The organism is Paenibacillus thalictri, from assembly GCF_004307995.1.
In the GTDB taxonomy this organism is placed as follows: domain Bacteria; phylum Bacillota; class Bacilli; order Paenibacillales; family NBRC-103111; genus Paenibacillus_AF; species Paenibacillus_AF thalictri.
In genome coordinates this window covers 1-43,979 of the sequence record NZ_SIRE01000046.1, presented here as the reverse complement: position 1 = coordinate 43,979, position 43,979 = coordinate 1, and the positions used below count along the sequence as shown (strand labels likewise).

The 43,979-nt window shown below is 46.0% G+C and carries 30 protein-coding genes, 12 tRNA genes and 2 rRNA genes; 1 reads left to right on the top strand and 43 read right to left on the bottom strand.

All coding sequences use genetic code 11. The annotated features are described in order from the left end of the window. Positions 1-301: 301 nt before the first annotated feature. The 8 genes from EYB31_RS38395 to EYB31_RS38360 form a co-directional block, all read right to left on the bottom strand. Positions 302-1,419 (bottom strand): IS3 family transposase gene (locus EYB31_RS38395; protein WP_131018890.1). Its coding sequence is split into 2 segments (ribosomal slippage): positions 302-1,173 and positions 1,173-1,419, totalling 1,119 coding nucleotides; the frame shifts between segments, so codons are not numbered across the junction. A gap of 274 nt (positions 1,420-1,693) precedes the next feature. Next, entirely contained in the window at positions 1,694-3,646 is a 1,953-nt protein-coding gene (locus EYB31_RS38390) for a TnsD family Tn7-like transposition protein (RefSeq protein ID WP_131018889.1), read from the bottom strand. A 27-nt stretch (positions 3,647-3,673) separates the two neighbouring features. Further along, complete coding sequence (locus EYB31_RS38385) at positions 3,674-5,389, bottom strand: TnsD family Tn7-like transposition protein (RefSeq protein WP_131018888.1); 1,716 nt, start codon at positions 5,387-5,389, stop codon at positions 3,674-3,676. Positions 5,390-5,455: 66 nt separating this feature from the next. After that, on the bottom strand, positions 5,456-7,207 hold the full coding sequence (locus EYB31_RS38380) for an ATP-binding protein (RefSeq protein ID WP_131018887.1): 1,752 nt from the start codon (positions 7,205-7,207) through the stop codon (positions 5,456-5,458). Then, positions 7,200-9,365, bottom strand: a complete 2,166-nt coding sequence (locus tag EYB31_RS38375) for a Mu transposase C-terminal domain-containing protein (RefSeq protein ID WP_165452830.1) — start codon at positions 9,363-9,365, stop codon at positions 7,200-7,202. Before EYB31_RS38375 ends, EYB31_RS38380 begins: the two co-directional genes overlap by 8 nt. Positions 9,366-9,413: 48 nt before the next feature. Beyond that, complete coding sequence (locus tag EYB31_RS38370; protein WP_131018885.1) at positions 9,414-9,656, bottom strand: hypothetical protein; 243 nt, start codon at positions 9,654-9,656, stop codon at positions 9,414-9,416. After that, a complete protein-coding gene (locus EYB31_RS38365) occupies positions 9,640-10,482 on the bottom strand; it encodes a TnsA endonuclease C-terminal domain-containing protein (RefSeq protein ID WP_131018884.1) in 843 nt (280 codons plus the stop codon). Before EYB31_RS38365 ends, EYB31_RS38370 begins: the two co-directional genes overlap by 17 nt. Continuing rightward, positions 10,475-10,813: a Mu transposase C-terminal domain-containing protein gene (locus EYB31_RS38360; protein ID WP_131018883.1), complete on the bottom strand. Its 339-nt coding sequence runs from the start codon at positions 10,811-10,813 to the stop codon at positions 10,475-10,477. Before EYB31_RS38360 ends, EYB31_RS38365 begins: the two co-directional genes overlap by 8 nt. A 235-nt stretch (positions 10,814-11,048) precedes the next feature. Here EYB31_RS38360 and EYB31_RS38355 point away from each other — a divergent pair, with 235 nt between their 5' ends. Continuing rightward, positions 11,049-12,440: a hypothetical protein gene (locus EYB31_RS38355; RefSeq protein ID WP_131018882.1), complete on the top strand. Its 1,392-nt coding sequence runs from the start codon at positions 11,049-11,051 to the stop codon at positions 12,438-12,440. Between the two features lie 178 nt (positions 12,441-12,618). Here EYB31_RS38355 and EYB31_RS38350 read toward each other — a convergent pair whose 3' ends face one another. The 35 genes from EYB31_RS38350 to EYB31_RS38185 all read right to left on the bottom strand — a co-directional run. Beyond that, entirely contained in the window at positions 12,619-15,969 is a 3,351-nt protein-coding gene (locus tag EYB31_RS38350; RefSeq protein WP_131018881.1) for a DEAD/DEAH box helicase family protein, read from the bottom strand. A 36-nt stretch (positions 15,970-16,005) separates the two neighbouring features. Continuing rightward, positions 16,006-17,103, bottom strand: a complete 1,098-nt coding sequence (locus EYB31_RS38345; RefSeq protein WP_131018880.1) for a restriction endonuclease subunit S — start codon at positions 17,101-17,103, stop codon at positions 16,006-16,008. Continuing rightward, the gene (locus EYB31_RS38340; RefSeq protein WP_131018879.1) at positions 17,096-18,565 is read right to left on the bottom strand and encodes a type I restriction-modification system subunit M; all 1,470 of its coding nucleotides are present in this window, start codon (positions 18,563-18,565) and stop codon (positions 17,096-17,098) included. Before EYB31_RS38340 ends, EYB31_RS38345 begins: the two co-directional genes overlap by 8 nt. Positions 18,566-18,847: 282 nt before the next feature. Continuing rightward, entirely contained in the window at positions 18,848-19,159 is a 312-nt protein-coding gene (locus tag EYB31_RS38335; RefSeq protein WP_240763210.1) for a helix-turn-helix domain-containing protein, read from the bottom strand. Positions 19,160-19,359: 200 nt separating this feature from the next. After that, complete coding sequence (gene glmS, locus EYB31_RS38330) at positions 19,360-21,189, bottom strand: glutamine--fructose-6-phosphate transaminase (isomerizing) (RefSeq protein ID WP_131018878.1); 1,830 nt, start codon at positions 21,187-21,189, stop codon at positions 19,360-19,362. 561 nt (positions 21,190-21,750) lie between these two features. Next, the gene (glmM, locus tag EYB31_RS38325) at positions 21,751-23,091 is read right to left on the bottom strand and encodes a phosphoglucosamine mutase (RefSeq protein WP_131018877.1); all 1,341 of its coding nucleotides are present in this window, start codon (positions 23,089-23,091) and stop codon (positions 21,751-21,753) included. Positions 23,092-23,128: 37 nt separating this feature from the next. Beyond that, positions 23,129-24,376: a CdaR family protein gene (locus EYB31_RS38320; protein ID WP_131018876.1), complete on the bottom strand. Its 1,248-nt coding sequence runs from the start codon at positions 24,374-24,376 to the stop codon at positions 23,129-23,131. Then, a complete protein-coding gene (cdaA, locus tag EYB31_RS38315; RefSeq protein ID WP_131018875.1) occupies positions 24,369-25,187 on the bottom strand; it encodes a diadenylate cyclase CdaA in 819 nt (272 codons plus the stop codon). The genes EYB31_RS38320 and cdaA overlap by 8 nt, the downstream gene beginning before the upstream one ends. A 194-nt stretch (positions 25,188-25,381) precedes the next feature. Next, complete coding sequence (locus EYB31_RS38310) at positions 25,382-25,993, bottom strand: zf-HC2 domain-containing protein (protein ID WP_131018874.1); 612 nt, start codon at positions 25,991-25,993, stop codon at positions 25,382-25,384. Positions 25,994-26,072: 79 nt separating this feature from the next. Further along, positions 26,073-26,651, bottom strand: coding sequence for an RNA polymerase sigma factor SigW (sigW, locus tag EYB31_RS38305; protein ID WP_131018873.1), 579 nt, complete (start codon positions 26,649-26,651; stop codon positions 26,073-26,075). Next, positions 26,648-26,821: a hypothetical protein gene (locus EYB31_RS40540; protein WP_165452829.1), complete on the bottom strand. Its 174-nt coding sequence runs from the start codon at positions 26,819-26,821 to the stop codon at positions 26,648-26,650. Before EYB31_RS40540 ends, sigW begins: the two co-directional genes overlap by 4 nt. Before the next feature lie 245 nt (positions 26,822-27,066). After that, on the bottom strand, positions 27,067-29,856 hold the full coding sequence (gene ppc, locus EYB31_RS38300; protein ID WP_131018872.1) for a phosphoenolpyruvate carboxylase: 2,790 nt from the start codon (positions 29,854-29,856) through the stop codon (positions 27,067-27,069). A gap of 322 nt (positions 29,857-30,178) precedes the next feature. Then, positions 30,179-32,464, bottom strand: coding sequence for a 3-keto-alpha-glucoside-1,2-lyase-like domain-containing protein (locus EYB31_RS38295; RefSeq protein WP_131018871.1), 2,286 nt, complete (start codon positions 32,462-32,464; stop codon positions 30,179-30,181). Positions 32,465-32,635: 171 nt separating this feature from the next. Further along, positions 32,636-34,192 carry an extracellular solute-binding protein gene (locus EYB31_RS38290; RefSeq protein ID WP_240763209.1) on the bottom strand — a complete coding sequence of 519 codons (1,557 nt, stop codon included), beginning with the start codon at positions 34,190-34,192 and terminating at the stop codon, positions 32,636-32,638. A gap of 73 nt (positions 34,193-34,265) precedes the next feature. Further along, complete coding sequence (locus EYB31_RS38285; protein ID WP_131018870.1) at positions 34,266-35,126, bottom strand: carbohydrate ABC transporter permease; 861 nt, start codon at positions 35,124-35,126, stop codon at positions 34,266-34,268. Beyond that, on the bottom strand, positions 35,120-35,980 hold the full coding sequence (locus EYB31_RS38280) for an ABC transporter permease (protein ID WP_420819501.1): 861 nt from the start codon (positions 35,978-35,980) through the stop codon (positions 35,120-35,122). Before EYB31_RS38280 ends, EYB31_RS38285 begins: the two co-directional genes overlap by 7 nt. 177 nt (positions 35,981-36,157) lie before the next feature. Next, positions 36,158-37,249 (bottom strand): M14 family zinc carboxypeptidase, encoded by a 1,092-nt coding sequence (locus EYB31_RS38275; RefSeq protein WP_131018868.1) that lies wholly within the window; start codon positions 37,247-37,249, stop codon positions 36,158-36,160. A gap of 8 nt (positions 37,250-37,257) precedes the next feature. Continuing rightward, positions 37,258-37,401: an AraC family transcriptional regulator gene (locus EYB31_RS41650; protein WP_420819500.1), complete on the bottom strand. Its 144-nt coding sequence runs from the start codon at positions 37,399-37,401 to the stop codon at positions 37,258-37,260. Between the two features lie 12 nt (positions 37,402-37,413). Further along, positions 37,414-38,751 carry a response regulator gene (locus EYB31_RS38265; protein WP_165452828.1) on the bottom strand — a complete coding sequence of 446 codons (1,338 nt, stop codon included), beginning with the start codon at positions 38,749-38,751 and terminating at the stop codon, positions 37,414-37,416. Further along, complete coding sequence (locus tag EYB31_RS38260) at positions 38,729-40,525, bottom strand: sensor histidine kinase (protein ID WP_131018865.1); 1,797 nt, start codon at positions 40,523-40,525, stop codon at positions 38,729-38,731. The genes EYB31_RS38265 and EYB31_RS38260 overlap by 23 nt, the downstream gene beginning before the upstream one ends. A gap of 247 nt (positions 40,526-40,772) precedes the next feature. Further along, the gene (gene ltrA / locus EYB31_RS38255; protein ID WP_131018864.1) at positions 40,773-42,074 is read right to left on the bottom strand and encodes a group II intron reverse transcriptase/maturase; all 1,302 of its coding nucleotides are present in this window, start codon (positions 42,072-42,074) and stop codon (positions 40,773-40,775) included. 570 nt (positions 42,075-42,644) lie between these two features. Continuing rightward, positions 42,645-42,718, bottom strand: a tRNA-Gly gene (locus tag EYB31_RS38250). A 7-nt stretch (positions 42,719-42,725) separates the two neighbouring features. After that, a tRNA-Pro gene (locus EYB31_RS38245) sits at positions 42,726-42,802 on the bottom strand. Between the two features lie 7 nt (positions 42,803-42,809). After that, positions 42,810-42,886: transfer RNA gene (locus EYB31_RS38240), tRNA-Arg, on the bottom strand. A gap of 6 nt (positions 42,887-42,892) precedes the next feature. Beyond that, positions 42,893-42,967: transfer RNA gene (locus EYB31_RS38235), tRNA-Gly, on the bottom strand. Positions 42,968-42,975: 8 nt separating this feature from the next. Then, positions 42,976-43,055 (bottom strand) — tRNA-Leu (locus EYB31_RS38230). Between the two features lie 12 nt (positions 43,056-43,067). Then, a tRNA-Lys gene (locus tag EYB31_RS38225) sits at positions 43,068-43,140 on the bottom strand. A 5-nt stretch (positions 43,141-43,145) separates the two neighbouring features. Beyond that, positions 43,146-43,220: transfer RNA gene (locus tag EYB31_RS38220), tRNA-Gln, on the bottom strand. A 6-nt stretch (positions 43,221-43,226) separates the two neighbouring features. Continuing rightward, positions 43,227-43,302, bottom strand: a tRNA-Thr gene (locus EYB31_RS38215). Positions 43,303-43,308: 6 nt separating this feature from the next. Further along, positions 43,309-43,384, bottom strand: a tRNA-Val gene (locus EYB31_RS38210). A gap of 12 nt (positions 43,385-43,396) precedes the next feature. Then, positions 43,397-43,468: transfer RNA gene (locus EYB31_RS38205), tRNA-Glu, on the bottom strand. 6 nt (positions 43,469-43,474) lie between these two features. Further along, positions 43,475-43,550, bottom strand: a tRNA-Thr gene (locus EYB31_RS38200). A gap of 1 nt (position 43,551) precedes the next feature. Further along, a tRNA-Asn gene (locus EYB31_RS38195) sits at positions 43,552-43,627 on the bottom strand. Between the two features lie 45 nt (positions 43,628-43,672). Next, positions 43,673-43,789: ribosomal RNA gene (gene rrf, locus EYB31_RS38190) — 5S ribosomal RNA — on the bottom strand. 75 nt (positions 43,790-43,864) lie between these two features. Then, positions 43,865-43,979: ribosomal RNA gene (locus EYB31_RS38185) — 23S ribosomal RNA — on the bottom strand; the annotation flags it as partial.

Sequence of the window (43,979 nt, the reverse complement as noted above, 5' to 3'; positions counted from 1 at the left end):
GGCGAGAGCTTCCGACTCAAACAAGCGATGGAACGAATTCCGCAATAACTCATGTTAACTGGCAAGTGACCTCGGCATTTTTCGCAGCAAAACTCAGCATTTTTCATTTGCAAAAAACAGCCTGCTGGGGATTGATATGAGTGTGGGGTGGATGGACGCATGTCAAGGCTAAAGTGAACGCTTCGCGGCCTTGACATGCTTACTTTGAGCATGGCTTCGACTACCAGATTAGTGGCTCATTTTTTCCGGAGGGCTGGCTCTTAACTTATCGGAACAGTGGCTCTGGACTGTCAACAGTAGATCAGACAGCTTTTTTAAGGGCTGCTTGACGATATTGAACAGGTGTCATGTATCCTAATGTTCCATGAATCCGATGCTTGTTAAACCAATTAACATAATCGTATAATTCCAGTTCCAGATGACGAAGACTCTGGAAGTTCATCTGGTTCACGAACTCCGTTTTTATAATCTTGTAAGTCGCTTCCGCCACAGCGTTGTCGTAGGGGCAGCCTTTCCTGCTCAGGGATCGGCCAATTTTAAATGTCCCCAAAAGCTCATTCATCGTATGATTTTTAAACTCGCTGCCACGGTCGGTATGGAACCATTGAATCTGAGATAAATCACCCTGCACCGTTGCAAAGGCACGAGAAACCAACGCAGCATCCTTGTGAGGACCTGCACTATGGCCGATAATCTCTCGATTGAACAGGTCGATAAGTACACAGATGTAATGCCACCGGTTCCGAACTTTCACATACGTCAGATCGCTGACGACGAATCGCTTGGCTTCGGTCTGGTCAAATTCACGATTCAGGGCGTTCGCTACGGCTTCTTCATTGCATGTGGCTTTATGCGGCTTATACTGCGCCACGGTGTAGGTGGAAACCAATCCTTGTTCTTTCATGATCCGACCAATCCGACGTCTGGAAACGACGAACCCGCGCTCATGAAGCTTCACTTTGATCTTGCGTGTGCCATAGGCTTTTCGGTTCTTGTGAAAGATCTCCATAACGGCTTCGGTGATGTCGTCTTCGTTTATCGGTTCCTTGGCTTCGTAGTAAAACGAACTTCTTGCGATTTGCAGGACGTCGCACATTGCTGATACCGAGTATTTATCACGGTTGTTCTGGATGATAGCTACTTTCGTCCCATGATCAGCGCGGCTTGCTTTAAAATATCCACCTCCATTTTCAAACGTTGGTTCTCCTTTCGTAAGGCAATCAGCTCATTGTCTTCAGAGGAGCGATTGTCCTTCTCCTTGAAGGAACCCGTCGTTTGGGCTTGTTTGATCCAGCGGTCTAAAGCTGACGCTGTGAGGTCATATTCCTCCACAATGGCTGCCCTGGATTTTCCGTTTTCATAGAGTTCTACCATTTGTTTTTTGAATTCTGCTGTAAATGTTCTACGTTGGTTTGGCATTGTAGAGATCCGCTCCTTAGGATGATAGCTTTATTCTACAAGCCCTCATTTTTATTGTCCAACTTAGTGTAGACGATCCACTCTCACGCACGTGAATATTCAATTAAGCCGTCTTCAATTTCAATAAAAGCAATTACAACATACTCGAGCCCTCATTTTAGGTGGGGGACTGGTTGTCTTTTTCACAGTTAAGAAAAAACTCCCTTAACTCCCTCAACCGCTTCTCTCTGTATTCTAGCCCTTCTTAATGCTGCGAACACACGTTCATTTGTACTCAAAGACCGGCTTCTTTTATTTCTGTTTCAATTTTTTCAATATACTGCCTTAACACTGCTTCTATTTTGAGCCTCTCTTCTTCAGTACAACTCTTGTATCCTTTCCTGATTTTAAGGCTATCAAAAGTTATATTTCGATACCTATTTTCCTTTAAAAATTCAACCACTTCCGGCAAAACGCGAATTAAATAGTCTATTCTCTGTTCAGCACATTCATCTAAAGCCTTATGGCATAAGGGTAATGAAGATTTATACAGTTCATATCTACCAATATCCTTTTTTGACAAGCGGGCCAGTATAGTATAAGGTTTAATTTGCTTCGCAGGATTTTCATGAAAGATTTGCTTTGAAATGCTTTTAATTTTATTACTTATTTCAAGATCGATTAAATCAAGATTTAATTCTCTATTCCCTCCCTTACGCACAGAGGGCATATTTTTATCAAACCACACTTTGTCATGCTTCGATAACCAATTATATTGAACTGGATGTAATTTCTTTAAATCTGCCCTACTTAGGGTGTTCCCCTCGTGTAACAAATGTCTGAATATGTCTCTAAAGCGGATGAGTTTGAGTTCATCCCCAGTAGCACTTACTTCTTTCAGACCTTCTAGAATTTCATCAACGCAAATATCTGCTTTATCCTTCTTTATCCGTTTGGGTCTCCCCAGGAAATACTTTGCTACGGTCCTTCCAGAAATATGCAATTGTTTAGATATCTCATTAATTTTCAATCCGTCTTTAATAAGCTCTTGTATTTGATCATGTAATTTAAACCCTAATGTCACAATAAATAATGTTTCGTCTTGTTCTTTATTCTTAAATCGCTTTTTTCGTATGTAGGTGTAGCCACAATGAATACACCCGAATTCTCCAGAAATATACCCTCCCCTTTGTATCATTTTATAGGATTTTATTGTTTGCTCTGGATAAGAACTACAGCTCAGATTTCGACACCCCCATGGCCCCGATCCAAACGGTAATTCTATAGCAAATGAATAGTTAGTACTCAAAAATTTCTCTACGGACCCTTCAAGAAACCTCATTAGTAAAATATAAAAATATATTTGTGAGTACATATATTCTGGGTTAAAAAGTCTCTTTATTGTTCTCCGGGCATATAATTGACTCTTTTTTTGGCCAAAATTCGTCAATATCTCCTCAGAGTAAAATTCAAAAAAATCATGTAAAAGTTGAGTCTTATAAACAATTCCCGACGGGTGTATATATCCCCGTTCCCCTAGGCACGCGAGGAGCTTCTGCGAGATCTCAACAGCACATATATCTAAGTAATTTTCGTTAAGATAAATAATATCCCTAATCAATTCATACTTTAGCTGTCCTAAAGCAGCTGTTTGATGTAAATCAACTTCAGCTAGTTGATGGCCGTGTGGGCACTCTGGTTTACAAAGTAGATTATCACCAATCGGTCTTGCAAGAATTTCATCGCATTTGGAGCATGTTGAGATTAGATATACATTGTGGTTGTAACAAACATCCAAATATTGAATCTGATGATATTTGTGTACGAAGCATTCACCATAAGTTTTATAATCATCATTCAAACATTTTGGACAATACTTAATGCTCTCGCTAATCATCCCCTTTTCTGAACTCCCAGATAAAACCCCAGCCAATGAGGTTTTCCCCTCATCGCCATAAAGAATGTCATCCATAACTTCTTTGCTTTGACCCTTCGTACTAAACAGTTGGAAAAGTCGGAGAAGGGTTGTCTTCAGCAAATTATCGGTTAATTTTGCCTGCCGCGGCACTCTTCGATGCAGATAATCAATATTTCGTGGAAGGTGCCTTATTTTAAAAGTGTTTAGTCCAAATAGTTGCTGAATTGTTTTGGAGTAAACTGTACCATGTTCATAATAATGATACCGATAAACCACACTTCTAAAATCTTCATTAGGATATGGAGTTGGGAAAAATCCTAGATTAACCATTTAACATCCCTCTTCAATAGAACGGTTTCAACTGATTAATTCATTCATTTTTTTAAACACGGCTTTTTTTAATGGGTGGTTTAAACCTGCCTCTTTTAATAGCTTCCAGCCTAACACCTTCATCTCCGTACATCGGAGTTTATCGGCCGCCGAGACAAGCCTTCTCACCTGGTATCCTTCAGTGGCTTCGATCGATGCTTGAATAAGTTTTTTCGTGTTGGGCAGTTTTTCAAGGTTTATATTTGTGATTTTAAATAACAATTTATCCACTGCAATGTTTCTTATTATTGAACTTTTGGAAATCCGAAGTGGCTTGTTAATAGATTTAATTATTTCAATGGCTTTCACTACCTCAGGGAATAACAATGCATCTCTCTCTTCCCAATTAGTTCTGCCAAAAGTGCTCTCCCGTAGTTTCCTCTCTCTAATCTTCTTTGGAAAAATACCTCCAGAACTAAGAGATCTCACTTGGGTTTCACATTTGTTCGTCAAGAAAGCCGTTTGATTCTTCACAGTTCCAGGATCTACACCCAATATTGCAGCCTTTGCACGCAGCGATTTGTTGTTGCCATTCAGTTCAATGAGCTTGGCATACCATGCCTCTCCAAAGCATTTAATCCTACCCACTCTGTATCTATCCTCAATACCTTTATCAGGCCCCCTACGTGAATAGTCGAACCCACACGAACACGAGAAAGTCCCAACTGGCATACCAGTTTTAGAACATCGGGTAACCTGACATTGTTCAATAACAGCTGCTTCAAAGTGATCAGCAGCCTTGTTTAGACACGGCCATGGCCCTTTACCAAATGGATGACTGCGCGTATGGAATCTATTTGATTCACCCGGTTGATTAAGGTATCTATTTAATAACAAGTGCCTAAGAGGCTGGGTAATCTCTTGGTTACCCCTTACTGCTTTATGCAGCCATGTATCGGCACTTTTCAAATTAATAGGGCAGTGGAGATGTTGCAGTAATTCATCACCAAAGAAACCCCGGAAGTCACTAATAAGCCGATCGAATCGAATCCTTCCTCCATAAGTCATATACCCTTTTTCTTGCAAAGCAATCGTGTAGTTGGGTATTTTTTGTCCGAGAGGAGATTTAAGAATGCACGCCGATTGTTCAGCAATGAACTGGAGATGCTCTACCCATCCTGAGTTAATCCCCTCAATCTGATATTGTTCTGTATTAAGTTCAGAAAGCGGTATAAATGCAAATTTGTGATCACGTGTAGAATAAGTCACATCGCTTTTGATTAGTTGTACTTTATGAGCATCACAAAAAACAACGCCGGGTAATTGGTGAGAACGGCGCCAATAGGGCTCACCTATCGCAAGATCTTCGTTATAACATTGCGGACAAAACTTTAGCTGAGCTGGAGATTTAATAAGACTTGCCGGGAGACCCAATCTTGAATGTACTACTCCCGAAGAAGCTCCCTGGGCCATCAACGTTTTTGCTTCATTAACTTTTTCTCTGTGAAAGTAAGTTGAGTAGTACGGAAGTAACGTATGGTATTGGATCAGGTGCTCGACTGAGTAACCATCATTAATTCGACGTGTTAGTTTTTCTAAATGACTTGGTAAATCTACAGTTGCGCAAACAAACCGATCACCGAACAAATCTTCGATCGTCTGTTTCTGAGTCTTATTACCCGAAGTTTGGTGATAACGAGCTATACCGCTATAAAGTAATTCATCTCTAAATAGAGTTGGAAAATGAGCTAGCAATAGAATCATCCTTTCAATGGATCTTCTATTGCTAGTTTTCCCTTTTCTATGGCTCTTAGTACGGGTTACCAAGAATTAAATGATTAGTCTTGAGATATCATCATTCGATGGAATACTCCCCATCTCGACTAATTTCTCATAGATGGCATCACTTCCCTTATCCGCTCCCAATGCAGCATTCCTTAAGTCATCTACTTCGAGAATAATGGCTCCATTTTGCTTTCTCTTCGTTTTTGACTTATTAGATTTCTGTTCAGTACTCTCATCGGCTGGATTGATTATATCCTCTGCTGCAGCACTTAAAGTGACTTCTTCTACTACTTGCTTTCTTAAATCTACTAAATCTTTTTCTGCTTCGTTTGTTTGAAGAATTCGCTGCACTATTTGTTCAGCTGTAGCAGAGTTAGCACCGAAGTCTATCGCCGTTTTCACAAGTTCAATGTATTTCTCTTGATCCTGCTCAACTTTGTCATCCCGAATAATTTTCGTTCGGATCTCCCCTTGAATATTTACCTTCTCAGAAGATTTTTTGAGATACTGATCTAGAACATTCCATTCTGGGTAAAGATCGTCAACTAGTGATAGGAGATTAGGATCGTTTCGTCTCAATATTTTTAGCAGCGGCTGTACTAACTGCATATGCCGCTTGGCAACTGACTTCAGAAGCCCTACGGAAATCTTCTCATCTCCAGTCTCATATGCTTCAAGTACCTCCCATTGGGCAAGCATGTACAGCTTAACCGCGATATCCACGATACCTTGCGAAAGTTCGTACATTACTTTCTTTATGGCCCCTGACAATGGCGAGCGCCTAGCCGTCCATTGATACTTCCATAAGCTTTCTAAGAAATAATCCCATTCTTCTCCTTCAGTTAAACGATCCATTATCAAATCACCCTGACCAGTACTCCGTCGCGCCTGACTAAACGAACCTGATAATAGCCGCATTGCCTTAAAAGTTCCTATTAACACCACCGGTACTCCGATCGTATTAATCAATTGTGTAAAGTAATTGAGCATTCTTTCAGCGCCGCCGCTTTTCATAAAGCTCAAATTCTGAATTTCATCGATAACTAAGACCCCAAGACCATGGAGAGTTGATAGATGCGCCATAATAGGAATGAGCATATCAACAGAGGCTCCTTTTGAGGCAAACTTCTGAAAATAATTTGTCTCCAAATGAGAATCTATAGCTTGTAAAAAATTGAAACATAGACCTTTCAGTGAACCATCGAAAGGACAATTAAGTTTCAGCCAAACAAGCTGTTTCCGAATAAACGGTTGCCCTTTATATTCAACATGATGAATCACCTGAGGATATAACAACAAAGAGCTCTCGATTGCTGTTGTTTTGCCTTGTCCACTAACACCAAGAATAGCGAATCCCGAAGCGGTGGATCTTACTCCCGCTATATTCATACCATTAGAATCTATCCCAGCGTCTAGAATGTCTTTAAAGCCAATATGAAATTGGCGAATCGACTCCCTAGCAAGCGGATTTCTAGCCTTATATCCATGTCGGATAAGTCTTGATAATCTCTGTTCAACGAGGAGATGTGATGGCAAAGGCTCTACGTAATCTGAAATTTGTTGAACCAGATGTAATCTTGTTTGTTTTCCCAACTTTCTTTGCTCTTCGTTATAATCTGGATACTTAGCGATTCGGGAGATGACCTGATGATCTTCAAATATCGGTGGCAATGCTTCGATGAAGGGGTTATCTTTGTAGCCTCCTATATCCTGATGAATGTAATCGGCCTCTACTTGACCACCCACTAAACTGGGGATATACTGATACATATTTTCCGAATGAATTTTTTTAACCATAGTTTCTCTCCTCCTTAGTTTTTATACTTGCTAATAATCCCAACTTCGATTTAGGTCGATAGGTATCGTTTGAAGTTATGTTATCTTCTTGTCCCTCAGTAACAGTTTGCGACTTATCTAATTCGTATGATTGAGCTTTGCGTATCCTATCCCTTTCTTCCGCCCTTTGCTTTTGAATGTCTGATTTTCGCTCTGTTTTGGTCAATGAAGTATCTATTTCCTCATCCATACGCTTCGATGCCTTATCCACAATTGCTTCGAGCTTAGCACTCAATGCCACTTCTTCTTGTAGCTCGGTAGAACGATAAATACTTCGATTTAATTTTTCTTGGTACCTTGACTCTTTAATTTCTTCAAGGGATAAATCTCGATATCTCGATGACTTATCTAACAAAAAGCATTTAATAAAGCTCCTGCCGTTATCTGTTTTGACATAAACATGATTCATGCATCTTCTGTCATATGCGATAACCGTCTTAATCGACTTCCCTTTTACAAACCATCCCTGTCGGACAAGTTCTTCACTGCCAAAATACATTCCCTCAAAATAGATTCCCTCCCGACTTGCTGTAACTTTCTTCTCGGGCAGTACATTTAACCTTACAATATCTGGGTGAATTTCTTTAAGAAAGTGATTGTGCGCCACTCCCCAAAACCAAAGTTCACGTGCTATTGGTCTAACATTATCTTTAGCCTGTGCCTTATCTAATGGATAATGCTCCATGTAATGAGAATTGTTTCGGTAGAGGATCCTTTCAATAAACATTGCCGTAAAATCTTTAAGGGTTAGCTTTGCATCCAAAACGTAATCCGGCCCGCCTCGTTTGGCATATTCCTTCTTTACTGCTCCTGGCATCCAAGGTTGGAGTGTTAAATTGAGTGTCCTGAACTGTTGCTCAACTATACCTTTTAAATCAGCACGGTAAGGAGGTGCATTCTTCAGTTTGATACCGAGTGCTTTAGCCAAAGAATCCGCATTCTTACTCTCCATTTCTCCACGGTCTGCATAAAAGCTTTCTGGCATGTGGTGACAAGGCCAGTCTTCCGGTTGAATGGGAATATCATATTGGGCGCAGAACTCCACCTTATTTACTGCTGTATTTTCGAGAGCCATCATAATGCCTTGCCAAGAAGGTCCTTCTAGACCCACATAAAATCCAACAATCATATGACTCCACACATCAACGACAATGTAAACAACCGGCCTTCCAATAATCTGGTTTGGATCATCTGAGCTAACCAAATACACATCTGCTACAGTAGCATCTATTTCGAAGATTTGTCCTGGGCCAGTCGCTTTTCTAGTTTCAGAGCCAAGTAATGGTCTAAAATCACGACTAAAAGTAACCTCTCCTTCTCGAGCAACCAACCTTTTCCGATGGGGAAAATGAGTACGAATGTGATAGCGTAACTGGGTAATACTTGGAACTTTATATTCAGGCGGAATGATAGGAATTTCTACTTTATTTCTAATCTCCGTTTTGATTGCAAAATGATTTTTGAGCATTTGTGTATATGTAAATCTCACAGAATCCCGCCGGTTAATCTTCAGATATATATCCCTAATGACTTTGTCGAATATTTTTCGAATGCCTTCGTTAACCAGAACACCTTCCATCTCCGGACTAACCGACTTTTTCGTTTCTCTTTGCCTACCCATCTTCATTTTTGGGTTTTTCTTTTCGCCTGGTTTTCCGCATTTCCTAAAACGGGGAAGCAAGGCATTAACCATTTTTCCTCCCGTCCAGTAGTAATGAAGATATTTATAAAAACTGTTTTTCCCCTTACCTGTTTCATCACAAGCCTTCTTAATCATTCGATACCTTTCTGTAGGGTCATATACATTAGGCTCAATCTCGACCATCTCATTAATTAAGCTCCACGCATGATCCCTAAGCCGAATTTCTTTTGGAGTTAATTTGTCGTCCGATACCATAAATTTTGTATAAGGATCATATTCACGTTTCATTAGAGATCCGTTTTTGATTTCTAACTCCATTGCGGAAAGACTTTTAAATTTAGGAAGACCATTCTTATCAATGATCGAGATCGTCACTACAAGATCCATATCGCGATTTATCCAAAGAATCCTGTCGCAATCAACTACTTTGGCCTCGTCATCTCTTCTATCAAATAGATTATTGACGAAAAACTCCAAAGTCATCGCCTCCAATTAGATTTTTGCATTTACCTATATCCAGCTCACTTACCTTACTTCTAGACCAACTATCATTCGGCTCCATTCATCAACGACAATGCGAACGACTGGTCTCTCGATAGAATGATTTCGTGCAACCGAACTAACTAAGCATACGTCTGCTACAGCAGCTTCAATTTCGAATGCTTTTCCCGGTCCAATCACTTTTTCGTTTTCTGACCCAATCATAGGTCTCATTTCACAACTAAAAGCTAGCTTGTGTATCAAATGATTATTATTGAATAACTCCATAACCATTACCCCCATTTACGCTATTTTTGTATACTTTTAATGGTTGAAGTGTGGGAACGATTCTTTTGTTCATATCAACTTCCCACAATCGATTTGCAATTAAATGACGTACTACAAACATACAAGTTCCCGGATTTAGCCCTTCACTCTCGTCAAATTGTAAAGTCGTTTTAGCTAGTGGCCTATCCTGGCTATGTATGGCTTCATATAAAATGGGCTCAAGATCTTTAATGAGCTGTTTCGAAATCTGATTACCTTCCAAATTTTTTGCAGAATGTAACCACTCAACATTTTTAACGAGTTCATAATTGATCTGATGTTCAGTAATTAGTGCCCATTCAATGCTGGCATCTTTAAAAAATACTTTTTCAATCTCAAACTTCTCCAAAACCCTTTTATTCAACTTCGATTTTGGCTTAATGGTATGGGCAACAAACCTTACGTCATCCTCCGTCTGCACTGTTAGCAGCATATCTGTTGTCATTACAATGGGGTGTTTGGTTTTTGGATCAACAGGGTGCTTTACACCTAGCTTATCTGCAATAAAGAGTGTTTTTTCTAGAGGTAATAACGGATATTGTTCGCGAATATCACAGCATCCAAGAGCCCACTCTAATTGATAGTGATGAGCCAGCTCAAAGTACTCAGAGAAATAATGATGTAGGCGGTCACTCTTCCATCCCAATATGCGCGTTACGACTCCTTGCGAGGGAACGTCATGAATCGTTAACCATGGTTTATAATCCGAGAAATGTCCTGTACCCCTTCCTTCCTTTATTCTCTTCTCAATAACTGCCTGGGTTGTTTTACGTTGTCTTTTACTCATTGCTCTCCACTTTTCTTTTTGTATTCCTCAATGATTTAAGCTTTTGAATACTTTCAAAGTACTTCTCAAGTTTTAAATCACTTATTTCTTCACGAACCATAAGATCAGCAATCTCTATTTCATCAATTTCGTATACGGAATTAACTAGTCGAATCCAAATTTTTGATAGATCCGTAATGTTATAAAATACCATAATTTGAGTCTCACCATATTTTTGTGCATGCTCATACCATTGTTCGCTAATAGCCCGACTGCATGAGTAATTTAAATTATTAAATTTGATTCCCCTAGAAGTAATCGTTGCTATTCCAATAGAGTTATAGCTACTCATAAAGCACCTTCCTATTATTTTTTTGACTACACCTCCAGCTATATCCAATATTAATAGAAAAATTCAATTAAATATTGGTTATACGATATTTTCATCGACTTCAATAACACATTATGCCCTTTCTCTTTTTTTAGTTGATTGCGTTAATAGTATTATAGGGAATATATTGATAGAAGAGTGGCGCAACATCAGTTGAAATTGGCGCAAATCTGCGATGATTGGAGGAGGTAAGAAGGTGTCGATCGAAGTTGAGGATTATGAGACAAATAATACAACTTGGCGAGAAGAGTTTGAGAAAGCATATGTAGATTGGGTAGACCTAGAGCTTATTGCTGCTTTGTTAAAATCTATCGATTCGTCAATACGATTTCTTTGCAAGGCCGTTCAAGATGAGTCTAGATGGCCTTCAAGAATAAACAAATCCCTTCGGACAGTCAGTTACCCGAGAATTAGGGATGTAGCTGACTTTTTGGGCATCCCCCCTTGGTTTCTTTTCAACCATAAAGAAAAGAACTCCAAAATACAGGAGCTATTCGACAATATTAATTCTGCTCTAAAACCAATCGAACTTCCTCACTTCAGTGAATATGAGATTGAAATTTTTCATGATTTTCTAGAAGAGCTAGAAAAAAGAGTTAGATCGACTGAAGATTTTCAATTTCTATCAGCCAAGCTGCAAGATATACAAATGAATAGAAATTATCACCATGTCATCTCGGGGAATTGGAAGGCAGTATTTAGCTTTTTTAAAGACATCTATCGTGACTTCGCCGGTGGGGCTACATTTTGGTACAGGGATCCCGACGGTATATTGAATGGTAACTTGAGAGTAATTTATAATACCGACCCAACTAACAAACGTCGCACTATAAAAGCCGGCTGGTTATCAATTAATACAGAATCACAAAGCGGAAAAAGATCCGCGACAATTGATAAATTCATCAATACAGTAATTGCAGATATGGAATGGATCTTTGACCAGCAGCCTTGGATATTTAACATTGAGTCCACCAAAAACAATACTATGTTATTAACTTGGCATACTTCGCGAACTTCCAATGAGCACTTTGATCTTGTTTCCTCTTTAATCAACAGGCAACTTCCTGAAGCAAATTTTTCAATGAACATTGGAGAAAAATACGATGGGATAGCTTCCGCATTGCTGCAAAGCAGCAATCCATTTGAGGAGTTTATTCAAATAATTAAATCAGATGTACAGACTACTCAGAAATCAAAAGCAACACGTAGGAAGAATAGTCTTCAGTTACTACTTGATAAAGGGATAATTAACAATGGTGATCACATCTCATTAATCCCTTCAAGTAAGACCCAGTACCAATTTAATAACGAACTTATTTCAAAGGCGACAATAATTTTGGAAAATGATAAACCTGCAGTTCGATGGTCTTATGATAACAATGTTTATTCTATATCTAGACTAACACAAATAATACTTATTCAGATTGCTCAGCAAATTCACTTAAGCAATTACCATCTGAATGGAACGAAATATTGGTTATTAAACGGAACAGATAAATCTTTATACGCTATGGCTGAAGATAGTTTGAAATGGCATCAATCACCGGATCTTCTGGCGCAAATTGAAGAAAACACTTTAACGACATGACATATTTTGAACTCTCGACTATGTCAACGTCAGAAAACTCAAAAGGTACAATAACCTCAATTTTCTTGAGGTACTGTACCTTTTTTTATAAATTAGACTTTTACGAAGGCCTCTACCTTGAGCTTTAGCTTGATTTAATGTTTAAATTTTATATTTTCGAATTCTTTGCGTCTCCGCACTAGCCCAAGACCTTAACCGCATTCTCCTTGATCTGTGTAACCATCTCCACAAGCCGCCGTTGCTTCGTGCCATCAAACAGCTTGACAAAGCTCTGCGGCTTATCGAAAGGCGGTTTCGTCAGCTCCGATACATTGTCGATATAGCCGTTCTGTACGATATAATCAATGACCTTTTTCACAAAAACGATTTGCGCCTGGCTTAAGGACTGATCATTAATAAATTCCGAGAACACAACGCTCGCTGCCTCATACTCCAGCTTAGCAATTTTACGCACCAGCAAACCGAACGGCGTATTCTGATACTCCCGTTGGTAATCTTCTGCTGTGCCTAACTCCCCAGTGAAAATCTTTTCTAAACTTTCGTAATCGAGAGCAGTAAGAGGAATATTGTTCCGGAGCTTATGAATAGCCAGCGTGTCGCGGTTTTTCTCAATATAACGGTTGACCTTCAGCTTGTAATCCTCAAAGTCATAGGCCTGATACATGGCCTTGCCTTCTTCAATCGTAAGAATTTCATCGGCAAGATTTGTGTAGATCGGATTTCTGCCGCTGCCTTCATCGATAATGAACTTGATCAGACTACGAAGCTCGACACGCACCTTTTCGAAATTCAGCAAATCCGAGCTCTGCCAGAACTCGTCCGTTCCAATTGTGCTGATCAGCTCCAGTTTCTCCTTGATCTGCGGGATCGTAGCACGCTGCAGTAAATTAGAAGATACTTCTATCAGCTGCTTCTTGGCCTTCTTCAGTTGCGCCAAACCCTCGATCTGAGCGAGCATGAGTCCATACATGAAATTGTCAAACCGCTTGGCATGCTCGTCCGTATCATCCATATAGACAATAGGCGCAAGATAAGCAATCTGGTTGCTCTTATCTACATCCGATAGACAGACATAAGCAGCCTTATGTTTATATTTTTCCACATGCTGCAACTGCATCTTCACCGACACAAGCTCCGGATTAAGGAGGTTTATCTGCTTGACGACTGTTTCTATCAGCTCTGTACGGATAGTTTGATAGGGTTCATCGATGTACACAGACTGCTGTATATGATGAATTAACCGAACCCGCTTCGCGAAGATCGCTTCCGACAGGCTCTGAGTGTCACTGCCCTGCAATCCTTCCTGGTGTTGACGGAAAAATTCGAAATTCCCCAGATAATCGAAAATAATAAACCGGGTCTTATCCTCTCCCTCTCCGAACAGGTTCTTGCGCAGCCGTGTCCCGCGGCCAATCATCTGCCAGAATTTCGTCTTGGAGCGTATACGTTTGAAGAACACCAGATTGACAATCTCAGGTACGTCGATCCCCGTATCGAGCATATCTACAGATACCGCAATATGAGGCCCCTTGTCAGCGACCTTGAAGTCATCGATGATATTTTGCGCATAGCTATCTTCTGAAATAATTCGCTTGGCGAAACTACCGTTATACTGCGGATACAGTTTGTCGAAACGTTCAACAATGTATTGCGCGTGCTTTTTATTTTGGGCGAAAATGATCGTCTTACCTAACCTGTCACCGCCCGCCACCTTGATCCCCTTGGTCATTAAATCCTCTAACACACGATCCACCGTAGCTTGGTTAAAAATAAATTCATTCACCGCAGGGGAGGGAATAAATTCAGGCATCTCACCGTCTTCATCGGTGAAATCTTCTTCATAACGAGCTTTATCTTCCGGAGAAAGATCGTCGTAGGTAATCCCTTGCTCCAGGAACTTCGTTGTGATCTCGATGTTATAGTAGGGCACAAGTACATGATCAATCTCTACGGCCGTCTCATAGGCATATGCATAAGTTGGCACACCGCTCTCCATCTCGAAGAAATCGTAGGTATTGCGATCAACCTCCGTCTTCGGCGTCGCCGTCAGTCCCACAATAAGGCCATCAAAGTACTCAAATATCGTCCGATATTTCTTGAAAATACTTCTATGCGCCTCATCCACCACAATCAGATCGAAATGCGCCGGCGTAAACAGACGCTTGCCGTCATCGCTTTTGGTATTATCAATGGCGTTCAGCATGGTCGGGTACGTTGAAAATACAATACGAGCGGTCTTATCATCCTTATTGCTCAGCAAATTACAAAGCGACATATGGGGCAAGTAATTTTTGAAATCATCCTTAGCCTGCTTAACCAATGCTGTTCTGTCTGCTAGAAACAACGTATTGGTTACATAGCCTCCGCGGGATAGTACATCCGTCAAGCTGGATGCGGTTCTGGTCTTCCCCGTTCCTGTCGCCATCACGAGGAGTGCTCTTCTATGCCCAGTCGTTATGCTTTCACTTACCGCACGGATGGCTTCCTTCTGATAGTAGCGGTCCGTAATTTTATCGTCAATGACGATTTCGTCCAATACCTTGCGTTCAGTACGGCGATTCATCAGCTTTTCCAAGTCAGATTTTGAAAAGATACCGCTCACCTTGCGCTGCGGCGACGTCACGTCATCCCATAGATTAGTTTCAAAACCATTCGTCGTGAACATCATCGGCCGTCGGCCGGTCATTTTCTCTAAACAGTCCGCATAGAGCTTTGCCTGATGGGTGCCGATTTTCGGGTCCTTCGAGGTGCGCTTCGCTTCAATGATTGCTAAGGGCAGGCCATCTTTGCCATAGAGCACATAATCCGCATAGCCCTTCTCCTCATGATTCGGCATGCCATACAGTTCTACTTCTTCCCTCACATCATCGCCGAATGTCCAGCCCAGCAGCTTCAGATCAACATCAATATATCTTTTACGCGTGTTAAATTCAGAAATATCCTCCGGGGTAAAATGCCGTTGCGCTTGATGCTGATCTTTATCAGCCGTAAGTCGGTCGCTCATCGCAGCGATTTTGGCACGGAGCGCCTCGATCTCGGAATCCTTTTGCTCAATTAAGCTATCCTTCTCTTTGATCCTTGCTTCGTCAAGGACAACCTTCACAGAAGGTATATTCGCTTCAATGAAGCAGCGCTCCTCGTAGCTTGCGCCGTAGCAATAATCAATCCACTGCACGAATTCAAATAAAGCCGCAAGAGACAAAACAGCATCACCGCGGTTGATCGCTTTGTCGGTATGAACCGCCAGGTTTCCCAGCTTGATGATAAAGGGTAGCTTGCCCCAAGTCTGGTTCTCCATGGCGAATCTGAACGATGGCTCGTGAATCAATGACTGCAAATTGTCCTTATAGGGCATCGTGATCGTATTATCAGCGGCGTATACCCATTTGACCGCAAGCTCAAAGGCCTTTCGGCTTCCCACCGCCGACATGGCCGGAGAGGTGGCAAGCACCCGCTCCGCTTCGATACAAGCAGTAGCAAACAACGCGAATTCCGTCTGTCCCTGTAAGAATTCAAAGTTGGCAGTCATTGGATTCACCTCACTTTTAGAATAGGAGCTCGTTACTCAAAAATACTCGCTCATCAAGCTGTCGAACAGGTATTGTGTTTCGTCTATTGCTTGTTTGACGAGGGCTTTTTGTTCTTCGATTTTGGTGACGATGGTGGCGAATTGGTTTTGGAGTTTAAGTGGTGGAACTGGTATAAATACTTTTTCCATAGAATCAGCATCAAATTTTTTAGTTCCATGTGCGGCAGTTGTTATTATTTTAAGTATCTGGTGTTTCATATTGTCCAAGCAATGTTTGAGATAAATGACGTCCAAATCTTCGTTTGGTAGAATAGCTTTCATGTCTTGATTTATTGAAACTTCTACGGTATTTATTGCTGTTGGAAAAGAGTGTGCCAATATCATTCCTCGAACAACAATGAGTAACTGACCAGGAGCAATCTTTTTCAAGGAAGTTTCCTCAAATACTTTATGAGAAATAAAATCTATCGAGTTTGATATATATGGTACTTTCATATCTTTTGGACTAACCCAAGGGAAATTACCTGTCCAAAAATCATTGCGTTCTTTAGAAGGTGTCCCCCCGCTAACAAATTTACCAACACTGAGCATAGGTTGGGTTACCCACTTCTTATTATTCAACACCGGATCTCCAAACATTTTAAAAAAAATGCTTACCAAGAACTCATCCAACCCAGCAAGCTGCTGTTTGCGCATGGCAAGCAATTCTGCGGTGATGTCTAATGTTTTGGCGATTTGCTTTTGTGTTTCGAGTGGCGGGAGAGGAATTTCAATATTAAGTAAATTACTTTTCGTAAGACTTGGTATAGTCACAGTTGTATTGAGTTTTTCAAAATTAAACATTACACAAAAATAAAATAGATATTTAGGAAACAATCTGCCTATTTTAGCATTCAATCCAAAAGCAGTATCTACATTCCAAAATTTTTCACTTACATAAATAGGTTTATTGATATTACCTTTCCTTCCAATAATTACGGTATTTTCATCACAAATATAATTGTTGGCATATCCCATAACTCCTCCACTTCCATAAATGGGATATTGACCATTAATATCTTCAACGGCTTTTTGATTTCTGCCGTTTTTAATTTCAACAACTTCACTCCATGCAACCTTTTCCCACTTACTCACCCAATAGCCCCCTCAATTCCTCCATCTTGGCAGCAATATCAAGGTTCAACCCATCAAGCCGAGCAAGGATCACTTCAGGTTTATCGTACTCCACCTTATCGTAAACAACTTCCTTATATTTGTTAATCGACAAATCATACTCATTCGCCTCAATCGCAGCCTTATCCACCAAGAAGCTAGCCTCGGTTGGCTTGCGATCCACTTCACCCTCAAGGTTATGGAAACGAGCAAGAATATCGGGAATGTCGTTCGCTTCAACAGGTGCTCGTTTATCATCCAACGAAAATCCGTCAGCTTTCATATCATAGAACCAAATTTTATCTGTACCGCCTGCACCTGTCTTGGTAAAAATAAGAACAGCCGTGCTCACACCGGCATATGGCTTAAACACACCACTAGGCATGGAGATAACCGCCTGCAGCTGATGATTCTCAACCAGTTCTTTACGCAGAGCTTTATGCGCCTTGGTAGAACCAAACAGTACACCATCCGGCACGATACAAGCACATCGTCCACCTTTACGGAGAATTCGTAAGAAGAGTGCAACGAATAAAAGCTCCGTCTTTTTAGTATCGCAAACTGTCTTCAAATTATCGTTAATACTCTCGGCATCAACCGTGCCCGTGAATGGTGGATTGGCAAGAACAATATCATAGGCGGAAGAAATGCCATTCTGCTTGGAAACACTGTCTACATAATCGATATGAGGCTGGGTAATCGAATGGAGCATCAGGTTCATAGCGGATAGACGCAGCATCGTTCGGTCCGTATCAAACCCTGAGAACATCTCACCGGCAAAATGCTCCCACTGCTCGTTTGTCATCTCAGCTTCGAAATTCTCTCGGATATATTCCGCAGAAGATACCAAGAATCCCGCTGTACCGCAAGCTGGGTCACAAATTTTATCATTAGGAGTAGGAGCAAGCAAACGCACCATCATATCGCGAATATGTTTTGGCGTTCTGAACTGGCCGTTCTGTCCTGCGGAAGCCAGCTTACCGAGCATATACTCGTAGAGGTCGCCCTGCATATCCAGATCTTTAATATCGTGTTCATACAGCTCATCTAGGCCTGTAATCATCTTTTGCAATACTTGAGGCGTAGGGACCAGGAACATCGCATCCTGCATATAACGCGAGAAGGCTGTCGTATTCGCTCCATTCATTTCTTTAATAAATGGGAACACCTTCGCACCGACAATATCATAGATAATTCGGGAATCTTTCGTTTTAAATTTACTCCAACGCATGTCTTGGCCCTGTTCGTCCTGCGGGAAAATCTTCGGCATCACTTCGCCGCTCAATGCCTCGAAGCTTTCATTTTCCAGCTCCTTCTCATCCAGGGAACGAATAAACATTAAGTAGGTAAGCTGCTCTATAACAGTTAATGGGTTGCTAATACCGCCTGCCCATATATCTGACCATATTTTATCAATCTTATTACGAACTTCTCCTGTTAGCATGATATTGCTCCTATCTGTAGCTTATTAGTTCTATAGACTTATTCCACAATTAAAGAGAAAACCCCTTCATTCGACAGGGATTTTCCATAAATATATACCAATTAGATGACACTATTCTGTCAGCAAGCACATGTTCGTATGAAGAAACTCTGATATCTGCTATGAATAATGGTGGAGTGCATATTAACAGTACTAAAATACAACTAATTATGAAACTCAGTAACAGAAATATTCAAAATAATAAATTTAGCATAATGTCATTTGCAAACAATATAAAGTCACTCAATATCGATTTAATTTTAACTTTATGAAATCAATGATCTCATCTTGATCAGTAGTTTTTAACTTATCAAAATGCACAAATAAGTTAGCTTCTTTTTCATTGACTTCCCTGATTCCGAAAGCCTTCCCTTCAGCACTCTTCGTTCCAATAAGAATCCATTCAACATCCGCCTTGAACCCTTCGACAATGGCGAGAATAGTATCAACCGATGGCTTATATTTATCTTGTTCTAACTCGCTAAGTGTAGCCTGCGAAATTCCAATTCGATTAGAGAAATCAACTTGATTTATCTTATTCAGTTTTCTAATCATTTTTATACGGCTGCCTATTGTTTCGATATGTATCACTCCTTAAAAAAATAGTCCCGATGAATGATAAAACTCATCGGGACTGACTTAGAGGTTCACGACATCTTTTACTGGTTCACGACTTTCTTTACTGGTTCATGACTTTTTTTACTGGTTCACGACTTTTATATCACCAGACATTTCGAGGTCCGAACGCGAAACCCTTACTCCACCGTCACGCTTTTCGCCAAATTGCGCGGCTTGTCGACGTCGTTGCCGCGAGCCAGCGATGCGTAATACGCAAGCAATTGCAGCGGCACTACCGACAGAGCCGGTGTCAACAGCGGCAGCGTCTTCGGAATCTCCAGCGTCTGGTCGACCGACTTCTTCAGCTCGTCTTCGCCTGCGGAGTGAATGCCGAACACATAAGCGCCGCGCGCTTTCACTTCCTTGATATTGCTGACGGTTTTCTCGAACAGATCGTGCTGCGTAGCCAGCGCGATAACCGGGATGCCATCTTCAATCAGTGCCAGCGTACCGTGCTTTAGCTCACCAGCAGCGTAAGCTTCGGAGTGAATGTAAGAAATTTCCTTCAACTTCAAGGAGCCTTCAAGCGCAACGGCATAATCCATGCCGCGGCCGATAAAGAAAAGATCTTCGTGTGTGGCGACTTGTTCGGCGACTTGCTTTACCGCTTCGGCTTGCCCAAGAATGTATTCTACTTGCTCCGGAAGCAGCTTTATTGCGTCAATCACTTCAGCGATATAAGCTTCATCTTGCGTACCCAGCGTTTGAGCCAAATACAACCCGAACAAGTAAAATGCGATCAACTGAGAAGTGTACGCTTTGGTCGAAGCTACGGCAATCTCAGGCCCTGCCCAAGTGACGATGACATCGTCCGCTTCGCGTGCCACCGAGCTGCCGACCACGTTAGTGATGGCCAATACGCGGGCACCGTTGCGTTTCGCTTCGCGCAACGCAGCAAGCGTATCCGCCGTTTCACCGGATTGGCTGACCACGATCACCAGCGTGTTCTTCGTAATAATCGGCGAACGGTAGCGATATTCCGAAGCGACATCCGTTTCCACCGGGATACGTGCCAGACGCTCAATTACATTTTTGCCGATCAGCCCGGCATGATAAGCCGTCCCGCAAGCGACGATGTGGATTTGGTTCACATCGCGCAGCTGCTCAGCCGTCAGCTTCACTTCGTTCAAAACAACCTTACGCCCGGAAGCGTCTATGCGGCTGCCCATCGTATCGCGGTAAGCTTTAGGCTGCTCGTGAATTTCTTTCATCATAAAATGATCGAATCCGGCTTTTTCCGCGGTAATAATGTCCCAATCGACATGAAATATTTCTCGGGAAATGAAATTCCCCTCAATCGTCATTAATTCGACACCTTCGCGTGTCAAAAGAGCCATTTCGCCGTCGTTTAAAATATATACGTTCCGGGTATACTCAAGAATGGCCGGAATATCCGAACCGATGAAGTTTTCGCCTTCGCCGACACCGATAATCAGCGGGCTGGCCAGTCGTACGGCTACCAATTTATCCGGCTCGTATTCGGTTAATACGCCGAGAGCAAACGCGCCTGTCATCCGTTTCACGGCTTGCTGCACGGCTTTGACGATGTCTCCGTCATACAAGCTTGCGATCAGGTGGGAGATGACTTCCGTATCGGTCTCCGATACAAACACATGGCCTTTTGCCGCCAGTTCTTCTTTTAAAGCGATATAATTTTCGATGATGCCGTTATGAACAACGGAAAACTTCTGCGAGTTGTCCGTGTGGGGGTGCGAGTTGACATCCGACGGCTTGCCGTGTGTCGCCCAGCGGGTATGCCCGATGCCGATGGTGCCGCGAAGCGGAGCTTCGCCCAGCTTGGATTCCAAGATCGCGAGGCGTCCTTGCGATTTCTTCACTTCAAGCCCTTGTTCCGTGTATACTGCCACTCCTGCCGAGTCGTAACCACGGTATTCGAGCTTTTTTAAACCTTCGATCAATACATCTTGAGAATTCCGTTTCCCAACATAACCAACAATTCCGCACATATGCAGCTAACCTCCAAATGGGTGTATATTCCGTATCCGTATTTTTGAGTACACAAAAGAGAATCCATGCAGAGGTCTTGTCAGCCCGGTCACCCTGAGCTTTTTGCCACTCTGCTTAGCGGCACTGGAATATTACCGGAAGGTCCCCGCCGAATGTTTCGAACACCTTCACCTCGTCAGCTTGCGAGCTATCTCCATCGCTGTCGGTCTAACAAACCGAACAGTTCCATTTCAATCAGCCTCGCCAAGCTCTGGCGCTTGTATGAACTTGTAGTCCCCGATCCTCCTTCCTATCCCTGAATAGACATATACCCATCTTATTCATTTTGACTTATGAATGCAACTGATATTTAACCCATACAATAGTAATAAAAATCCCATTTATGCTCATTTGCAAATGTAAACGCTTTAAACAGACGTCATCCGCCCGCCTCACTTCAACAACTCAAAAAACTCCTGCTGCTTTCAGCAACAAAGTCCGTTATAAGGCACTAACGCCTTATCCTAGACTCTGTTATGCGTTCCGCAGCAAGAGTGTCGGTTTCCCCTATTTTCCTGGAATCAGGACAATTCCTTAACCACCGTATCGACGATTTGCTTGACGTAAGCTTCCACTTGCTCTTTATCCGGTCCTTCGGCCATGACACGAATGAGCGACTCCGTACCCGACGGTCTGACCAGCACGCGGCCGTTGTCTCCCAGCTCCCGCTCCACCTGTGCAATCGCCTGCTCGATGGCTTCGTTGTTCTTCAGCTTGGATTTATCGGCAACACGCACATTGACCAGCACCTGCGGGTATTTACGCATCAGCATCTTCAGCTCGCTCAGCTTTTTGCCCGTGTGAGCCATAATCTCAACCAGCTGCAGCGCCGTCAGAATACCGTCTCCGGTAGTGTTGTAATCGAGGAAAATGACATGGCCGGACTGCTCGCCGCCGAGATTATACCCGCCTTTGCGCATTTCCTCCATGACATAACGGTCGCCGACCGCCGTTTTGGCCGCTTTCAGCCCTACCTTCTCGATTCCCTTGAAAAAGCCGATATTGCTCATAACCGTCGTCACAATCGTGCTGTGATTCAGCTTGCCGGCCTGGTTGAGCGCATGACCGCAAATACTTAGAATAAAGTCGCCGTCCACTTCCGCTCCGGTCTCGTCAATCGCAATCAGGCGGTCAGCATCCCCGTCAAAAGCTAGCCCGATATGAGCTTTATGCTCCAGCACCGCCTTCTGCAGATGCTCCGGATGCGTCGAACCGCAGTGATCGTTGATGTTACGGCCGGTCGGCTCTGCGCCGATCGTTATCACATCTGCGCCCATCTCGCGGAACACCTTGGGAGCAAGCTCATACGCCGCGCCGTGAGCGCAGTCAAGCACGACACGCAGGCCGTCGAAGGAATGTTTGACCGTCGACTGCACGTAATTCAAATATTGGAACTTGGCCTGCTCGTTATCCGTTACCAAACCGATCTCTCCGCCCAATGGCCGCGGCAGCTCGTCGTTCTCGGCGTCAAGCAGCCGTTCGATTTCCAGCTCGGTTTCGTCGGACAACTTAAAGCCGTCGGCGCCGAAAAACTTGATGCCGTTATCCGCCACCGGATTATGCGATGCGGAAATCATAACCCCGGCATCGGCATTCATCGCCCGTGTCAAGTAAGCTACGCCAGGGGTCGAGATAACCCCCAGACGAATGACATTAGCTCCGATCGATAACAGGCCGGCTACCAGCGCCGCTTCCAGCATAGGGCCGGAAATCCGTGTATCTCTGCCGATAACGACGTTTGGCTTCTCTACCTGCCCTGCCAATACATAACCGCCGCAGCGGCCGATTTTGTAAGCTAACTCAGGCGTTAATTCGTGGTTGGCGACACCGCGGACGCCGTCTGTACCAAAATATTTCCCCATAATCTGTAGGTTCTCCTATTCCCATGGTTGATGGTCATTATTGTGCCGTCTGGGTTTTCCCAGGCTTGGCACTGATCTCTATAGTCGCTTTAAAATCCTGCTGTTGCCCTTTCTTCACAAAGGTCGGCAGGTTCATCGACACCGGCAGATCGTATCGGCCCGGGGGCAAATTGCTGACATCGACGATAGCCTGCACGTCCTGCGGTTTCAATTTGTCCAGCACATCCGGAGCGCCTTCGACAGCAATGCTCAGCTTCCCTGTCTCCGGAGCGACCACCTTGGTATCGAAACCGTCGTTTTGCCCGATGATGGAGAAAGGTATTCCGTCCAGCGTCTTAAAGACCGACGGAACAATGTTAATCTTCACTTCCACCTTGGAGGGCTCAATCTGCGTAATTTTGTTTTTGAGCGGTATATCGACGCTTAATTCCTTATCTTCCTTCAGATCGTTTAAATTGATGGAAGGACCTTCATAGAACTCCAGACGATCGACCTGATCCTGCGGGCCGTAAATCGTGACCTTATCGATGTTTTTCGTGATGGAGGCTACACTGAACCCGCGAGCCGGTTCACCGCTTGTTTTCAGCTGCAGCGGCACCGTAATAAACGGGCTTGTGATCGGCACCTCCACATCGACGACCGGCGGGTCGATCGAAGCCCCTTCCACTTCCCTGCCATTCTTGTCATAGACGGCCAACTTCACCTGTTTGCTAACCGGCGAAGACGCTTTGTCGACACTGATTTCCGTCTTGACCGAGTCCACTTCATCCAGCCTGCTGCTGGGCACCGTAACAATCGCCTTGTTCGGCTTCACCACCGCCTGACCGGCCTTCAGCCCCGTCGCAGGTTTGCCCGTCACGTTGACCGTAACCGGCATTTCCTTCTTTGCTTTCTCCTCAATCACGACTTTGACGCTGGCAGGAAGCACCTTCACAGACACCAGGGGCGGAAAATTAATCGTGTCCAGCGTCAGAATATGCTCGCCTTTGCCGACCTTCGTTAAATCGACCTCTACAGCATATCCGCTGGTCGGCACCTTTTTCAAGGCCGATTCTTTGCCGTTAAGCGTAACAACCACCTGCGCCGGTTCAATCGATTGAATATAATAGGCGCTGCTGTCGTACTTAGGCGTAACAGCGACATTGGAGATCGTGTATTCCTTAATGCCGGTCCCCCCGCTGCCGGGCAGCGTATTGTCCTCCATGTGCACCACGACCCATAGCAGGATGCCTAGCAATAAGGCCAATACTTTTACCACATTCGTATTACTGAGCCATTTATCCATTTTTACGAACCCTCCATCTCTTCCAGAAAGGGTTCTTCTGCTTCGTGTTGGTCTTAGGCTTCAATTCCTCAAACAGCTTGGAAAGCAGCGCTTCCTCGTGAATATTGCGGATGATATGCCCGTTCATCGCCAGCGAGATTTGCCCGGTCTCCTCCGACACAATAACGCTGATGGCATCGGATACCTCGCTCATACCGATCGCGGCGCGATGGCGTGTCCCCAGCTCCTTGCTGATAAAAGGGTTTTCCGACAACGGCAAATAACAGCCTGCGGCCATCAGCGTGCTTTTCCTGATAATGACGGCCCCGTCATGCAAAGGCGTATTCGGTATAAAAATATTGATAAGCAGCTCCGAGCTTATAACAGATCGCAGCTCAATACCCGATTCGACATAATCGGTGAGTCCCGTTTCGCGCTCAAACACAAGCAGAGCCCCGATTTTGCGCTGGCTCAAATAATTAACCGCTTTAATCAGCTCGCCGATGCCCCTTGTAATTTCCTGATCCTCTTCGCTTGTCGAGCGGCTGAACAGCGTCCCCCGCCCCAACTGCTCGAGCGCTCTCCTCAGCTCCGGCTGAAAAATGATAATGACCGCCAGCACGCCAAACGTGAACATCTGGTTCATCATCCATTGCAGCGTGTTCAGCTTAAACCAGATGCTGATCGCCCATGTAATGACAACGACCAGTATCCCCTTCAGCAGTTGAATCGCCCGGGTTCCACGGATCAGTAAGATGAGTTGGTACATCACATAACTAACGATAAGGATGTCTATAATGTCTTTAATTGAAATATCGGCTATCAGATCCATGCAAGTTCCCCCGTGATATACCGTGAGCGTCCTCGCGCCCTTTTTCTAAACATCAGCCTATGCGAACCTGGTGAAAGGGTCGTGACTGCTTTATATATTGTCTTCACTAGATCATACCATATTCCGGAGTAAAAAAACCTCCCTTTGGGACGAACCCTGGGGGAGTTTTTAGAAAAAGGTACCCATGACCTATATTATTTGGATATTTGAGAGAAAAATTCATTGAATTTAAACCACATCCACTCAAACGCCTCATCCACTTTGGTCACTTGGCCGGAAATATGCGCCGTCGATGCCAGGTTCATCGAACCGTCAATCACAACCACATTTCCGTCGATTTCTCCGTCCACCTGCATCTTGCCGTGCTGCACCGTCAAATTCCCCGCCAGCTTATGCCCTTGCGGCACATACACCGTATCCCCTTTAATGACGACCTGCTCCAAATCCGCGGCGTTGCCTTTGACAACAAGCTCATGATCCTCGTTCCAGAGCGATACGTAGCTGCTCATCATCACAAGCACAAACACCGCGGCGACCGATACGGCCGGATGGCGGCGTACCCACTGCAGCCAGGTACGTTTATCTTTAATAGGCGGCAATGCCAGCATAATCCTGTCTTTCAAATCGTCAGGCGCCTTCACGGGCGGTCCTGCTTTTACCATCGCCTCTGTCATTTCAAACTGCCGGAGCATTGCATTGCAGGAAGGACATACGAGCAGATGCCGTTTCAACTCAGCCGCCTGTTCCCCCGCTAAATCCCCGTCCAGATACTCATGTATCAAAGGGAGGGCGCTACTGCATTCCATAACGAGCCGCTCCTTTCTCGATTCCATTGTTCACGTGTTATACGATACGTAATAGAACAGATTATGTTTCAAAAATCGTTTACGATGACGGCCCAAAAGATTGCTCCAATTTCTTCCGTAGAAATTCCCTGCCGCGGTGCAGCCTCGTCTTAATCGTTGTGATTGGCATCGTCAATACATCGCTGATTTCCTGCAAAGACATATCCTGCAAATATCTTAAGATCACAATGGATTTATATTTCTCCGGCAGCTCGTCAATCGATTCGCGGATTTGCTGCTGCGTCTCCGACAAAATCAATTGCTTCTCTGGCGTATCTTCGTTGCTTGGCATAAAAGAATAGAAGTCGGTTCCTTCGCTTTCGTTCGTCTCCGCATCCAGCGAATAAGTGGCTTTCCGTTTGCGCAGCCGGTCGATACACAAATTGGTCGCAATCCGGTAAATCCATGTGGAAAACTTCTGCTGATCGTCATAACGCTCCAAATTCGTAAACACCCGCAAGAACGTCTCTTGCACGACGTCTTCCGCCTCCTGCTTGTTGCTCATCATCCGATAAGCAAGATGATATATTTTATCCTTATACATATCAACCAATTGCGCAAATGCGCCGCGGTCGCCGTCTCTAGCCAGCTTGGCGAGCCGCGTATCTATTTGAATCACCCGTATTCCTCCCGCTCCTCATCCATCCGGGATCGTTTCCCCCGTATTTCGGATATGGAAATTCCGGCCAATACCACCAGCATACCAAACCACTGCACACCATGTACAGTCTCTCCCAATATGAAAAAAGCAGTGATAACCGCTGCCGGCGGTTCCACCTTACCGAGCATGAATGCTAGCGATCCGTCCCCCGCTCAAATAGGAGGATATGTTCAGATCAGCACCGGCACTGAAGGTGTAACCATAATGATTGATTTTATCACAAGATGTAAGTCTGTATGTATTTTTCCCGCAAAAAATAGAAACATGTTCATTCCTGCGGCGAATGGAACTACCCCCCACTTACGCGAAATGCCGGTCGCCCTGTAGTTAGGCTCCCGGCACTCCCGTGCTGCTTATTCACTTATCGCTTGGATCAGCCTGTATTCCGGAGTCCTGCGGCAATGCCGTTGATGGTCAGCAGCACTTCCCGGATTAACACGGCATCATCATCGTTCCGTTCCCGCAGCTCTCTCAGTTCTGCCAGAAGCTGCACTTGCAAGTAGCTAAGCGGATCGACGTACGGATTTCTCAAGCGGATCGATTCTTGAATGACCGGTACATTGTCCAAAATTTCCTGTTGTCCGGTAATTTTCAGAATCAGATCCGAGGTCTTTTCATATTCTTCACGAATCAGCCCAAAAATACGCTTGGCAACCGCTTGGTCCTTCATCATGCCGCTGTATTCTTCAGCGATCAGCAAATCGGCTTTCGCAAGCGCCATCTGCAGGTTATCGACCAGCGATTGGAAGAATCCCCAATTACGGTACATGTCCTGCATCACCTGCAAGTTTTCTTCGCGCCCTTGGTAGAAGCTGTACAAGCCGCTGCCTGATGCATACCATGCCGGCAGCAAATAACGGCTTTGCGTCCAGGCGAATACCCATGGAATCGCACGCAGATCCTCAAAGCGGTCGCTATTCTTCCGCTTCGAAGGACGGGAACCGATATTCAGCTCGCCGATTTCCGGCAGCGGGGTAGATTCCTTAAAGAACGTAAGGAAGTCCGGATCGCGGAAAATCAGGTCTTGATATTTGGTTTGCGCTTTTTCCGAAATGTCTTTCATAATTTCTTCCCATTTCGATTCAGCGGGATTCGTTTGCGGATGCTTGACGGCCATCGCCGCAGTAATCAATGCGGAAGTTGCCTGCTCCAAGCTCCGGTAGGCAATGCTTTTCATCGAATAACGGGAGGAAAGCACTTCGCCCTGCTCGGTAATTTTGATGCCGCCCCCGATCGTTTCGGCCGGCTGGGCTAGAATACTGCGGTTCAGCGGCATGCCGCCACGGCCAAGCGCCCCGCCGCGGCCATGGAAAAACTTCAGCTTGATGCCAAACGGGTTAGCGGCAGCCGTGATGCTCTGCAGCGCGACACGCAGCTCCCAGTTGGCGGTAATCACGCCGCCGTCCTTGTTGCTGTCCGAGTAACCCAACATAATTTCCTGAAGATCGTCGGTGCTTTTCAAGCTGTTGCGGTAAGCCGGGATTTTAAAGAGGGTCGCCATAATTTCCGGCGCCGCATGCAGATCGTCAATCGTTTCGAACAGCGGCACGGACTGCAGCGTACAAGTGATGCTTCCATCCGCCTCGTGACGGTACAAACCGGCTTCCTTGGCGAATACAAGCACCTCAAGCAAATCGCTTGCGCCTTGCGTCATACTGATCAAATAGCTGCGAATACAGTTGCGTCCGAACTCGCCTTGCGCCTTGCGCACGACCTTATACACATCCAGACATTCCTGCGTCAATTCGGTGTATTCATGATACATCGATGTAATCGGCCGCGGATCGTTCAAGATGGACGTCAGCAGAGCAATCTTCTCGTCCTCGGAAAGCTGAGCGTATCCCTGTGTGATATCCATCTTCGCAAGCACTTCCGCCATGGCGTTCTCGTGCTCCTTGCTGTGCTGGCGGATATCCAAAGCGGCAAGGTGGAAACCGAACAATTCAACTTGGCGAATCAGCTTTTTGATATACATATCGGCTACGAAGTCCGCGTAATGGTTGCGCAAGCTCCGCTCAACCAGCCTTAAATCAGCCGCGAATTCTTCCGGGCTGTTATATTTTTTATCGGCAGATACATTTGATTTACTGGCATTCTGAATTTTCTCGATCATGTAGGTTGTCTTAATCCGATACGGCTCGTTTTCATTGCGCCATATTTCTTCGGATTTAAGCTCTACCCGCTCGCGGTCCTGGGCAATTGAATCGAGCAGTTCCGGAGTAACTTCCACGATGTTTTTGCTGAAGCTGACATGGTTCATCAGCTCACGCAGCTGTTCTGTATATTTATGAATCGCCATCTGCCGGTGCAAGCCCAGCGTTTCCCAAGTGACTCGCGAAGTGACCGAAGGATTGCCGTCGCGGTCTCCGCCGATCCACGAGCCGAATCTCAGGAATGAAGGCACATTCCATTGGCCTTCTGGATAATATTTGTTCAAGCATTGTTCCAGCTCCAGGTACACATCCGGAATTACGTCAAACAAAGTCTCATCCAAATAATACAATCCGTTGCGCACTTCATCAATAACCGTCGGCTTGCGGTCGCGCAGCTCATCGGTTTGCCACAACGTAATGACTTCCGTCAACAGCTTCTGGCGAAGCTGTTCTCTTTCCCGGTTAGTCAAGTTCGGGTTGTCCAATTCCATGACATCTTTGGCGATGCGCTGGTGGATATCGAGCACCGCTCTGCGGGTCGCTTCCGTCGGGTGAGCCGTCATGACCAGCTCTAGAGAAATACCTTGCAGGATCGGCTCTACTTCCGCTGCCGGTACATTTTTCGTTTTCAGTTCGCGAACAACCGCTTCAATCGAACCCGGCTGCACTTGCTCGCCGGAAGTTCTCTCGTAGTCGCGTTTTCTGCGAATCCGCTGATTTTGTTCGGCGATGTTGACAAGTTGGAAGTACACAGCGAACGCTCGAATAACCTGGTGACGAACCCCAGGCTCCAAACTGCTGATTGTTTGCTTAAACTCATCAAATGCCTCCGCCGTAAAATGGGTCCTGACGGACTTGCTCATTTCCCTTATGTTTTCGACGACTGAGAGCAGCTCGTTGCCGCCCTGATGCACAAGAACCTCCCCCAGAATATGTCCCAGAAACCGGACATCCCGGCGGAGCAGGTTATTCGTCGAATTTTTCATACTCAGGCTTGTTGCCTCTGTCATTCGAATTCCCCATCCTTTTGTGTGAGCTCTTTCTGTTAGCAGTATGATCTCCGATAAATCATAATGAATATTTTATCACAACACTACTCTCGTATATAGCTTTTTTTCATAAAACTTTCACAAGTCTAAGTGCCAAATACAGACAATTCTATGAAGCTCGCATGGGAGGGGGGACGTGTTATTCGCGGAGGATAAGAGGCGTTTAATCGCGGCAAAGACATCCGGCTAACGTTAACACGGGCATAAAAAGACTCCACCCGCTCCGGCTCTCATTGGGGTGCCGAAGGGATGAAGTCTTTAAGGTCCGGACAATTGCTTAATGCTACGAACCAATCCGTCCAACCGTTACATCGTCGACGCTAAACGATTGCTGGTACGAGCTTACGCCGATCAAACCGCCGGTCAAGCTGCTGTCCGTTACCGCTATTTTCTGCACGCCGTTCACGTAACCGGTAATGGCGCTGCCGTTAACCGCCAGCTTCAGCGTATTCCACGTACCTGCACCAACAGACTGCGCCGTTTCTTGAAGCAACACCGGCGTGCCGCCGCTTACCTTCTTGTAAAGCTGAACTTTGCCTGATTGGTGCAGCCGCAGCCAGTAGTAATTGTTATAATCCGCCGTCGCCCTCGCCAATATGCCCGACGCAGAGTTAACCGGCAGCTCATTTGCCTTGACCCGCGCTTCGACAGTGTAATCGCTCCACGCTGCATTTCCTGCAAAGATACGCCCCGACGTGCCTGTATCCGTCTGGCTCAGCACCTTCGTCCCGTCCGTGCCAACCGACCATGTTCCCGCTCCCGACGTCCAATTGCTGTAGCCGCCGCTCTCAAAATCGTCGCTGAACAGAGGAATTGACGCCACTCTCACATCGTCGACGCTAAACGATTGCTGATATGAGCTGACTCCGGCCAAGCCGCTAGTTAAACCGCTATCCGTTGCCGCTATTTTCTGCACGCCGTTTACGTAACCGGTAATGGCGCTGCCTTTGACCACCAGCTTCAGCGTATTCCATGTACCTGCACCAACAGACTGAGCCGTTTCTTGAAGCAATACCGGCGTGCCGCCGCTCACTTTTTTGTAAAGCTGCACTTTGCCTGATTGGTGCAGCCGCAACCAGTAGTAATTGTTATAATCCGCCGTCGCCCTCGCCAATATGCCCGACGCCGAGTTAACCGGCAGCTCGTTTGCCTTGACCCGCGCTTCGACAGTGTAATCGGTCCACGCTGCATTTCCCGCAAACGCCCGGCCCGATGTACCGCTGTCCGTCTGGCTCAGCACCTTCGTTCCGTCCGTGCCAACCGACCATGTTCCCGCTCCCGACGTCCAGTTGCTGTAGCTGCCGCTCTCAAAATCGTCGCTGAATAAGGTGTTTCCTGTCGGCTGCGGATTGGATGCGGAAGCCGGCGCGGCAAAGTATCTGACCCAGTCGACATTGTAATAGCCCGGCAGGTTGGCATCGTTCATCGTTTCATACTGCACGGCGTTCAGTATGATATTCAGCTTGCTTTTGACCGAAGCTGATATATTAATCTCGTTTTTGTACACGCCGTCCAAGTAAAACTTGACCGTACTGTCGGTATACCACACGCCAAACGTGTGATAGTTGTTCGACAACGAATCGGTGGTGACAAGCTGGCCCCCATAGTTGTCATGCGCTGCCGATAACCAATGCCAATCATGATAATTGGTGGAATACTTTCCAGTATTGCTGGAATCGGTTTCAATAATGTCGACCTCTCCGTAATTGTCCGGGGTGGATGCCCGCACTCCCAAATACGTATACAACCAGAATGATTGGTGCCAGCCCGAGCCGCTTCCGCTGAATTTCAATCGGGCTTCGTAATAGCCGTATCCGAAGGACGGCTTGGAGAGCACACCTCCTGAGGTGTAACTTTTACCGCCGTATGTTTCTTTTTTCATTGCGATTTGGAGATTGCCCCCGGATACCGTAACGTTCTCCGGCCTGTACGCCCCGTTCGCGGAAGTGATGTCGTAGGTGTCCCATTTAGCCGAATCCAGACTGGAGCCGTTGAAGTCGTCCATAAACGCTAACGTGTATCCGCTAGGCAAAAACGCAGGTGGCGTCGGTGCACCGGCATCAAACGCAGGCGGCGGAGCGGGCGTATAGGTCGGCGCAGGTATGAATTTGACTGCATCGGCCGTTACGTAGCCAGAACCGCCGAATCTTTTGCCGCGTACCAATGAAATGCAAGTGTCTGCATTCCCCGGTGTAAAATAGTAGGTACCTAGCGTAATCCATTCGGAGGCGCCGGACGTCCAGTCCTGGGTAAAGCTTTCCGCACCGTCCTTATGCCTGACGCCAATGACGGCGTTCGGGTCCCCGTCGGCAGTAACTACTTTATAAATTTGCACCGTATAATATCCGGAATCCGCTCCCGCAGGCAGCCAATACATTACTCCGGCACCGGCCGTATTCGATCTGCGCACATCGGTGCCTCCATTGCCGATCGCACTTACGGTTGACCATGTGCCTTCCCGCTCGCTGTATTCAGTCGCTCCGTTGTCTACGGTAATATCGGAGGCATGGGCAACGTTAACGGTGCCCCGCAGATCGGCATAAGGAGCAAGCGACAGAAGTACCACCATAATGGTAATTCACGTTAGTTTTCCAACTGGCCATTTATACATATAGAAATCCCTCTTTCTTGGAAAATGGGATACATCCACTTCATTGAAAACAAGCCGCCCGGATGCGGCATAGGCTCGAAGCGGCTTGCTTGGATGATTCAGTTTACATTGCAGGGCCTATCCCCTGCGTTATTTAACAAGCCCCAGCTCGCCGAGCTGCTTTGCCGCCGAATCCAAATAAACCTTATATTTAAATGTCGTGTCCAAAGTTTTCAGGAAGGCGTCGTATTCATCAATCGGCCGTTTGCCGTAAATAAACTTCGCCAACTCCTCTTCGATATAACGTTCCGCATCCGTCGAGGCATAACCGTCCGGCAGAATCACATAGCCATTCAGCGCCTTCAGCCTTGGCGTTTCATTCGACTTCTTCACTTCCGCTTCCGGGTAACCGACATTGATTAGGTACTGCATTTCATCCCGCCCGGTCAACTGATACGGCCAGAACATTTCTTTTGCTCTGAGTGGCGTCGTAATAAATTTATTGCCCTCCAGATTATAATGGCGGCCCTTCTCGCCGAATGCGACCAGCTCCGAGCCTTCCTTTGTTGAGGTGTAGTTTAAAATCTCCAATATTTTATCCAGCTTATCTATATCCTTCTCAATCACCTTCGGAAATGCCAGCATGCCAAAGGCCGGTTTGCTGACATCCCAAGCTCCCGCATATTGTGCTTGTCCTTTCGGAGGCGCGAGCTGAATCCACTCAGCCTTCGGGTTCACATCTTTCCATTCCTTCATTTGCGGTTCATTGGTAAACCGCGGGAAATCGGTATAGATAATGCCCGCTTTGCCTTGGAAAGCCTTCTTGTCGTGCTGGTTGCTCGTATTGGCGAACACATCCGGATCCACTACACCCGCATCCAAAAACTTCTTAACGTAAGTCAGCGCTTCCTTCATGCCCGCATCATGGAACGAGTCGACCAGCGCTCCTCCTTTTACATACAACGAACCTTTGGCGACCGGATCCAGCTGGCCGGTAGGCAAGCCTACTCCGAAAGCGCCGAACAGCGGGAGAAACGTGTTGAGTTTGCTGCCGGTTAATCCGAAGGTATCCTTTTTCCCGTTCCCGTCCGGGTCTTGCTCGGTGAACGCTTTTGCGACGGCCAGCAGCTCCTCCGTTGTCGTCGGGACCGGTAGTTTCAGTTGATCCAGCCAGTCCTTGCGAATCCAGTAATTGCTTTGCGGCATGCCGCCTTTCTTGGAGATCGCAAACAATTTGCCGCCGATCATACCGGCATTCACGTTATCTTCGCCGATGAATTTGCTGATCTCCTGCATTTTTGCTTTATAGGGGGTCAAATCCAGCAATAACCCTTTGGAAGCATACTGCTGGACTTGATTCCGGTCGGACAAAACCATAATATCCGGATAGTCTCCCGAGGCAAGACGGACATTCAACCGATTATTGAATTCTTCTACCGCCGGAATGACCGTTAACTGGATATCGGTATTGAATTTTTGGTCAAACGTCTTTTTGATATAGTCTTCTTCCGGCAGCTTACTTGTTGTACTAAGCATCATTTCCAGCTTGATCGGGCCCTTCTTCGTCGGCGCCCCTCCCGCCGCATTGCCGGCTGCCTGCTGGTTTTTGTCGGCGCTCCCGCTTCCGCTTCCACAGCCTGCAAGCACCGCCGAAGCCATAACAACTGCCGATACAGCCGCACCCAGCGCACGTTTTCTTTGCATCATTTCATTTCTCCCCTTTAATGTCATTAATAAATGGCTGCTGCGTTCAGCGCCGAATTCCAGCCTTTCCCCGCTCTTATCCTTTAATTGAACCGATCATCATGCCCTGCGTAAAATATTTCTGAATAAACGGGTACATGACGATAACCGGAAGACTAGCGACAATAACCGAGGCCATCCTGGTCGCATCCGTCGGAATCGGATTTTCAATTTGTTCCGTGGCGCTTTGCGATTGCAGCAAAATGCTGCGGACAACAACTTGTATCGGATACAACTTTTGATTAACGACATACATAATCGCTTGAAAAAATTCGTTCCAATGCATGACCAGATAAAACAGCCCAACCGTCAAAATGACCGGCAGCGATAAGGGAACCGCAATCTGCAGCAATATCCGCATTTCTTTCGCCCCGTCTATACGTGCCGACTCGAACAGTTCGGCCGGCATATTCTCATAAAAGCTTTTCATAATTAGCAGATTGAAAGTAGAAACTGCGCTGGGGATAATCATCGCCCATACGGTATTAAGCAGTCCGGTTTGCTTTACAATCAAATACGTCGGGATCAATCCGCCGTTAAACAGCATCGTAAACACAATGATCAGCAGAAAAAAACTTCTTCCCGGCAAAAACTTACGGCTCAACGGATACGCCATCAGCATCGTCAGCACCAGATTCAGCACGGTGCCGATTACCGTTATTGTAAACGTCACTGAAAATGCAGCAGGGATGCGAGACTCGGAAAATAGCAGCTGATAAGCTTCAAAGGTAATCTTCTTCGGAATCACGATAAATCCGCCATTGCGAAGCACTTCGCTCATCGGCGTAATCGACACCGAAAGCACATACATCAGCGGAAATACGGCAGCCAGTCCTACGAACGCGAGGATGACGTAAACCATGCTGTTAAACACCCGATCGTTTTTGCCGGTTACCATATGCCTTCCCCCCACCTTTTGGCGATCTGGTTGGCAGCAACCACAAGGATGAAGCCGATCAGCGATTTAAACAAGCCCACCGCGGCGCCCATGCTGAAATTCATCTGCTCCAGCCCGGTGCGGAACACCCAGGTATCGATGATGTCGGACACCGGATACACCTGGATGTTGTACAAAATATAAATTTGCTCAAACCCGGCATCCAGAATATGACCCAACTTCAGGATCAGCAGCAAAATAATCACATTGCGAATACCCGGCAGGGTGATCGACCACATCATGCGAAGCCGGCCTGCACCATCCACCCGCCCCGCCTCATACAGCGTCGGATCGATTCCCGAGATCGCCGCTAAGTAGATGATCGCTCCCCAACCGAGGTTCTGCCATATATCCGAACCTACGAGAATACTTCGGAACCAGTCCGTCGAAGTCAGGAAAGGAATGCTTTGTCCCCCCGACTCAACGATCCAGCGGTTGAAAAGCCCGGACGACTGCGACAGGAAAGCAATCAAGATGCCGTAAATGATAACCCACGAGAGAAAATGCGGCATGTAGCTCAGCATCTGAACGAGCCGCTTCAACCAACCGATGCGGCATTCGTGGAGCAGCAGAGCAAGCGCGATAGGGGGGACCATACCGAAGAAAATTTTGTACACACTGATTAGGAACGTATTGGTCAGAAGCTGCGCGAAGTAAGGCGATTCGAAAAACTGCTTAAAGTGCTTGTACCACGGGTCCGCCCAAGGACTGCTCATAATTCCGCTCAAAATGTCAAAATCCTTAAAGGCGATAATAATGCCGTACATGGGAAAATATTTGTAAACGATGTACCATATCAAACCCGGCGCCAGCATCAAATAAAATGCCCGGTAAGACCAGACTCTCGACCAGGTTGACTGTCCTGCGTTCAACAGGTGCACCTCCTTCATGAATTGATGCTTCCATCATACCCCGAAGAAGGAGGTGTACCCATTCACATATGTAAGTGGTTAAATAGAACATATTTGTGGCTTTTCTCCGGTCCTCGGCCGCTACGCTTCACTCAAAAACCTTTCGATCGTTTCTCCCAGACAGAAGCCGAAGCGCTTGATTTGATCGGTAGTCCACAGCCCTTCCCGGTAGCCGAAATAAGGGAATTCCAACGTAGTCGTGAGAGGTGTGCCCAGCTCCATAAAGAAATCGCTGCATTTTCCGACGGTGCTTAGATTCCAATCCTCCCCGAACATAATATCCTTAGCGGGATCGTATTGAATCTCGCCGGTTGCCTGCCACAGCAGCAGTTGACCGAAGCGCATGATGTTTCCATTGACAACCTCCGACGGTTTATGAACAAAAAACGGATAATCGTTGCGTTCCCCCCATAAATAAGGGCAATGGAAGTCAATATGCAAGATGACGTTCAAGTCCCGTGCATAGTCCATCAGCGCCTGAGTGGGCTTATACAAGGGATTGTTTGTATAATCCCGGTTATGATCATGGGGGGAGCGATCTTTGCCCTGATCGCCGTTTTCAACGCCGTCCAAGTCGATCATCGGCACGCAGTGTACCCGGTGAGTGTCCATGAAAGTGCTGCCCGATCTTGAAGCCAAATAAGCCATAACTCCCTCCAGAAGGTAAGAGGCGGTGGATTCACACGCATGATGCCGCGCCGTGAGCACAATGTCCCGGCGTGCGTCCGCCCTGCCGAATGTAATTAGCGGTATCGGCCGGCCCTGCTCGGATTGCACAAGGCTTGTCATTTCGGTATATGAAGGCGGATCCAAGCTCTGCATAAACGCTTCCAAGTGCTGGAGTTGGTACGGCAAGGAATACGCGAAATAAACCTGCTGATTCGGCTCCTCGATCCGGTAACGAAAGGAGCTATGTGATTGCAGGGCATGACTGCCCAACCATTCCCAATGGATGCCGTCCTTACTGTAAGCCGGCCCCCAAGGACCAACCACATCGCCGTTTGCAAAACGGATCAGCACATCCCCCGGTTCATCGGCATGCATCCGAAAATTCCAATAAAACCACCATCGGGTCGTATCCCTTAATTCCTGCTCAACGTCGACACAGCCAGCCTCAATAGAATGAACGGCGATATTCCCGCCGGGATAATTAGCGTCGATCTGTATGTTCATATGTCCTCCTATATGAGTGTTTTAGTTTGACTCGTGCGATACTCGCTGGGCGTTGTCCCGACCCACCGTTTAAATATTTTGATAAAATAATTGTCGTTCATAAATCCGACCTTCTCACCGATCGTAGAAACCGTCATGGAGGTATTGACGATCAGCAGCTTCGCCTACTCAATCCGCAATTTATGAAGGTAAGTAATCATGCTGTCACCGGTTTTTTTCTTGAACAATCCGCTCAAATAATGTCCGTCCATCGAAACCAGCTGCGACATCGATTTGAGTGAAATTTCTTGATAGTAGTATTGGTGCAGATAAGACAAGATGACATTGATTTCGGAATGGTCTGTACGTTGATTGTTTGCTTGGATTGATTCGTAATAGTAAGCTTCGAAACGGGACTGCAATATATGCAGAAGCTTCCGATGGCTGGAGGCGTGTATAATCGCCGAATCTCCATCATCCATGCGGCTGCCGTAAACCAACCTGCGTATTTGCTCGTCCCAGCGAAGGGCCGCTTTTTTCACAACATACCATCTCGTCTTTTGCTGTTTCATCAGCTCCATCAAGTCATAAAGCCTTTGTTTGACCTGCTCGATTTTGCTTTCCTCAAAAGCTTGAACGAGCTCTTTCTCGATGCTCCATACAAGAGGCCCATCCGCCGACAACCGCTCCCGGCCAAGGTCAGGGCCGTGCAGCAGCGTCTTCTTATTCATCACTTGATTTTCGTACCAAGCCGAATCCCATTCGTTTAAGATGCACTGCCATACCGCCGGCAGTTGATCCAATGCTTGCGCCAGTCCGTAAACTATTGGGTAGGGGAAATCATCAAGAACGGGCTCCGGGTGAATCGGAGAACGGCTCCATACAAAAATGGTCGTTTGCCCGTACTTCTTAAATTCATTAACTATTGCAGGTTTACTTGAACGGAACAGGTTTTTAAGCTGCAGCTCATACGGTTCTAACGGCATATTACCGTGAAATACGGAGAATAAGGCAAGATGAGGATACGTTTCTTGCAGCCAGACATCTGCCTCCAAGGAATTGTTGACGGAGAAATCGGATTCCCATAACCCGGAATATAACGCATCAAACCAAGGCCTTCTATCCTTTGCCAGACGCTCGTTCCTTCGGCTTAACTCCCGGTCCAGCCTGATCAGCTCGCCATGCAGTGATTCCAACGTCATGGATGCCTTCAAAATGTAATTAAACGCTCCATGCTGCATGGCAGTCTGAGCGTATTTGAGTTCCTGAAGACAGGTAAGCATAATAAAAACCGATTCCATTCCCGATTCTCTTGCTTTCTCCAGCAGCTCCGTGCCATCCATAATGGGCATCATAATATCGCTAATAACCGCATCAGGCCGCAGCCGTTCCATCAGCTCCCAAGCCTCTTTCCCATTGGAGGCTTCACCGGCTACCTCAAAGCCATATGCCCCCCACTGAATGTTGCGCCTAACGAATCTCCTTACGTTTTCTTCATCTTCAACTAACAGAACCGTCCACAAACCGATCCTCTCCTTCCAGAAAAGGTGCCGCTATCAGAAGCGGAATCGTGATTCGCACCAGCGTTCCGCATGAATCGCTGACGACCTCAACAGACGCTTCCGCATGATATAGCAGTTGGATGCGCTGCTTGATATTTTCCAGACCGATTCCTTTTCTCTGCCGGCGGGCTGTTGTTTGCTGCGCGCTCTGGATGCCCTGCCCATTATCTTGAACCTCCAGAACCATACCTTGGCGCTCCCGGTATATCCGTATATCTACAATGCCGCCCTGCTGCATATTAGCGAAACCATGGTAAATCGCATTTTCAACCAAGGGCTGCAAGCAAAGCTTGGGCACTAACGCGTATTCCAATTCGGACTCAATGGTATAGCGGGTTTCAAACATATCTTTAAACCGGTATTTCTGGATATACTCGTAGGAGCGTATGAGTTCAAGCTCCTTGCACAGGTGAATCAAGTCTTGCTCGGAACTTAAGCTTGCCTCAAGCAGCCTGCCCAAAGCGACCGAGATTTCGTAGACCGTCTGGTTGTTCTGATCAAGAGAAACCCATTTAATTGTATTCAGCGTGTTCAGCAAGAAATGCGGATCGATTTGGTTCAGCAGCATTTGAAAATGCAGCGCTTCCTTTTGACGTTCCTCAATCTTAAGCTGCTCGACCAAATCTTTAATATCCGTCGCCATGCGGTTAAACGACTGGACGAAAGTAAGAATTTCGCCTTTATACGGCTGCTCTTGTATCTGGATCTTTAAATTGTTTTTTCCCATCTCCAGCATTTTTTTCTGCACTCGTTGGAGAGGTCTGGTGATAGAACCCGATATAAGCAAGGTAATGCCAATAAACACACTTGTGATGATAAGCGAGGTGAGCAAAAACTTGCGTTTTAAACCGATCAAGTCGCCAAAAAACAAACTGATCGGAAACTTGCCGACAAAATACCATTGCATCGACGGAATAAACACGCTATTGATGGTTGAGGTCATCCCCGGTTCCTCCATATAGGGATATTGCCGCTCTCCGTTCAACACGGATCGAACCGTTTCTTCGGTGAGCAAGGAACCTCTTTTGGTCTGTGTCACCGTTTCTCCGATCTGATTTACAATAAAATACGACTGGCCTGTGGAGAAGTCTTGGGAGTTCGCTCTCAGCCATGCCTCATAATCGATAAAAATGTGGATATACGCCATTGGCATACGGTTTTGATCTTGCACGACGGAGAAATTGGACAGAAGACTAGGGCTTGTTGCCCCGTCCAGATTGAGGGAATTGGAATTGACCAGACGCCAGCCCAAGGATTGCTGTGAAGGGCCGGCTCCAACTTCCTCCGGTTGCTTCCAAAACGTTTTTGGTTGAAGCGGCTTCGCCGGGGTATAGGAGCTGTATATATTTTCATGCGTATCTGCGATGACATAGTGGACGTAGCTGCTTGCAGGCAGCTGATTGCGGGTCAGTCTGAATTTTTCCTCCATAAGGCCGTTGCGTTCCCGCTCATTATATAATTCGGGGTGCTGCCAAATATCCATCAGTACAAAGTCCTTTTCATACTGAAACATGGTCAGCGAAGCTTTGCTTCTTAAACTTTCGAATCCCTCTGCCAATTGGTACAGCTGATTGCTGTTTAACTCGTTTATCTGATTCATCACCAGCGACTCTACTTCGCGAAACTGGTAGTTCTGGATGATAGCAAAAGGAAGCACGATAAGAAACAGCGATGCCGTAAATAATCTAATCTTTAATTTGGTTGGAATCAGCTTGATCATGATGCGTTTGAGCATGTGCCGCTCCTCCGGTCCTGTAAATATCCCTAATGATAACACGACCGTTTTTTGCTGGACAGTAGCGTTTTTGTTCAATTGAATAGAACAAAATCCTTCTCCGGAGTAGAGTAGAGAACTGAAATTTCATTGGAGGGCGGAAGCCCTCGTTTACTTTTTTCAGTTCCCCCTGCATCAAACCGGACGTGAGGTTTTCCCTCATCCGGCTTTCCGATGTTCTTCTTTCTTCCGCGTTACGGTACTTTCCCTAGCTTACAAGTTTCTTTAATCCAGAATACTGAGCCACTATACCTACTGTTCTGGAGTTACCATGCTTTTTACGACGATTGCGTTTCTTGTTCCAAAACAGCATCAGTCTTTTTCGAATATACCAGTCGATCTTGTTCAGAAATAAGTCAGCAAAAGGATCCATCGCGTAGTAGTTTCTCCATCCCTGTATCTTCGGATTGAGTTCCTCGACCATTCTATTCATTGTCCAGAATAGTCGGTTGCGCGACTCCGTAACTTCTTTTACCTTCTCTTTCATCTTCTTCATGGCTTTCTTCGAAGGATAGCTTCGCAAGATATAGCGATCCGATCCCTTGACCTGCTTTGGGATTTTTCGGTGATGCATGCCTAGGAAGTCGAATCCCGCTTTGTCATCCCATAGGTTAACAAGTTTGGATTTGGACGTATTCATCTGTAATTCAAGTTTCCCGAATACAGCTTTCAGTACGTCGATTGACTTAAGCGCTTGCTCTTTGCTTTTGCAAAGGATGACTAGATCATCAGCATACCGCACTAGAGTGCCGAGTTCAGTGAATTTGTTCGCCCAGATCGTATCAAGGTAGTTTAGATAAATGTTTGCAAGTAATGGACTGATGACCCCACCCTGCGGGCTTCCGAGGTCGGTTTCGTAGAACTGATCATCTTTTACGAAACCTGCCTTCAGCCACTTCCGTATGAGCTTGAGTATTCTTCTGTCGCTTATTCTTTGCTCCACAAGCTTCATTAGCTTCTCATGCGGAATATTGTCAAAATATCCAGAGATATCAGCGTCCACTACCCAGTAAACACCCTTCTTTACGGCACGCCGGATGTGACGAATTGCTCCTTTGGCATCCCGTTTTGGGCGGAATCCATAAGAACATTCCTTGAAGTCCGTTTCAAAGATCGGCTCGATCATCAGCTTCGTTGCCATTTGTACGACGCGGTCGATTATAGCAGGAATACCGAGCGGGCGAAGCTTTCCATCCGGTTTCGGTATTTCTTTACGCCGTGTGGGTAGCGGATGATACGTGCCTGTGATCAGTTGCTTTCCGATTTCTTCAACGAATCGCTCTTCACCGTACTTGCTTACGATATGGTCGATGGTTAACCCATCAACTCCTTCACTTCCTTTATTGCCTTTGACTCGTCTCCATGCTTCCCAGAGAATATCTTCCCGATAAATCTTGTCGTAAAGTGCATGAAACCTTCGCTTTGGGTTTTCCTTGGCGGCAAGATATAGCTTGTTTTGAAGTTCTTGAGCTTTGACTTTGGCGTAGTTAGCAGGTTTGTCTGCATTCACTCACTCTTACCTCCTCCACTTGCTTGAACAAAGCAGGGACTCTTCCCTTCATGAGGTTTTGTTGTCCTCACTTCATCGGTACTACAATCCCCTCCGACTCCCTTCCCGCAGCTCGCCACTTCACTTTTCGGGCTTATAGGTCCGCTGTTTACAAAAAAAAAGAAATTTTGTGCGGGTTAGGGTCTCCCTAGTTCCAAGCACAACTTTCCCAGCATGCCGATCCCCTTACGCCGGAGGGTTCTTCCGCGCTGCACTTCCAAGGGCTTCACGCGTTCCATGGTCTTCGCCCAATTTCACGGGGCTCGACTCCCTCTTGTCCTTTTCAGGTCTTTTTTAACGACGCGGCAGGATTCACTTCATGTTACGGCCCGCTGTTTTGCTCGCACTCCTTGCAGAGTTACTTTGTCACAGGGCTTCAACCTTAGGATCTCTCCACCCGTTGCCTGTCAGCTACGAGGCGACTTGGCTCTTACCTCGATTGAACTTGCATCAATTAGTTGTGCCTAGCTTGGCTAGGCGCGCTAAAACAAAAAAACCTTTGCATCGCAAAGGTTTAAGTTTTCTATGTTATGGAGCGGGTGATGGGAATCGAACCCACGCTACCAGCTTGGAAGGCTGGAGTTCTACCATTGAACTACACCCGCAAAAAAATGGTCGGGACGACACGATTTGAACATGCGACCCCCTGGTCCCAAACCAGGTGCTCTACCAAGCTGAGCTACGTCCCGACAATAATGGCGTTCCCTGAGAGATTCGAACTCCCGACCTTTTGATTCGTAGTCAAACGCTCTATCCAGCTGAGCTAAGGGAACATAATATGGAGCGGAAGACGGGAATCGAACCCGCGACCCTCGCCTTGGCAAGGCGATGCTCTACCGCTGAGCCACTTCCGCAAATATGATGCGCGTAGAGGGACTTGAACCCCCACGGTCTCCCGCCAGATCCTAAGTCTGGTGCGTCTGCCAATTCCGCCATACGCGCATAAGAGAAAAGTGAGCCATGTAGGACTCGAACCTACGACACCCTGATTAAAAGTCAGGTGCTCTACCAACTGAGCTAATGGCTCAAACATGGCTGGGGATCTAGGATTCGAACCTAGGGATGACGGAGTCAAAGTCCGTTGCCTTACCGCTTGGCTAATCCCCAACAACATGGTGCCGTCGAGAGGACTTGAACCCCCAACCTACTGATTACAAGTCAGTTGCTCTACCAATTGAGCTACAACGGCATATGATGGTGGAGGCTGACGGGATCGAACCGCCGACCCTCTGCTTGTAAGGCAGATGCTCTCCCAGCTGAGCTAAGCCTCCAATTAAAACTTATGACCCGTAGGGGATTCGAACCCCTGTTACCTCCGTGAAAGGGAGGTGTCTTAACCCCTTGACCAACGGGCCTCAATGTGGAGCTTCCAACCGGAATCGAACCGGTGACCTCATCCTTACCATGGATGCACTCTACCTACTGAGCTATGGAAGCGTGGCTCCCCGAACAGGACTCGAACCTGTGACAACTCGATTAACAGTCGAGTGCTCTACCAACTGAGCTATCAGGGAACATTGTGCACGCCCAGCTTACTTAAAGATGAGCGTACATAATTCGCTTGGCAACGTCCTACTCTCCCGAGACCCTGCGGTCTAAGTACCATCGGCGCTGGAGGACTTAACGGTCGTGTTCGAGATGGGTACGCGTGGTTCCCCTCCGCCATCGTCACCAAACATGTTTTGCTTTACGCAAAACGGTTCAGGTCTTGATCCCTGAAAACTGGATGCGAAACAACTTCAACATAAATATTGGTTAAGCCCTCGACCGATTAGTATTCGTCAGCTGCACACGTTGCCGCGCTTCCACCCCGAACCTATCTACCTCGTCGTCTACAAGGGGTCTTACTAATTGGGAAATCTCATC

Excerpts from the sequence above, each read along its gene's own strand:
- EYB31_RS38260 (WP_131018865.1), bottom strand. The coding sequence starts at position 40,525 with ATGCTCAAACGCATCATGATCAAGCTGATTCCAACCAAATTAAAGATT.
- EYB31_RS38365 (WP_131018884.1), bottom strand. The coding sequence starts at position 10,482 with ATGAGTAAAAGACAACGTAAAACAACCCAGGCAGTTATTGAGAAGAGA.
- glmS (WP_131018878.1), bottom strand. The coding sequence starts at position 21,189 with ATGTGCGGAATTGTTGGTTATGTTGGGAAACGGAATTCTCAAGATGTA.
- EYB31_RS38340 (WP_131018879.1), bottom strand. The coding sequence starts at position 18,565 with ATGCTAACAGGAGAAGTTCGTAATAAGATTGATAAAATATGGTCAGAT.
- EYB31_RS38370 (WP_131018885.1), bottom strand. The coding sequence starts at position 9,656 with ATGGAGTTATTCAATAATAATCATTTGATACACAAGCTAGCTTTTAGT.
- EYB31_RS38385 (WP_131018888.1), bottom strand. The coding sequence starts at position 5,389 with ATGATTCTATTGCTAGCTCATTTTCCAACTCTATTTAGAGATGAATTA.
- EYB31_RS38350 (WP_131018881.1), bottom strand. The coding sequence starts at position 15,969 with ATGACTGCCAACTTTGAATTCTTACAGGGACAGACGGAATTCGCGTTG.
- EYB31_RS38295 (WP_131018871.1), bottom strand. The coding sequence starts at position 32,464 with ATGGTGGTACTTCTGTCGCTTGCTCCTTATGCCGATCTGCGGGGCACC.
- EYB31_RS38335 (WP_240763210.1), bottom strand. The coding sequence starts at position 19,159 with ATGATTAGAAAACTGAATAAGATAAATCAAGTTGATTTCTCTAATCGA.
- ppc (WP_131018872.1), bottom strand. The coding sequence starts at position 29,856 with ATGACAGAGGCAACAAGCCTGAGTATGAAAAATTCGACGAATAACCTG.
- EYB31_RS38285 (WP_131018870.1), bottom strand. The coding sequence starts at position 35,126 with ATGGTAACCGGCAAAAACGATCGGGTGTTTAACAGCATGGTTTACGTC.
- EYB31_RS38380 (WP_131018887.1), bottom strand. The coding sequence starts at position 7,207 with ATGGTTAAAAAAATTCATTCGGAAAATATGTATCAGTATATCCCCAGT.
- EYB31_RS38290 (WP_240763209.1), bottom strand. The coding sequence starts at position 34,192 with ATGATGCAAAGAAAACGTGCGCTGGGTGCGGCTGTATCGGCAGTTGTT.
- glmM (WP_131018877.1), bottom strand. The coding sequence starts at position 23,091 with ATGGGGAAATATTTTGGTACAGACGGCGTCCGCGGTGTCGCCAACCAC.
- EYB31_RS38275 (WP_131018868.1), bottom strand. The coding sequence starts at position 37,249 with ATGAACATACAGATCGACGCTAATTATCCCGGCGGGAATATCGCCGTT.
- EYB31_RS38390 (WP_131018889.1), bottom strand. The coding sequence starts at position 3,646 with ATGGTTAATCTAGGATTTTTCCCAACTCCATATCCTAATGAAGATTTT.
- EYB31_RS38360 (WP_131018883.1), bottom strand. The coding sequence starts at position 10,813 with ATGAGTAGCTATAACTCTATTGGAATAGCAACGATTACTTCTAGGGGA.
- EYB31_RS38320 (WP_131018876.1), bottom strand. The coding sequence starts at position 24,376 with ATGGATAAATGGCTCAGTAATACGAATGTGGTAAAAGTATTGGCCTTA.
- EYB31_RS38310 (WP_131018874.1), bottom strand. The coding sequence starts at position 25,993 with ATGGAATGCAGTAGCGCCCTCCCTTTGATACATGAGTATCTGGACGGG.
- EYB31_RS40540 (WP_165452829.1), bottom strand. The coding sequence starts at position 26,821 with ATGCTCGGTAAGGTGGAACCGCCGGCAGCGGTTATCACTGCTTTTTTC.
- cdaA (WP_131018875.1), bottom strand. The coding sequence starts at position 25,187 with ATGGATCTGATAGCCGATATTTCAATTAAAGACATTATAGACATCCTT.
- EYB31_RS38280 (WP_420819501.1), bottom strand. The coding sequence starts at position 35,980 with ATGCTGGCGCCGGGTTTGATATGGTACATCGTTTACAAATATTTTCCC.